The organism is Streptococcus sp. AM43-2AT, assembly GCF_003603405.1.
In the GTDB taxonomy this organism is placed as follows: Bacteria; Bacillota; Bacilli; order Lactobacillales; family Streptococcaceae; genus Streptococcus; species Streptococcus ilei.
The window spans coordinates 230,685-287,464 of sequence record NZ_QTND01000002.1 but is presented as its reverse complement, the minus strand read 5'-3'; the positions used below and the strand labels follow the sequence as shown (position 1 = coordinate 287,464).

The 56,780-nt window shown below is 41.1% G+C and carries 60 protein-coding genes and 2 pseudogenes (1 of these 62 only partly in view); 49 read left to right on the top strand and 13 right to left on the bottom strand.

Going from position 1 to position 56,780, the window contains the following annotated elements; all coding sequences use genetic code 11:
- Nucleotides 1-317 carry the 3' portion of a sigma-70 family RNA polymerase sigma factor gene (locus DW930_RS06045; RefSeq protein WP_000804885.1) on the top strand. 106 nt of this gene lie to the left of the window's left edge, so 317 of the gene's 423 nt are visible here — the last part of the coding sequence; its start codon lies beyond the left edge, outside the window; it ends in the stop codon at nt 315-317.
- On the top strand, nt 314-544 hold the full coding sequence (locus DW930_RS06040) for a helix-turn-helix domain-containing protein (protein WP_000857133.1): 231 nt from the start codon (nt 314-316) through the stop codon (nt 542-544). Before DW930_RS06045 ends, DW930_RS06040 begins: the two co-directional genes overlap by 4 nt.
- Before the next feature lie 225 nt (nt 545-769).
- Here the strand turns inward: DW930_RS06040 and DW930_RS10595 are convergent, their stop codons facing one another.
- The gene (locus DW930_RS10595; RefSeq protein WP_001845478.1) at nt 770-1,021 is read right to left on the bottom strand and encodes a hypothetical protein; all 252 of its coding nucleotides are present in this window, start codon (nt 1,019-1,021) and stop codon (nt 770-772) included.
- Between DW930_RS10595 and DW930_RS06030 the strand changes: the two genes are divergently transcribed.
- The 5 genes from DW930_RS06030 to trxA all read left to right on the top strand — a co-directional run bounded on the left by DW930_RS06030 (nt 1,005) and on the right by trxA (nt 4,337).
- On the top strand, nt 1,005-1,208 hold the full coding sequence (locus tag DW930_RS06030) for an excisionase (protein WP_000814511.1): 204 nt from the start codon (nt 1,005-1,007) through the stop codon (nt 1,206-1,208). The two genes, DW930_RS10595 and DW930_RS06030, sit on opposite strands and share 17 nt — an antisense overlap.
- 81 nt (nt 1,209-1,289) lie before the next feature.
- Complete coding sequence (locus DW930_RS06025; RefSeq protein ID WP_001291561.1) at nt 1,290-2,507, top strand: tyrosine-type recombinase/integrase; 1,218 nt, start codon at nt 1,290-1,292, stop codon at nt 2,505-2,507.
- 420 nt (nt 2,508-2,927) lie between these two features.
- Nucleotides 2,928-3,197 carry a 30S ribosomal protein S15 gene (gene rpsO, locus DW930_RS06020; protein ID WP_004193424.1) on the top strand — a complete coding sequence of 90 codons (270 nt, stop codon included), beginning with the start codon at nt 2,928-2,930 and terminating at the stop codon, nt 3,195-3,197.
- 588 nt (nt 3,198-3,785) lie between these two features.
- Nucleotides 3,786-4,010, top strand: coding sequence for a DUF4649 family protein (locus DW930_RS06015; RefSeq protein ID WP_023024402.1), 225 nt, complete (start codon nt 3,786-3,788; stop codon nt 4,008-4,010).
- Nucleotides 4,011-4,022: 12 nt separating this feature from the next.
- Nucleotides 4,023-4,337, top strand: coding sequence for a thioredoxin (gene trxA, locus DW930_RS06010; protein WP_023027262.1), 315 nt, complete (start codon nt 4,023-4,025; stop codon nt 4,335-4,337).
- Between the two features lie 127 nt (nt 4,338-4,464).
- On the opposite strand, the gene DW930_RS06005 is transcribed toward trxA, so the two are convergent.
- The 6 genes from DW930_RS06005 to pepF all read right to left on the bottom strand — a co-directional run bounded on the left by DW930_RS06005 (nt 4,465) and on the right by pepF (nt 11,459).
- A complete protein-coding gene (locus tag DW930_RS06005) occupies nt 4,465-5,238 on the bottom strand; it encodes a hypothetical protein (protein ID WP_123159566.1) in 774 nt (257 codons plus the stop codon).
- A gap of 1 nt (nt 5,239) precedes the next feature.
- Nucleotides 5,240-6,115, bottom strand: a complete 876-nt coding sequence (locus tag DW930_RS06000) for an ABC transporter ATP-binding protein (protein ID WP_123159565.1) — start codon at nt 6,113-6,115, stop codon at nt 5,240-5,242.
- A 52-nt stretch (nt 6,116-6,167) separates the two neighbouring features.
- A complete protein-coding gene (locus tag DW930_RS05995) occupies nt 6,168-6,917 on the bottom strand; it encodes an amino acid transporter (protein ID WP_123159564.1) in 750 nt (249 codons plus the stop codon).
- 200 nt (nt 6,918-7,117) lie between these two features.
- Nucleotides 7,118-8,455, bottom strand: a complete 1,338-nt coding sequence (locus tag DW930_RS05990; protein ID WP_123159563.1) for a GHKL domain-containing protein — start codon at nt 8,453-8,455, stop codon at nt 7,118-7,120.
- Nucleotides 8,452-9,189, bottom strand: a complete 738-nt coding sequence (locus DW930_RS05985) for a response regulator transcription factor (RefSeq protein ID WP_123159562.1) — start codon at nt 9,187-9,189, stop codon at nt 8,452-8,454. Before DW930_RS05985 ends, DW930_RS05990 begins: the two co-directional genes overlap by 4 nt.
- Nucleotides 9,190-9,662: 473 nt before the next feature.
- Nucleotides 9,663-11,459, bottom strand: coding sequence for an oligoendopeptidase F (gene pepF / locus DW930_RS05980; RefSeq protein WP_123159561.1), 1,797 nt, complete (start codon nt 11,457-11,459; stop codon nt 9,663-9,665).
- 207 nt (nt 11,460-11,666) lie between these two features.
- Between pepF and DW930_RS05975 the strand changes: the two genes are divergently transcribed.
- The 10 genes from DW930_RS05975 to DW930_RS05925 all read left to right on the top strand — a co-directional run bounded on the left by DW930_RS05975 (nt 11,667) and on the right by DW930_RS05925 (nt 23,477).
- Nucleotides 11,667-12,950 carry a DUF6287 domain-containing protein gene (locus DW930_RS05975; protein ID WP_123159641.1) on the top strand — a complete coding sequence of 428 codons (1,284 nt, stop codon included), beginning with the start codon at nt 11,667-11,669 and terminating at the stop codon, nt 12,948-12,950.
- A gap of 650 nt (nt 12,951-13,600) precedes the next feature.
- Nucleotides 13,601-15,817 carry a polyribonucleotide nucleotidyltransferase gene (gene pnp, locus DW930_RS05965; protein WP_347736530.1) on the top strand — a complete coding sequence of 739 codons (2,217 nt, stop codon included), beginning with the start codon at nt 13,601-13,603 and terminating at the stop codon, nt 15,815-15,817.
- 24 nt (nt 15,818-15,841) lie between these two features.
- Complete coding sequence (gene cysE / locus DW930_RS05960; RefSeq protein ID WP_023024389.1) at nt 15,842-16,459, top strand: serine O-acetyltransferase; 618 nt, start codon at nt 15,842-15,844, stop codon at nt 16,457-16,459.
- A 12-nt stretch (nt 16,460-16,471) separates the two neighbouring features.
- Complete coding sequence (locus DW930_RS05955) at nt 16,472-17,338, top strand: GNAT family N-acetyltransferase (RefSeq protein ID WP_123159559.1); 867 nt, start codon at nt 16,472-16,474, stop codon at nt 17,336-17,338.
- A 22-nt stretch (nt 17,339-17,360) separates the two neighbouring features.
- Nucleotides 17,361-17,882, top strand: coding sequence for a dihydrofolate reductase family protein (locus DW930_RS05950; RefSeq protein ID WP_117744705.1), 522 nt, complete (start codon nt 17,361-17,363; stop codon nt 17,880-17,882).
- A gap of 17 nt (nt 17,883-17,899) precedes the next feature.
- Nucleotides 17,900-19,243, top strand: coding sequence for a cysteine--tRNA ligase (gene cysS, locus DW930_RS05945; protein WP_123159558.1), 1,344 nt, complete (start codon nt 17,900-17,902; stop codon nt 19,241-19,243).
- Nucleotides 19,236-19,631 carry a Mini-ribonuclease 3 gene (locus tag DW930_RS05940; protein WP_123159557.1) on the top strand — a complete coding sequence of 132 codons (396 nt, stop codon included), beginning with the start codon at nt 19,236-19,238 and terminating at the stop codon, nt 19,629-19,631. Before cysS ends, DW930_RS05940 begins: the two co-directional genes overlap by 8 nt.
- Nucleotides 19,631-20,491 carry a helix-turn-helix domain-containing protein gene (locus DW930_RS05935; protein WP_123159556.1) on the top strand — a complete coding sequence of 287 codons (861 nt, stop codon included), beginning with the start codon at nt 19,631-19,633 and terminating at the stop codon, nt 20,489-20,491. Before DW930_RS05940 ends, DW930_RS05935 begins: the two co-directional genes overlap by 1 nt.
- 123 nt (nt 20,492-20,614) lie before the next feature.
- Nucleotides 20,615-21,745 (top strand): sn-glycerol-3-phosphate ABC transporter ATP-binding protein UgpC, encoded by a 1,131-nt coding sequence (ugpC, locus tag DW930_RS05930; protein ID WP_123159555.1) that lies wholly within the window; start codon nt 20,615-20,617, stop codon nt 21,743-21,745.
- Nucleotides 21,746-21,809: 64 nt separating this feature from the next.
- Nucleotides 21,810-23,477 (top strand): alpha-glucosidase, encoded by a 1,668-nt coding sequence (locus DW930_RS05925; RefSeq protein WP_123159554.1) that lies wholly within the window; start codon nt 21,810-21,812, stop codon nt 23,475-23,477.
- Nucleotides 23,478-23,536: 59 nt separating this feature from the next.
- Here DW930_RS05925 and DW930_RS05920 read toward each other — a convergent pair whose 3' ends face one another.
- Nucleotides 23,537-26,767, bottom strand: a complete 3,231-nt coding sequence (locus DW930_RS05920; protein WP_123159553.1) for an LPXTG-anchored zinc carboxypeptidase — start codon at nt 26,765-26,767, stop codon at nt 23,537-23,539.
- A gap of 170 nt (nt 26,768-26,937) precedes the next feature.
- A complete protein-coding gene (locus DW930_RS05915; RefSeq protein ID WP_023024374.1) occupies nt 26,938-27,903 on the bottom strand; it encodes an aromatic acid exporter family protein in 966 nt (321 codons plus the stop codon).
- Nucleotides 27,904-28,007: 104 nt separating this feature from the next.
- Between DW930_RS05915 and rlmB the strand changes: the two genes are divergently transcribed.
- From rlmB to rpsI, 5 genes are all read left to right on the top strand, one after another.
- Nucleotides 28,008-28,736, top strand: coding sequence for a 23S rRNA (guanosine(2251)-2'-O)-methyltransferase RlmB (gene rlmB, locus DW930_RS05910; RefSeq protein ID WP_117744897.1), 729 nt, complete (start codon nt 28,008-28,010; stop codon nt 28,734-28,736).
- A 29-nt stretch (nt 28,737-28,765) separates the two neighbouring features.
- Nucleotides 28,766-29,281, top strand: coding sequence for an NYN domain-containing protein (locus tag DW930_RS05905; RefSeq protein WP_023024371.1), 516 nt, complete (start codon nt 28,766-28,768; stop codon nt 29,279-29,281).
- Nucleotides 29,278-30,141: a DegV family protein gene (locus tag DW930_RS05900; protein WP_023024369.1), complete on the top strand. Its 864-nt coding sequence runs from the start codon at nt 29,278-29,280 to the stop codon at nt 30,139-30,141. The genes DW930_RS05905 and DW930_RS05900 overlap by 4 nt, the downstream gene beginning before the upstream one ends.
- 153 nt (nt 30,142-30,294) lie before the next feature.
- Nucleotides 30,295-30,741 carry a 50S ribosomal protein L13 gene (gene rplM / locus DW930_RS05895; protein ID WP_002876943.1) on the top strand — a complete coding sequence of 149 codons (447 nt, stop codon included), beginning with the start codon at nt 30,295-30,297 and terminating at the stop codon, nt 30,739-30,741.
- Between the two features lie 18 nt (nt 30,742-30,759).
- Nucleotides 30,760-31,152, top strand: a complete 393-nt coding sequence (rpsI, locus tag DW930_RS05890) for a 30S ribosomal protein S9 (protein ID WP_000075969.1) — start codon at nt 30,760-30,762, stop codon at nt 31,150-31,152.
- Nucleotides 31,153-31,261: 109 nt separating this feature from the next.
- Here rpsI and DW930_RS05880 read toward each other — a convergent pair whose 3' ends face one another.
- Both DW930_RS05880 and DW930_RS05875 read right to left on the bottom strand, forming a co-directional pair.
- On the bottom strand, nt 31,262-31,483 hold the full coding sequence (locus DW930_RS05880) for a tyrosine-type recombinase/integrase (RefSeq protein ID WP_002893762.1): 222 nt from the start codon (nt 31,481-31,483) through the stop codon (nt 31,262-31,264).
- A 244-nt stretch (nt 31,484-31,727) separates the two neighbouring features.
- Nucleotides 31,728-32,336 carry a DUF1269 domain-containing protein gene (locus DW930_RS05875; protein ID WP_002893760.1) on the bottom strand — a complete coding sequence of 203 codons (609 nt, stop codon included), beginning with the start codon at nt 32,334-32,336 and terminating at the stop codon, nt 31,728-31,730.
- Between the two features lie 353 nt (nt 32,337-32,689).
- Here DW930_RS05875 and DW930_RS10520 point away from each other — a divergent pair.
- From DW930_RS10520 to DW930_RS05805, 13 genes and pseudogenes are all read left to right on the top strand, one after another.
- Nucleotides 32,690-32,815 (top strand): annotated as a pseudogene (locus DW930_RS10520) (IS982 family transposase); the annotation flags it as partial.
- Between the two features lie 18 nt (nt 32,816-32,833).
- Nucleotides 32,834-33,167 (top strand): annotated as a pseudogene (locus DW930_RS10590) (diacylglycerol kinase family lipid kinase); the annotation flags it as partial.
- Nucleotides 33,168-33,303: 136 nt separating this feature from the next.
- Complete coding sequence (locus tag DW930_RS05860; RefSeq protein ID WP_255260894.1) at nt 33,304-33,906, top strand: transposase; 603 nt, start codon at nt 33,304-33,306, stop codon at nt 33,904-33,906.
- Nucleotides 33,907-34,086: 180 nt separating this feature from the next.
- The gene (locus DW930_RS05855) at nt 34,087-34,365 is read left to right on the top strand and encodes a DUF6110 family protein (RefSeq protein ID WP_002902306.1); all 279 of its coding nucleotides are present in this window, start codon (nt 34,087-34,089) and stop codon (nt 34,363-34,365) included.
- A 1-nt stretch (nt 34,366) separates the two neighbouring features.
- Nucleotides 34,367-36,430 (top strand): heavy metal translocating P-type ATPase, encoded by a 2,064-nt coding sequence (locus tag DW930_RS05850; protein ID WP_002893754.1) that lies wholly within the window; start codon nt 34,367-34,369, stop codon nt 36,428-36,430.
- 299 nt (nt 36,431-36,729) lie between these two features.
- Nucleotides 36,730-37,344 (top strand): CadD family cadmium resistance transporter, encoded by a 615-nt coding sequence (locus DW930_RS05845; RefSeq protein ID WP_347736528.1) that lies wholly within the window; start codon nt 36,730-36,732, stop codon nt 37,342-37,344.
- An 11-nt stretch (nt 37,345-37,355) separates the two neighbouring features.
- Nucleotides 37,356-37,694: a Cd(II)/Zn(II)-sensing metalloregulatory transcriptional regulator CadX gene (gene cadX, locus DW930_RS05840; RefSeq protein WP_000711078.1), complete on the top strand. Its 339-nt coding sequence runs from the start codon at nt 37,356-37,358 to the stop codon at nt 37,692-37,694.
- 43 nt (nt 37,695-37,737) lie between these two features.
- Complete coding sequence (locus DW930_RS10645; RefSeq protein ID WP_023024363.1) at nt 37,738-37,872, top strand: hypothetical protein; 135 nt, start codon at nt 37,738-37,740, stop codon at nt 37,870-37,872.
- Nucleotides 37,873-37,905: 33 nt separating this feature from the next.
- The gene (locus DW930_RS05830; RefSeq protein ID WP_002902313.1) at nt 37,906-38,226 is read left to right on the top strand and encodes a hypothetical protein; all 321 of its coding nucleotides are present in this window, start codon (nt 37,906-37,908) and stop codon (nt 38,224-38,226) included.
- A gap of 569 nt (nt 38,227-38,795) precedes the next feature.
- Nucleotides 38,796-39,098 carry a TMEM175 family protein gene (locus DW930_RS05820; protein WP_004240734.1) on the top strand — a complete coding sequence of 101 codons (303 nt, stop codon included), beginning with the start codon at nt 38,796-38,798 and terminating at the stop codon, nt 39,096-39,098.
- On the top strand, nt 39,023-39,364 hold the full coding sequence (locus tag DW930_RS05815; protein ID WP_000397556.1) for a hypothetical protein: 342 nt from the start codon (nt 39,023-39,025) through the stop codon (nt 39,362-39,364). The genes DW930_RS05820 and DW930_RS05815 overlap by 76 nt, the downstream gene beginning before the upstream one ends.
- Before the next feature lie 13 nt (nt 39,365-39,377).
- A complete protein-coding gene (locus DW930_RS05810) occupies nt 39,378-39,701 on the top strand; it encodes a potassium channel family protein (RefSeq protein ID WP_001253404.1) in 324 nt (107 codons plus the stop codon).
- Nucleotides 39,698-40,747, top strand: coding sequence for a DUF389 domain-containing protein (locus DW930_RS05805; protein WP_000126416.1), 1,050 nt, complete (start codon nt 39,698-39,700; stop codon nt 40,745-40,747). The genes DW930_RS05810 and DW930_RS05805 overlap by 4 nt, the downstream gene beginning before the upstream one ends.
- 528 nt (nt 40,748-41,275) lie before the next feature.
- Here DW930_RS05805 and DW930_RS05795 read toward each other — a convergent pair.
- Nucleotides 41,276-41,479, bottom strand: coding sequence for a CsbD family protein (locus tag DW930_RS05795; protein ID WP_123159551.1), 204 nt, complete (start codon nt 41,477-41,479; stop codon nt 41,276-41,278).
- A 480-nt stretch (nt 41,480-41,959) separates the two neighbouring features.
- Between DW930_RS05795 and DW930_RS05790 the strand changes: the two genes are divergently transcribed.
- The 12 genes from DW930_RS05790 (at nt 41,960) to dnaJ (ending at nt 53,199) form a co-directional block, all read left to right on the top strand.
- On the top strand, nt 41,960-42,145 hold the full coding sequence (locus DW930_RS05790; RefSeq protein WP_120701633.1) for a hypothetical protein: 186 nt from the start codon (nt 41,960-41,962) through the stop codon (nt 42,143-42,145).
- A gap of 39 nt (nt 42,146-42,184) precedes the next feature.
- Nucleotides 42,185-42,892 carry a type II CAAX endopeptidase family protein gene (locus DW930_RS05785; protein WP_123159550.1) on the top strand — a complete coding sequence of 236 codons (708 nt, stop codon included), beginning with the start codon at nt 42,185-42,187 and terminating at the stop codon, nt 42,890-42,892.
- 205 nt (nt 42,893-43,097) lie between these two features.
- Nucleotides 43,098-43,364, top strand: a complete 267-nt coding sequence (locus tag DW930_RS05780; protein WP_006595627.1) for an ACT domain-containing protein — start codon at nt 43,098-43,100, stop codon at nt 43,362-43,364.
- An 18-nt stretch (nt 43,365-43,382) separates the two neighbouring features.
- Nucleotides 43,383-44,720: a PFL family protein gene (locus tag DW930_RS05775; RefSeq protein ID WP_023027248.1), complete on the top strand. Its 1,338-nt coding sequence runs from the start codon at nt 43,383-43,385 to the stop codon at nt 44,718-44,720.
- A gap of 133 nt (nt 44,721-44,853) precedes the next feature.
- Entirely contained in the window at nt 44,854-45,570 is a 717-nt protein-coding gene (locus tag DW930_RS05770; protein ID WP_123159549.1) for a histidine phosphatase family protein, read from the top strand.
- A gap of 41 nt (nt 45,571-45,611) precedes the next feature.
- Nucleotides 45,612-46,310, top strand: a complete 699-nt coding sequence (locus DW930_RS05765) for a histidine phosphatase family protein (protein ID WP_023027246.1) — start codon at nt 45,612-45,614, stop codon at nt 46,308-46,310.
- Nucleotides 46,303-47,076 carry a M15 family metallopeptidase gene (locus tag DW930_RS05760; RefSeq protein ID WP_123159548.1) on the top strand — a complete coding sequence of 258 codons (774 nt, stop codon included), beginning with the start codon at nt 46,303-46,305 and terminating at the stop codon, nt 47,074-47,076. The genes DW930_RS05765 and DW930_RS05760 overlap by 8 nt, the downstream gene beginning before the upstream one ends.
- Before the next feature lie 167 nt (nt 47,077-47,243).
- Complete coding sequence (gene hrcA, locus DW930_RS05755) at nt 47,244-48,278, top strand: heat-inducible transcriptional repressor HrcA (protein WP_023024346.1); 1,035 nt, start codon at nt 47,244-47,246, stop codon at nt 48,276-48,278.
- Between the two features lie 24 nt (nt 48,279-48,302).
- Entirely contained in the window at nt 48,303-48,827 is a 525-nt protein-coding gene (gene grpE, locus DW930_RS05750) for a nucleotide exchange factor GrpE (RefSeq protein WP_306823304.1), read from the top strand.
- A 259-nt stretch (nt 48,828-49,086) separates the two neighbouring features.
- The gene (dnaK, locus tag DW930_RS05745) at nt 49,087-50,910 is read left to right on the top strand and encodes a molecular chaperone DnaK (RefSeq protein WP_023024342.1); all 1,824 of its coding nucleotides are present in this window, start codon (nt 49,087-49,089) and stop codon (nt 50,908-50,910) included.
- Nucleotides 50,911-51,156: 246 nt separating this feature from the next.
- Nucleotides 51,157-51,789: a DJ-1/PfpI family protein gene (locus DW930_RS05740; protein WP_023024340.1), complete on the top strand. Its 633-nt coding sequence runs from the start codon at nt 51,157-51,159 to the stop codon at nt 51,787-51,789.
- Between the two features lie 267 nt (nt 51,790-52,056).
- The gene (dnaJ, locus tag DW930_RS05735; protein WP_023027240.1) at nt 52,057-53,199 is read left to right on the top strand and encodes a molecular chaperone DnaJ; all 1,143 of its coding nucleotides are present in this window, start codon (nt 52,057-52,059) and stop codon (nt 53,197-53,199) included.
- Between the two features lie 244 nt (nt 53,200-53,443).
- Here dnaJ and gdhA read toward each other — a convergent pair whose 3' ends face one another.
- Nucleotides 53,444-54,790, bottom strand: a complete 1,347-nt coding sequence (gdhA, locus tag DW930_RS05725) for an NADP-specific glutamate dehydrogenase (protein WP_023027239.1) — start codon at nt 54,788-54,790, stop codon at nt 53,444-53,446.
- Nucleotides 54,791-55,165: 375 nt separating this feature from the next.
- Here gdhA and DW930_RS05720 point away from each other — a divergent pair, with 375 nt between their 5' ends.
- Entirely contained in the window at nt 55,166-56,101 is a 936-nt protein-coding gene (locus DW930_RS05720) for a dihydroorotate oxidase (RefSeq protein WP_023027237.1), read from the top strand.
- A gap of 154 nt (nt 56,102-56,255) precedes the next feature.
- On the top strand, nt 56,256-56,585 hold the full coding sequence (locus DW930_RS05715) for a hypothetical protein (RefSeq protein WP_023027236.1): 330 nt from the start codon (nt 56,256-56,258) through the stop codon (nt 56,583-56,585).
- The last annotated feature ends 195 nt before the right edge of the window (nt 56,586-56,780 follow it).

Here is a 56,780-nt window from a genome sequence, read left to right as displayed (position 1 = left end):
TTGCAAAGCGTGAGGTGTCCTTTTCGGATGTTGGCGATTATCTTGTTAGCCAGTTTGCGACAACAGATAACTATTCAACTGACTTTCAGATTTTTACACTCAATGGGTTATCAGTAGGCGTTGAAAATGATTTGTTGAGTGAAGCATTACGTGAGTTGCCAGACAAGAAACGTGAAATTCTACTGCTGTTTTACTTTATGGACATGAGCGATTCAGAAATTGCAGACCTGTTGAAATTGAACCGTTCTACTGTCTATCGGCATAGAACCAGTGGACTAGCCTTAATTAAAAAGTTTATGGAGGAATTTGAAGAATGAAAACACAATATCCTATGATTCCCTTTCCTCTCATTGTAAAGGCAACAGATGGCGATACCGAAGCGATTAACCAGATTCTACATCATTACAGAGGGTACATAACGAAGCGTTCCCTACGACTTATGAAAGATGAATATGGCAATCAAAGTATGGTCGTTGATGAAGTCTTACGTGGAAGAATGGAAACCAGACTGATTACAAAGATTTTGTCATTTGAAATTAAGTAATATCCTCTCTCCTTTCGTGGAAGCGTGCTAAACCATTCCACGCTTCCCGAACAGGGAGGTTTGTTATTCCACCAAAGCATATTGAGCTTTCAATGTGTTTTGATAGGCTAACGAGCCATTGTTCTTTGAAAACTGAATAAAAGTAATCGAATACGTTTCGATAAGAAAAGAGCCAACGGAACTAACCGCCATGACCTATCTTATAAAGATAGCGAGCGATTCATGTTAGTGATCCGAGAAGCAATCTTTAGCAGGATTGCCTGCAACGACATTCTTATCGTGATAATGATACTCCCATACAGTCAATAGTCCGAGCGTGATAAAACCGTCGCAGGCAATGAGTATGGCTACATGAGAACCATGCAGGGGTGGAACTCCCGTGAGCTTTGCTAAAGCTGTTCGATTGCTGGTAAAACAACTTTTATGAAATCCAAATAAGTGATTTGGAAAGGAGGATTTTATGAAGCAGACTGACATTCCTATTTGGGAACGTTATACCCTAACCATTGAAGAAGCGTCAAAATATTTTCGTATTGGCGAAAACAAGCTACGACGCTTGGCAGAGGAAAATAAAAATGCAAATTGGCTGATTATGAATGGCAATCGTATTCAGATTAAACGAAAACAATTTGAAAAAATTATAGATACATTGGACGCAATCTAGCGTCGCCAAAGGGTCTTGTATATGATAAAATAGTATTAAGTCGTATCAAGGCTCTTTCCATAAAGGAAAGGAGCAAATGCCATGTCAGAAAAAAGACGTGACAATAAAGGTCGAATCTTAAAGACTGGAGAGAGCCAACGAAAAGACGGAAGATACTTATACAAATATATAGATTCATTTGGAGAACCGCAATTTGTTTACTCGTGGAAACTTGTGGCTACAGACCGAGTACCAGCAGGAAAGCGTGATTGTATCTCACTTAGAGAGAAAATCGCAGAGTTACAGAAAGACATTCATGATGGTATTGATGTTGTAGGAAAGAAAATGACACTCTGCCAGCTTTACGCAAAACAGAACGCTCAAAGACCAAAGGTTAGAAAAAACACTGAAACTGGACGCAAATATCTTATGGATATTTTGAAGAAAGACAAGTTAGGTGTAAGAAGTATTGACAGTATTAAGCCATCAGACGCTAAAGAATGGGCTATTAGAATGAGTGAAAATGGTTATGCTTATCAAACCATCAATAACTACAAACGTTCTTTAAAGGCTTCATTCTATATTGCTATACAAGATGATTGTGTTCGGAAGAATCCATTTGACTTTCAACTGAAAGCAGTTCTTGATGATGATACTGTCCCTAAGACCGTACTAACAGAAGAACAGGAAGAAAAACTGTTAGCCTTTGCAAAAGCTGATAAAACCTACAGCAAAAATTATGATGAAATTCTGATACTCTTAAAAACAGGTCTTCGTATTTCAGAGTTTGGTGGTTTGACACTTCCAGATTTAGATTTTGAGAATCGTCTTGTCAATATAGACCATCAGCTATTGAGAGATACTGAAATTGGGTACTACATTGAAACACCAAAGACCAAAAGTGGCGAACGTCAAGTTCCTATGGTTGAAGAAGCCTATCAAGCATTTAAGCGAGTGTTAGCGAATCGAAAGAATGATAAGCGTGTTGAGATTGATGGATATAGTGATTTCCTCTTTCTTAATAGAAAGAACTATCCAAAAGTGGCAAGTGATTACAACGGCATGATGAAAGGTCTTGTTAAGAAATACAATAAGTATAACGAGGATAAATTGCCACACATCACTCCACATAGTTTGCGACATACATTCTGTACCAACTATGCAAATGCAGGAATGAATCCAAAGGCATTACAGTACATTATGGGACATGCTAATATAGCCATGACGCTGAACTATTACGCACATGCAACATTCGATTCTGCAATGGCAGAAATGAAACGCTTGAATAAAGAGAAGCAACAGGAGCGTCTTGTTGCTTAGTAGTACAAATGAATTTACTACTTATTTACCACTTCTGACAGCTAAGACATGAGGAAATATGCAAAGAAACGTGAAGTATCTTCCTACAGTAAAAATACTCGAAAGCACATAGAATAAGGCTTTACGAGCATTTAAGAAAATATAAAAAGATAATTAGAAATTTATACTTTGTTTCAAAGAAAAAATTTGTCTCTATTCTAAGACAATGATCTGAAAAGATTCTTGTCTTTTTCTGTTAAAGGGCTTCTAGAATAAATGATTCAAAAAAGCGTATTTCTGTTTTTGAAGGGAGCATAAGTGTTTGACAGAAAGATGAAATCTTGGTAGAATGAATAAGTCGAATAGACAACTAACTCTTTCTTGGTAGCAGGCTATGCCAGACCTGCCACTCGGATAGAGCATAAAGAAAAGGAGCTTATCATGGCAATCTCAAAAGAGAAAAAAAATGAAATCATTGCACAATACGCACGTCACGAAGGTGACACCGGTTCAGTAGAAGTTCAAGTTGCTGTCCTTACTTGGGAAATCAACCACTTGAACGACCACATTAAACAACACAAAAAAGACCACGCTACTTACCGTGGTTTGATGAAGAAAATCGGTCGCCGTCGTAACTTGTTGGCTTACCTTCGTAAGAACGACGTTAACCGTTACCGTGAGTTGATCAACTCTCTTGGACTTCGTCGTTAATTCAAGATACAAAGGCCGTGTTCGATTGAATACAAAAAAGTTAAGTTACTCTATTGTAGAGTAGCTTTTCTTTTTTTACTAGAATTTCAGTATTATCTTCGGCTTCGGTTCCTAGCATCGTAAGGTAAAATAAACCAGATTCATCTCCCTTCGGGGAGATTTTTTATTTTCACTAGGAGTTTATCCCGAGCTCAAATCAGCTCTCTGGATTCAGGGGGCTTTTCTTTTTTTACTAGAATTTCAATATTATCTTCGGCTCGGCGCCTTGTCTAGAACCGTTTTATCCAGCAAGAATGGAGAGAGTGGGACAGAAATCGGTCATTCGTTAGAATTCGATTTCGTCGTCCCACCTCCGCACAGTTGAGTAGGGCTGTAAAAGCTGATGAAATCAGTGTAGTAGAGCCCACTCAACCACTGCGTCTTGCTCGACAATCCAAAGACAATTGAGAGGATAGGACTTTTGTCCCAGCCTCTTTTTTTATTGTCTTTTTTTCGGATAAGATCCATCAACTGAGTAAATCGTTTCATTTGACAGATGTAATAAACAGAGTTACAATGAGTGTATCTTAAGAAATAGAGGTTACCGATATGATTGAAATTACATATCTAGATGGTGCAAAACAAGAAAGAGTCATGCATTTTGATTCCTATGAAGAGTTTGAACGCTCCCAACAGACCTGCTTGATTGGTGTGGCGGATTACTATCCAGTACAAAAATTGACCTATAATGGTCACGAACTTGATTACCACGGAACTTACGGAGATGTCTTCTTCTATTTGATGAAGCAAGACCTCGATCAATACAAAAACTAAAGGAGAAAGAAAATGGTAAAAGCAATTACAGACGCAACATTTGAAGCTGAAACAAAAGAAGGATTGGTCTTGGTAGACTTTTGGGCGACCTGGTGTGGTCCATGTCGCATGCAAGCCCCTATCCTAGAAAAATTATCCCAAGAACTTTCAGAAGATGAATTAAAAATCCTGAAAATGGATGTGGACGAAAATCCAGAAACAGCGCGTGCTTTCGGCATTATGTCCATCCCAACCTTGCTCTTTAAAAAAGATGGGCAAGTTGTCAAACAAGTAGCAGGTGTGCACACCGCAGACCAAATCAAGGCCATTGTGGCTGAGTTGAGTTAAGAAAAAAAGATTGGAGCTATGTTCCAATCTTTTTTTGATGATAAAGAGAAACCTGTATCTTTCAATCGTACATTGTAGACAAGGTATACGTCATTAGATTATAGGCAGCAGGTCAAGTCCTGTCACATCAAAACTCTAAATTTTGAAACTTTTTAGAACCAATGATTAGGAGAATAAAGCCATAAACGAGGGTAATGCCAAGGGCTCCCAAGAATGCTTGTGGCGTGGATAAGATGTCGTCATTAAGCAATCTGTTATATCCATTCGGGAAAAGCATTGCAATGCCTCCGCCAATCATTGAAGTCATCATGCTTGCAATTGTTAAAATAATAGCTACCACTATGGTTGAGCCTGTTTTTAAATAAAGACATAACACAGAAGCGACAGTTACTGAAAAAATATCTTTTAAAAAGATTCCAAAAATATCCTCTAGGGTTGATAAAGTAATAGATAAATCATTATCAAAAAAGGTATTCGAGGCAAAAGGAAACTGAACGACCCTGGTAAAATAGATTGTAGTAGAAACACAAGTAAATAGAATATAAAAAAGTACCAAGATTGAGAGTAAACTAAGATATTTTGAAAAAAATATGTTCTTACGGCTTAAATCTCTATAAAGAAACATGGTATGATCATCTATCTCTCGTCTAAAGACAGAAATTGTCAAGAAATAGATTGCAAGAGTAGGTAAGATAAATGAATCTGCTGAACTGATCATCATATCTAGAAAGGCTATCCCACTTACTCTATTGTCTCCTATTACGGAAATTTGCATGAAATTAGATTTTCCAAAAAAGGAAGCTAGAAGAAAGATAACTGGAAATAAAACGAATAGCAGGTAAATCTTGCTTTCTTTACGCTTCCAGACAGATGTGAAAATGGCAGGTAAGATTTGTTTCATATTACTGTCCTTTCGTAAAGATCTCTTTTAGGTGGTTCTCTTTCACCTCTATCTTCTCAATCAAGGCATGATTTCCTAAAGTTTTAAAAATCTCATTAACCTTTTCAGAGGATATGTTTGTCGAAATGTCTAAAACATTGCCTTCTAGAATGGCGTCATCACTTAATAAAGACTGAATCCCTTCAAGATTCTTAGTCTCCTTCAAGTACACAAGCAAACTAGGACAAGCTGCACCATCAAAAGCGTCTGCTAACTGCCCTGCCTCAATATAGACATAACGTTCACACAAGGCTTCTAGCTCTCCTAATTGGTGGCTAGAAATAAGCATTGAAATTTGTCTCTCATTAGACCACTGTTTCAAAATATCAATTAATTTCTGAACACCAATCGGATCTAGTCCAACGAATGGTTCATCTAGAATAAGGAAGTCTGGTTCGGCAACCAAAGCAATTGCCAAGGCTGTCCTTTGCTTCATACCAAAAGAAAATCCTTTTGGTTTTCTATTTCTAGCTTCCCATAGTTCTACCAATTTTAGAGTCGGTTCAATATTTGAAAAAAGTTCCTCTTTCCCATGTAAACGTAGATAAAATTTTAAGTTATCAATAACGGACATTTCTGGGTAGAATACTGGATCAATCATAATACCAAAGTCTGTTAATACATTGTCTTTACTATGAATATCGATCTCATTATAGGTAATAAGTCCAGAAGTTGGTTTTAGTGATTTTGCCATCAACTTCATGAGTGTCGATTTACCTGCCCCATTTCTACCAATCAAACCGACAATCTCCCCCTTATTGATTTCCATATTGACGTCTTTGAGTGAATAAAAGTCATTCCCAACAAATTTTTTTGAAATACTTTCGATTTTTAGCATATCTAGTTTCCTTTCAATTTTTATAAATAATAAATGAGTCAACTTGCTCTTTTTAAAACTCTATTCTTTCAAAATTCTTTCTAGCTGAGAAATAGCTAGGCAAGAAGTAAATGCAAGACAAGCCAATGATGATTAACAGCGTTAAACCAAACTCACCTGCTTGTAAAGCATTTGCATAAGTGGTTGGAATCACATACCTTACTCCAATCAGTAAGGGAGCTGTGAAGGCAAATAAAGTGAAGAAGATACCTACTAAAACAGCCACTAAGGTCTTAGATTTAATGGAAACCATCGCAACCATGACGGTTGTTATAAGATTAAGTAAAACCACAGAAAGAATCGACAAGATAGATTTCTCAACTAAAATAGAGCTTGAAGGTAAGAAGTTAGAATCAACTCCAAATCTAGGCAACATAATGCCATAATAAGTAATGAAAGTTGCAAAAAAAGTTCCAAATAAATAGAGGATATAAACTAAAAATAGTCCGAGTATTTTTGCGTTGAAAATTTTAGAACGCTTAATATCTTTGTATAAAAACATGATCTTGCTATCAATTTCATCTCTAAAAACGGAAGAAATCAATATGGAAAAAATGAGTATCGGGATTGTTAAACGATACTGTGTTAAAAGAGTGATATCAAAGAAAGATAAAAAACTATTCGTATAGTCGGCTTTCATATCTTCCATATTTCCTGCCAAAAATGGAACCAGGATAGGTAATAGACAAAAGGATAAGAAGATCTTCGTATCTCTCCTTTTCAAGATCGACTGAAAGACAGCGGTTGTTAATCTATTAAACATGGGCTAGTTCTCCTAACTATAATCATAAACAGAATGTGGGTGAGTTCACTAAACAATTGTAACTCGGTTTTCGTTTTCTAAGTTCTTACACACAACAGTATATTTCAAATTTAATAAAAGAAATGATCAATCTAATAAATGGTCTGTTTTTTATAATGAATGGAATTATAAAAAACAGACCATTTATTCTAGTTTTAAAGTTATCCTTCGTACATCTTTAATTCATGAGTGAACTCATGATCTATACTTTTTGTTTCTAAAGTGACTTTAGGATATTTGGAAAGGATTTGTTTGACATTGGAAAGACCGATACCTCGTCCCTCTCCTTTGGTTGAGACTCCATATTGGAAAATATTTTTAGTAGGGATCTTATAGTCAGCAGTGGTATTATAGATAACTAAAATTTTATTTTCATTCTCTTGAAAATAAGTAAAACTAATTCTTGGAGCTTCTGCGTTAACTGCAGCTTCTATGGCATTATCTAAAAAGACAGATAGTATCGTAATAAAATCGATTAGATCTATTTGAGGAGTTCCGATAGGTTCAGCTATTTCTACAGAGACATCAATTCCTCGATTTTGTGCTTCAATCAATTTTGCGGATACAACCGATTTCATTGCTAGGTTTTTTAAATGAACAAGTTTAGCAATATCGTATTGACTATTGTAAAAGGATTTATCAGACTCTTTCAGTACGGCATTATAGATCCTCTCTACCCCATCCATATCTCTTTTCTTTATCGATTCATTTAAGCTGACTAATATATTTGTATAATCATGACGAAAACTTCTCACTTCTTTGTAAAGAGATTCAATGTGATTGCTATATTTACTTATTGAATCTATCTGTGAATCTTTCATCTTTTGAATTTCTATATTGATATTTTCTTTAATAATGTGTTGGATATAAAATAGAAAACCTAAAAAGATAGGGATGTAACTGAAGATAACTATTCTTTTGTAGTATATATCGTCTATATGGGTAGGAAATAAACCAGCATATTCAAGTGTAGGTATACTTGAGAGTATATAACTTAAGAGGTAATAGATTATCATCGTTATACTAAAAATCTTTACTACCATTGAAAATTTATTATTTTTAACCTCTTGTGAAAGTAACTCGATATTAATTCGAAATATTTTAAAAAATATAATGTATACAGGAAAGGTTAAAAGTATTGGTATCCAATCCATCCATATATTTTTATCTAAAACCTCCTCTGATACTCTAAATAAAAACTGGAAATAGATAGATGATAGACTGCTCAACATATCAAAAATTGTTAAAGTAAAAAAACAGTAGAATATGTATTGTAACCAATTCCATCTTTCTCGAGATTTTAGAAAGAAAGTGATGGAAGGTAAAAATAATATTTCTCCCCAAAAGACAACATCATAATAATAGTATTCAATCAATGTCAGTAGGGCAGGTATTAAAAATAAATATGGTAATTTAAATTTTGAATAACTAATTTGTTGAAAAATAACTAACCTTATTAACCAACTAACAAAAAACACACCTTCAAACTCTAGAGTCATTTTTTATCTACCTTTTCAACTAGCCCTTTCAGTTTTAAACGTGATACAAAGCATGATTCATTGTTTTCAAAATAAACAATATGATTTGCTTTATCAATACGAACGACATTCTCTGGATTTACAACGTAAGCTCGATGACTTTGGTAAAGTCGCTTGTCGGTTTTAGCAATATCTGAGACTTTACCATAAAATTCCATGTGTCCTTTTTTAGTTGTTAAAACGACCTTATGAACGGTCGAAGATGTCTCAAAATATAGAATATCTGAGAAAGGGACTTGAATCTGGGAATGCTCTGATTTAAAGCTGAAGGAATCCTCCCCTATTGTCTTATTGACGTTCTCAGCAGCATGTATCAAAACAGATGAGATCGCTTCCTGATAATCCTGATCATTTAATCCTTTATCAATAAAATCCAAAGCGGAGACACGATAACGATAGGTAACGGGCATGAATTCTGAGTGAGTCGTTACGAATACGATTGAAGCGCTAGGATCTTTTTCACGAATCTCACGCGCAATTTCCATTCCTTTTTTTTCTTCCCCTTTAATTTCAATATCTAAAAAAAAGAATTGGTGATTTCCTGTCTCTTTGATGGCCTCTAACAATTGTGTTGGCTTCCCAAATACCTCTAAGTATTTATACTTTAGATGATGATCTGTCCTACATTTCTTGATTGCTGTTTCAATACGTGTTTGTTGTAGAAAATCATCTTCTAATACAAAGATATTTAGCATATTTCTCCCTTCTGAACTTATTGATCCTTTCATCCTAGAAAAAATTCAGTCATATTTTCTCTTAAACTTGTCTTTGAAGACACTGTTTGTTTATCGAATATGGTTTCTCATTTTTCTGTAATGATAATTTTTACAGCTAGATAGTTTGTTCATAATCCTTATTTTATCATAAACACACCTCAAGGAACATCTTTGGTTAAAGTAGATATGTTTATAAAAAATCGGGCACAGTAAACTAAGAATGAATCTCTAATTTTTAAATTGCCCTAATAGAGATATCCTACCATATAGCGAAAACTTTTGGAAATGCTGATTTAATGCTATTCTTGAGTTTTTAAAATTTTCTCTAGTAAAAGAAAAAGATTGAAGAAAGAGTCCATTTTGGACTCTTTCTTCAATCTGAAGTCAGCAAAAATTGGTGACTTTTTATGTAGATGATTAACAAAATTAAGAAAACCACACTGGAGGAATTCTTACTGACCCAACTCTTCACTATAAGCAATAATCTGATCAACCGTATCAGACAAGAACTGAATCGTATCGCGGAGTGGTTTGTCCGTTGAGATATCTGCTCCGATGATCATGGCAGACTCAAGTGGGGTCTTGCTGCCACCAGATTTGAGGAGGTCTAGCCAATCTTTGGCTCCGTTTTCGGAGTTCTTCAAATGCAGGTAACCGGCGGTTGAGATAACTAGGCCAGCTGAGTAGGTATAGCTGTAAAGCCCCATGTAGTAGTGGCTTTGGCGCATCCAGGTCAAGGCAGCATCGTCATCGATTTCAACGGCGTCGCCCCAGAATTCGGTCAAGACTTCCTTCATGATGCTATTAAGCTTGCTAGCGCCGAAGGTGCCACCTTCTTCGATCAGGGTGTAGACCTTGCGTTGGAAGGCCGCTTCCAGCAAGTGGGTGATGAAGTTGTGGAAGTAGGTGTCTGTCAAACGGTGAGCCAGGGCAAAGCGTTTTTGACGAGGGTCGTCAAACTGCTGTTCCAAATAGTCGCTTAGGAGGAGCTCGTTAAAGGTAGATGGAGCTTCCACATAGTAGGTTGACATGTGGGCGTTGAAGTAGCTTTGGTTGTTGTCTGAGAAGATGAATTGACCAGAGTGTCCGATCTCGTGGATCAGGGTATAAACATCGCTCATGCGCCCTGTCCAACTCATGAGGACATAAGGATGGACGCGGTAAGGGTCAGCCGCATAACCACCAGAATCCTTGCCTTCATTGGCTGCAAAGTCGACCCAACGTTCGGTTTGGTAGCGGGCGATTTCGCGAGAATATTCTTCACCAAGTGGTGCCACAGATTTCATGACCAAGTCATAAGCGTCATCAATGGTGACATCTGGGTTGAGCGCGCTGTCCAAGTCCAACTTCCAATCAGCAAAGGTCATTTTTTCAAGGCCGTTGACCTTGGCCACGTGTTTGAGGAATTTTTGAGCGACCGGAGCGAAGTCCTTCATGATCAGGTCAATCTGACGGTCAAACATAGAACGATCCACTTCCTGCTCAGCCAAGAGATAGTCAAAGACAGAGTCGTAGCCTCGCATATCTGCGATCAGTTTTTCAGACTTGACTTGGGCTAGATAGGTAGCTGCCGCAGTGTTTTGGTGCTTGCGGAGACCTTCTGAGAAGGAACGAAAGGCTTTTTCACGGACTTCTGCATTCTCATGGTTCTGGTAGAAGTTTTCATAGGTGACAAAGCTATTCTTGTAAACTTTTCCCTCCACTTCAAAATCAGCCATTTCAAAGTCACCAGCCCGCATCTTGGTGTAGATGTCTTGCGGTCCGTAGAAGACTTCACCGAGGTTGGTCAAAGTCTTTTCCACATCAGCTCCCAAGTAGTGGGCTTTTTTGATTTTGGCTTGGCGAATGGCAAAAGTGAGGTGAGGAAGTTGACCAAGACGTTCGAGGACATCTTCATCCGCTTCGACCAAGGCATCATCAAAGAAGGAAAGCTCGACGCTGGCCCAAGTTTCGAAATCCATCCCTGCTTGGGCAATTTCAGCAAAAGCTTCATCGCCAAAGTCCGTCGTTTGAGGCATAAAGCTGTAGTTGCCGATGTGGCTGAGTTGGATCTGAATCTGTTCCAAGACCGCAAAGGCAGCTTCAAAGTCTTCAAAAGTGTGGAGCATGCCCTTGTAATTGCGGACAAATTCATTAATTTCTTCGCGCGTCTTTTCAATGGCACGTAAGAAGTCTTCCTGGTCTTGGTAGAGGGCTGTGAGATCCCAGAGTTCGTTCTCAGGAAATTCAGAACGTTTTTTTAATTCCATAGTGTTCTCCTTTTTGATCAAATAACTATACTAAGTATAGCAGAAAAGAGGGCAGAATGATAGGCGGATGGGGGATCTTATTAAAGGCTGACTGCTCCAATAAGAAAACAAGGATTTTCTAGCTTTTGAACTTCGTTTGGTATAATAAAATGGAGAAAGTTCTAGGGAGTATCTGATGAAAAAATCTATAAAGTTAGCTTGGTAGCGATGACGTTGCTAGCCCTGGTGGCATGTGGACCTAAGCGACGACCTAAGACGCAACCTTCTACAGTTCAGAGTGCAGTAGCAGATGGGAAAAGTTCCAAGAAGACATCGTCTGGGCATGAGTATTATCAAACAGTTCTTGAACGTTATCAGGCTTACTCTAGGGCTATCGAGTCAGGTGATAGTGCAGGTCTAGCGGCTAAACTAAAAGAAATAGATCCTCAATCCGATGAGTATGTTTATGCTAGGTATCTTCAAACCCTGGGTAGAAAACCAAGTCTTTCCTATTTTTATACGGATTTGGATAAAGATGGGCGGGATGAGCTCTTGATTGGAAATGGCCAAACAGTATCAGCGATTTATTATCTAAAAGGCCAGCAACCAGAATTGCTACATACGGCTTTTGTAGCTTCCTCTGGCGGTTCTCGTTCAGGTTTCCAAATTTTTGAGGATGGTTCAGTCATTTATGCTAGCTTTTCGTCTCTTCAACCAGAGGTGGATCTAATTCATTACAAGTTCCAAAAAGGAAAGCTTGAGACTGTCAATCAGATCCAAATAAAAAATGGGGACGGCCAGAAGCCAGAAAAAGCCTTGGGAATTACAGCAAAAGAATTGGATCAAGCAAAATTTGGATGGAAAGAACTAGAGACCGGTAAGAAGGCGACGAGCCAAGCAAGTAACTCAGAGTCGCAAACAAGTAGTTCTCAAGTCCGCGTAGGAGTTTCAAATCTTCGGATTCGTAAAGAAGCATCGATCAAGGGAGAGGAAGTTGGAATGATCCCACAAGGTGTTTATACGATCACAGAGACGGTTTCAGCTGACGGTTATACCTGGGGAAAGCTCCAGTCTGGCCAGGGGTGGATTGCGCTTGAATTCACGACGAGAGTGGAAGGTTCTAATGCGGCTACCTCAAATAAGGGAAGTGGTGGGATGAATATTCAAGAGATTCAGAACGGAGATTTTTCAAGTATTTCGGGGACTTGGCGAAATGGCTTGGGATGGACTTTGGAATTTGATAAAGATGGCTTGACCGGAAATCAATTTTTTACAGATGGTAGTGGGGTCGTCAATAACGTTAATCCTGATCATAGCTATATTACTGGAGCTATCCACAGTTCAAAACCGAATACAGCTGGTGGAGCAGCAATTTCGTTTTTACCAGCAGGGACATCTATCAAACCAGATAGTAACCAGAATAGTGATCCGTCAGATACTAAAAAAGATCGAATTTGGATTGGGCAGCAGTACATTTGGAACCCAGAGGACTTCTTCTATCGTGTGGATTAATAGAATTGTCATTTACCTAGGAAGCACTTAGTTGTGTAGTTAGTAGAGATTTCATGTAAACTTTAAAATAGATAGCACCTATATCTAGCTCTAGAATTTTAAAATAAGTGGAAATCAAATATTCCTCGAAAAAGGCTTTTAAAGCCTTTTTCTTTTGGGCTTGAATATGGTAAAATAAAGGTTATACGTGCTTGGATACAAAGATGAGGATATAAGATACAGATGGATGCTTGAAATCCTATGCTATCAGGTGTAATTGAACTCGCCTACAACTCTGTGGAAAAAGATAAATCCTCCTAGGAGCGGTCGCTCCGTCGTTGGATTTCCTATTTTCCTTTGAGTTGTTTAACGGCTTAGTATCTTGGTAATTGAATTTTGGCCTCATTTCTTAGGAAAAAAGATAAGCTTCCTAGCACTCATCGAGTGCTACGTCACCTTCCTATTTTTCTACAGAAATGTTCGGCAAGCCGAACCGTCCAAAATATCTTGATAGTTGAACACGGGCTAAATCCCTAGTGAAAAAGAGAGATTTCCTTGTGTGCGTGGCACACTGCGTCAATCTCCTATTTTCATACGGGATTCTTCACGCCCTTTGTATCCTGATTTTTGTAGGCAAGTCGTATAATATTATCCATCCAAAGGGGATTAAAATGGTAAAACAAGTGTTTCAAACGACTTTTGCGGGTCGTGAGTTGATCGTAGAGACTGGCCAGGTTGCCAAGCAAGCAAATGGTTCTGTTGTCGTGCGTTACGGTGAGTCAACTGTCTTGACGGCAGCTGTCATGTCTAAGAAGATGGCAACTGGGGATTTCTTCCCACTCCAAGTTAACTACGAAGAAAAAATGTACGCAGCTGGGAAGTTTCCTGGTGGCTTTATGAAGCGGGAAGGACGTCCTTCAACGGATGCGACTTTGACAGCGCGTTTGATTGACCGTCCGATCCGTCCGATGTTTGCGGAAGGTTTCCGTAACGAAGTGCAAGTCATCAATACTGTCCTTTCTTACGATGAAAATGCCTCTGCACCAATGGCAGCTATGTTTGGTTCATCCTTGGCCTTGTCTATCTCAGATATTCCATTTGACGGCCCAATCGCTGGGGTACAAGTAGGTTATGTCGATGGTGAGATCATCATCAACCCAACCCAAGAACAAGCAGAGCGCTCGCTTCTTGAACTGACAGTAGCAGGTACCAAACACGCTATCAACATGGTAGAGTCTGGTGCCAAAGAATTGTCAGAAGAAATCATGTTGGAAGCTCTTCTGAAAGGGCACGATGCCGTTAAAGAATTGATTGCCTTCCAAGAAGAAATCGTTGCGGCAGTCGGCAAAGAAAAAGCAGAAGTTGAATTGCTTCATGTAGATGAGGAATTGCAAGCTGAAATCATCGCAGCCTACAACAGTGACCTTCAAAAAGCGGTCCAAGTAGAAGAAAAATTGGCTCGTGAAGCTGCAACTCAAGCAGTCAAAGACCAAGTCACAGCCGTTTACGAAGAAAAATATGCAGACCACGAAGAATTTGACCGTATCATGCGGGATGTGGCTGAAATCTTGGAACAAATGGAACACGCAGAAGTGCGCCGTTTGATTACAGAAGATAAGGTTCGTCCTGACGGTCGTAAGGTCGATGAAATCCGTCCTTTGGAAGCGGTTGTTGACTTCGTTCCCCGTGTGCACGGTTCAGGTCTCTTCACTCGTGGACAAACGCAGGCTCTTTCTACCTTGACGTTGGCCCCAATGGGTGAAACGCAAATCATCGATGGTTTGGATCCAGAGTACAAGAAACGCTTTATGCACCACTATAACTTCCCACAATACTCTGTAGGGGAAACGGGTCGTTACGGTGCGCCTGGTCGTCGTGAGATTGGACACGGTGCTCTCGGTGAGCGTGCTCTTGAGCAAGTCTTGCCAAGCTTGGAAGAATTCCCATACGCGATCCGTCTGGTAGCAGAAGTCTTGGAATCAAACGGTTCTTCTTCTCAAGCCTCTATCTGTGCGGGAACTCTTGCCCTTATGGCTGGTGGTGTGCCAATCAAGGCGCCAGTAGCTGGTATTGCAATGGGTCTGATTTCTGATGGAAATAACTATACAGTATTGACAGATATTCAAGGTTTGGAAGACCACTTTGGAGACATGGACTTCAAGGTTGCAGGTACTCGTGATGGGATTACAGCCCTTCAAATGGATATCAAGATCCAAGGGATTACTGCAGAAATCTTGACAGAGGCTCTTGCCCAAGCCAAGAAAGCTCGTTTTGAAATCCTTGATGTGATCGAAGCAACCATTCCAGAAGTTCGTCCAGAATTGGCTCCAACTGCTCCGAAAATTGATACCATCAAGATTGATGTGGACAAGATCAAGATTGTCATCGGTAAGGGTGGAGAAACCATCGACAAGATCATCGCTGAGACAGGCGTTAAGATTGATATCGACGAAGAAGGTAATGTATCTATCTACTCGAGTGATCAAGCAGCGATTAACCGTGCTAAAGAAATCATTGCTGGTTTGGTTCGTGAAGCGAAAGTGGACGAAGTTTACCATGCCAAAGTTGTTCGTATCGAGAAATTCGGTGCCTTTGTCAACCTCTTTGACAAGACGGATGCCCTCGTTCACATCTCTGAAATGGCTTGGACTCGCACCAACCGTGTCGAAGACTTGGTAGCGATTGGGGATGAAGTCGATGTCAAGATTATCAAGATCGATGAAAAAGGCCGTGTTGATGCTTCTATGAAGGCTCTCTTACCACGTCCTCCAAAACCAGAACATTCAGAAGAAAGAGGTGAAAAGGGTCATCGCCATGGTGATCGTCCTCGTCACCACAAACCTAGAAAAGACTTTGCCAAAGATGCAGGTGAAGAAACAAAAGAATAAGCAATCAAAAGAAAGGAGCACGGTATGGGATGGTGGCGTGAAACCATTGATATTGTAAAAGAAAATGACCCAGCAGCACGTACCTCGCTGGAAGTCCTCTTGACCTATCCTGGGGTTAAAGCGCTGGCTGCTCACCGTGTTTCTCACTTTTTGTGGAATCATGGCTTTAAGCTTCTAGCTCGGATGCACAGTCAGTTTTGGCGTTTTTGGACCCAGATTGAAATCCATCCAGGAGCGACCATTGCTTCGGGAGTTTTTATCGACCACGGGGCAGGTCTCGTTATTGGCGAGACAGCCGTTGTCGAAAAGGGCGTCATGCTCTACCATGGAGTGACCCTTGGAGGAACAGGGAAAGATACTGGGAAACGCCATCCAACCGTTAAAGAAGGAGCATTGGTATCCGCCCATGCTCAGGTCATTGGACCTATTGAGATTGGAGCCAAGGCCAAGGTTGGAGCAGGTGCCGTCGTCGTTTCCGATGTGCCGAGTGATGTCACTGTTGTTGGGATTCCGGCCAAAATTGTGCGGGTGCACGGCCGAAAAGACGAACCGGTCATTCACCAAGAAGAAGAAAAGCGCGAATACTACGTGAATAAGATGGAGCACGCCAAGGACGCTAGTCATCGGTCTTCTAGCTTGTAAGGAGATAGCTACATGATTCAAGCAAGAAACAAGTTAAGCCAAGAGGAGTTATCTGAGGCAAAAAAACTAATTAACTGTTGCCAAGCCTATGATGAAACTTATCGTGATCCCTATCTCTCTAGCATGCTTAATTTTGACACAAACATGCCCGCCTTTTTCCTTTATTATGAAAAAGGCGAACTTGTTGGCCTATTAACAGTCTATGCAGATGACCCAGATGTGGAAGTGGCGATACTGGTCCACCCCAACCATCGTTGTCAAGGCATTGCGCGTGCTTTATATAGAAGTTTTGAGAAAGAAACGGCCTCTTATCCAATTGAGTCTGTTACCTTTCAGACTGAGCGTATTTTTCTAGAGCGCCATCCTGATTTCGCCAGCAACTGGGGACTGGTTGAGGATGAAGAGACAGAAACTTGGTTAGGACGTGATCGAACCGCTTATGCATTAGATTCCCGTTCGGATGTCGATGTGCTCTTGGCAGAACCTTCTTATCTTGAAGCCATTGCCAGTCTCCATCATCAAACGTTTTCAGATGAAACGGAATCGCCGGAATTAAGCCACAGATACATTTCTGAGGCCTTGAAGGATCCCGACAGCCTAATTTATATTTTACTCAAGGATGGTCAAGTCATTGGAGTTTGTACTGTCGATGTATCTGGAACTAGCAACTACCTCTATGGACTTGCAGTTGTAGAAGATTATCGTGGAAAAGGCTACGGAAGTTATCTAGCAAAATCCCTTATCAACCAACTGATTGAACAAAATGACAAGGCATTTCAGATTGCCGTGGAAGACAGCAACCTAGGTGCCAAGCGTTTGTATGAAAAGATCGGTTTTGTCAAACAGACCCAGGTGGTTTATCTGAAAGCAAAAGTGTAGAACTAGGAAGGAAACTACAAGAATGGCAGTATATTTTTACGGCTGTATCACCATGGATGGCTACTTGGCGGACAGCCAGTACAGGATAGACTGGCTGCATCAGCTTGGTTCTGTAGAGGATACAGGCTATGATTCCTTTTACAGGCAAATGGATATCACCATCATGGGCAAGCGGACCTTTGAGGAAATCCAAGATTTGCAAGATGTAGATAGTTTTTATCAAGCTACGGAAAACTATGTCTTTACGCATGATAGGCATCTGCCTGTCAGCAATTACCAGCCAGTAGCTGGGGATGTGGTGGACTTTGTTCACCAGATTGACAAAGGCAAAAATGTCTTTGTGATTGGTGGTAATTCCTTGGTAGGACCGCTCTTGGATGCGGATCTTTTCGACCACCTCATTATTCAGATAGCGCCCCTTATCCTAGGAAAGGGGGTTCCCCTCTTTACCCAAGAGGAAGGGCAGCGCTTTTACCAACTGGATAGCCTTAGACAATTTGGCCCTTTTGCAGAGCTGGTTTTCAGCCGAAAAAGTCAGAAATAGAGAAGGGAGTGGACCGCATGATTAAAATTTACGACACCATGACCCGCAGCTTGCGGGATTTTGACCCTATCGAGGACGGCAAGGTCAAGATGTATGTTTGTGGGCCAACGGTTTACAACTATATCCACGTGGGGAATGCCCGTTCAACGGTAGCCTTTGACACCATTCGTCGCTACTTTGAGTATCGTGGCTACGAAGTTACCTACATTTCCAACTTTACAGATGTGGATGATAAGATCATCAACCGTGCCAATGAAGAAGGCATTACGCCTCAGGAAGTGGCAGACAAGTACATAGCGGCTTTTCGTGAGGATGTGACGGCTCTGGGGGTCAAGCCTGCTACCCGTCACCCTCGTGTGGTTGAGTTTATGGATGATATTATTCGTTTTGTCACCGACTTGATCGAAAAAGGCTATGCCTACGAGAGTCAAGGGGATGTTTATTTCCGTGTGGAAAAATCCCACAACTACGCCAAATTGGCTAATAAAACTCTAGAAGACTTGGAGCTAGGTGCTTCAGGTCGGACAGACGAAGAGACGGCTCGCAAGGAAAATCCTGTCGACTTTGCCCTTTGGAAAGCTGCCAAGCCAGGTGAAGTTTCTTGGGAAAGCCCTTGGGGGCCTGGTCGTCCGGGATGGCACATCGAATGTTCGGTCATGTCAACGGGAATTTTAGGCGATACCATTGATATCCACGGTGGTGGAGCCGATCTCGAGTTTCCGCACCATACCAATGAAATCGCTCAGTCAGAGGCTAAAACAGGCAAAACCTTTGCCAATTACTGGATGCACAATGGCTTTGTCAATATTGACAATGTCAAGATGTCCAAGTCCTTGGGCAACTTTATCACTGTGCATGATGCTCTCAAGACCATCGATGGCCAAGTGCTTCGCTTCTTCTTTGCGACCCAGCACTACCGCAAACCCATCAACTTCACAGAAAAAGCTGTGCGCGATGCGGAGACCAACCTCAAGTATTTGAAAAATACCTACGAGCAACCTTTCACAGGAGAAGTGGATCCAGCAGACTTGCAAAGCTTTGTGGACAAGTTTGTAGCGGCTATGGATGAAGATATCAATGCGGCAAACGGAATCACCGTCGTCTTTGAATTGGCCAAATGGATCAACTCAGGACATTACAACCAAGATGTCAAGGAGGCCTTGGCAAAGATGTTAGAAGTCTTTGGAGTGGTCTTTGTCGAAGAAGTCTTGGATGCGGATATTGAAGCCTTGATCGCTGAACGCCAAGAAGCGCGGGCTAAGAAAGATTTTGCGCGAGCAGATGAAATTCGCGATGAATTGGCTGCGCAAGGAATCAAGCTCTTGGATACAAAAGAAGGTGTAAGGTGGACACGTGATTGATGTCAATCTGATTAATGGGATTGCCCTAGCCTTTGAGGGAGATGCGGTTTATTCCATGTATATCCGTAAGTATTTGATTTTGCAAGGGATGACCAAGCCTAACAAACTCCACCAGACTGCGACTAGGTATGTCTCTGCCAAGGCGCAAGCTAATCTGATTGCGACCATGCTTGAGGAAGATGTTTTGACAGAGAAAGAAGTTGAAATCTATAAGCGCGGCCGTAACACCAATAGTCACACCAAGGCAAAAAATGCTGACGTCGTGACCTATCGTATGTCGACAGGTTTTGAAGCGGTCATGGGTTACTTGCACTTGACAGATGAAATCAACCGCTTAGAGGAATTGGTGGCTTGGTGTATTCAAAAAGTGGAAGAAGGGACAAAGTAGTGAAAGATATCAGAGAGTGGTTCCCTCAGGCAGAGGTAACGGATCAACCCAATCCACCAGCTGGTTTTGTAGCCATTCCCCTGCAGGCTCAGCAATGGTTGCAACTGAAGGAAGAAGAGCTGACCGAGAGAGAAAAACATTTGATTGCCTGGTTGGCTAGTGAGGAAGATCTTACTCCCAATCCTTGGTACCAATACCTGATAGATGGGAAAGGGGAGGCCCCTCAAGTCATCAAAAAGATGCAACTCGTCTATTGTCACCTCTCACATTCGACAGCGGAAGGTATTGCTTCTTGGCTAGAGATGATGCAGACGCTCTTGCCAAACTTTCGAGCAACCTTGCAACTGAGTGGACAAGATTATGTGCTCATTCTGGATCAAGAGCAGTCGCTAACTGTGGCTGATATCTTAAAAGATACCGTCTCTGCCATGGAGTATGACTTTAATATTCGCTTATCCATTATGGTCGGGCAGGTATGGACAGAGTCAAAAGATGGAAAAGTATCTTCTGTCATCCGAGCAGAATGGGCAGCCTTTAGAGCCTGGATCCGAGAAGGGCACCAAGGCGTCTACCGCTTTTCTCAACTCTATCTGTGGGGAATTGAGCAGGCAGATTTGGATCTCCATCCTATCAAAGAACGCTTGCATCAGTTGATTGGGAGTCAAGACCAGTTGCAGGATATCATTGTTGCACTGTGGGACAACGGGGCAGTTGTAACCAAGGCGGCTCAGCAACTCTATCTCCATCGGAATTCCCTTCAATATAAGATGGACAAATGGGAAGAGCTAACGGGTCTTCAACTGAAAAACCTGACAGATCTAGCTCTTTGTTACCATTTGGTTCTACAGGATGTGATCTAACGGAATAAATAGTGGGTTTTGTGCAACTTGCACAAAACTCTTTTTCTTTTTTGTGAGACTTGCCATAGCTTTGTAAAACGTTTTCATTTACAATAGAATTATAAAAATCAAAGGAGTACCATCATGGTAGAATTAAATCTTAAAAATATTTACAAAAAATATCCAAACAGCGAACACTATTCAGTTGAAGATTTTAACTTGGACATCAAAGACAAAGAGTTTATCGTTTTCGTAGGTCCTTCAGGATGTGGTAAATCAACAACTCTTCGTATGATCGCTGGTCTTGAAGACATCACAGAAGGTGAATGTTCGATCGATGGTACTGTTGTAAACAACGTGGCACCTAAAGACCGTGATATCGCCATGGTATTCCAAAACTACGCTCTTTACCCACACATGACTGTTTATGACAACATGGCCTTTGGTTTGAAATTGCGTAAATACAGCAAGGAAGATATCGACAAACGTGTACAAGAAGCAGCAGAAATCCTTGGCTTGAAAGAATTCTTGGATCGTAAACCAGCTGACCTTTCTGGTGGTCAACGTCAACGTGTGGCTATGGGTCGTGCCATTGTCCGTGATGCAAAAGTGTTCTTGATGGACGAACCTTTGTCAAACTTAGATGCCAAATTGCGTGTATCCATGCGTGCTGAAATCGCTAAAATCCACCGTCGTATCGGAGCTACAACTATCTACGTAACTCACGACCAAACAGAAGCGATGACATTGGCAGACCGTATCGTTATCATGTCAGCAACTAAGAACCCTGCTGGTACTGGTACAATTGGACGTGTTGAACAAATTGGTTCTCCGCAAGAAGTGTACAAAAACCCAGTGAACAAATTCGTAGCTGGATTCATCGGAAGCCCAGCGATGAACTTCATTAACGTGAAATTGGGAAATGGCTACATCGTTGCTAACGGTTTGAATTTGAAAGTTCCAGAAGGTGCTTTGAAAGTTCTTCGTGAAAAAGGCTATGAAGGCAAAGAATTGATCTTTGGTATCCGTCCAGAAGATGTGAATACAGAGGCTGCTTTCCTTGAAACATTCCCAGAATCAGTAGTAAAAGCAACCATCTCTGTATCTGAGTTGCTTGGTTCTGAATCTCACTTGTACTGCCAAGTTGGTGACAACGAATTCATCGCTAAAGTGGATGCGCGTGACTACCATGAAACAGGTGCAACTATCGAACTTGGATTTGACTTGAACAAAGCTCACTTCTTCGATAAAGAAACTGAAAAAACAGTATACTAAAATTTGAATAATATAGAGGCTGAGACGCATGTCTTGGCCTTCTATTTATTAAAGGAGACAAGAAATGGAAAAAGATTGGTGGAAGGGAAAAGTCGCTTACCAGATCTACCCGAAAAGCTTTAAGGACAGCAATGGCGACGGGATTGGGGACCTGAAAGGAATTACTCAAAAGCTAGATTATCTTGAAAAACTTGGAATCGATATTCTCTGGCTATCCCCTATTTACAAGAGTCCTTTTATTGATCAGGGCTATGATATTTCAGACTACTATGCCATTGATCCCCTCTTTGGGACTATGGAAGACATGGAAGAGTTGATTGCGGAAGGCAAGAAGCGTGGCATTTCCATTATTATGGACTTGGTGGTCAACCACTGCTCCAGCCATCACGAGTGGTTCCAAAAAGCTTTAGCGGATCCTGATGGCCCTTATGCGGATTACTTTTATTTTATCGAAAGTGACAAGGAGCCCAATAACTGGGAAAGTTATTTTGGAGGCAGTGTCTGGGAACCGGTTCCTGGCACCAACAAATACTATCTCCATTCTTTCCATAAGGATCAGCCGGATCTCAATTGGCAAAATCCTGTCCTGCGCGAAGAAATTTACACTATGATCAACTGGTGGTTGGACAAGGGGATTGCGGGCTTTCGGATCGATGCCATTATCAATATCAAAAAGGATCTGGAATGGCGTTCGCTTCCATCAGATCGTGCCAATGGCTTGGTCCCAGTACCGGAATCATTGGTGAATGCCCAACCGATTGAACCCTTCTTGCAAGAGTTAAAGGAGCGAACCTTTGCTAAGTACAATGCCTTCACTGTAGGGGAAGTTTTCAATGAAACCGACGAAGAATTGCATTTCTTTATCGGAAAAGATGGTGTCTTTTCTTCGATTTTTGACTTCAAGCAAACCATGCTAGGTCAGGAAGGAAAGGGCTGGTTTGACCATACTCTTCCAACAGCAGATGAACTTAAGGAAAGTATTTTTCAAGCGCATGAGCGCGCGGATAGCATTGGGGTCCTCTCAACCATCATTGAAAATCATGATGAGCCTCGTGGTGTGTCCCACTATATCGCAGAAGGTCCTGTAAACGATACCAGTAAAAAAGCCCTAGGAACCATTCAAGTGTTGCGCAAGGGAATTCCTTTTATCTATCAAGGCCAAGAAATTGGGATGGAAAACCAAGTCTTTGAATCAGTGGAGGATTTTGATGATATCGCAACGATTAATGGCTACCATGTGGCTAAAGAGGCCGGTCTGAGCGAGGAAGAAGCCTTGGCGGCGATTGCCAACTACAGCCGAGACAATGCGCGGACGCCGATGCAGTGGACAGCAGAGCCAGGTCTGGGCTTTAGCGATGGACCAGCTTGGTTGATCAGTCCCAAACCGGATTATTCCATCAATGTGGAAGACCAGGAAAAGGACCCAGACTCCATCTTGAATTATTATCGTCAGCTGACGGCCTTGTATCGCCATCCTCTCTATGGAAATACCATCCGGTTTGGAGATATGATCCCAGCTTATCGGGATCGTGAAAACATCATCGCCTTCGAACGTCGTGGGGAGAAGCGTCTCTTAATTGTCAGCAATTTCCAAAATCGCCAAGCTAGCTTGGACTTGCCAGCTCCGATTGAAACCGTCATTTTAAATAATGTCACGGGACTATTCCAAGAAGGAGCTCAAGTGTTAGAATTGGCCCCTTACCAAACCGTTGTATTGGAATTAGCAGAATAGAAAAGAACCTTCGCGTCTGCGAAGGTTCTTTTCATGTCGTCCAAGTCTAAACCTGGAACTTATTCAACTTCTTTCTTTTTCAAGAGGAGGAATCCACCGCTAACGGCTAGCAAGAAGCTTGAAAGGATAAAGTGTCCACTTGAGTGATCTCCAGTTTGTGGCAATTGTGGCTTGGCTGGATTTTCTTGGAAGCTTTGTCCAACTTGGTAGGCCAAGGCTTGTACACTTTCTCCAGTTTCAGCTGTAGTTTCTTTTTGTGGAAGGAGAACTGTAGGAGTGTCCTTCTTGGCCAAGATTGGCTGTTGAGTGGTTGTTTGATTATGAATTGGAACTACCACTTGATCTGGGTCTTTAGCTGGAACGTAGTCTGTCAAGGTAGCCAACTTACTACCAAAGATCGCATTGGTTACCCAGCGGAAGAAGTGGACAGGGTGTTGGCGATTGGTTGGATTTCCAGCATAGACAAAGAGTGGTTGGCCGAGAAGTTCTCCAGAAATGGCCATGACCTTATTGGCTAGGACTTCATTTTTTGGCCACCAGCCAGCAATGTAGTAGTCGCTTGAAGCGATGCTCATCAAGGTTTTGAAGTTGCTTGGAACTTTTTCAATCCAGTTTCCTGAGTTGGAGTAGAAGAGGGCGTTCTTCTTGTAACCGCTGGTCAGTGGATCTTGGTCATCGATGATGGCCTTCATCAAGCCTTCGTAGTCACTGCCACCTTTTAGTTTTTCAGCATCAAAGCCTGCAAGAACTCCCAATTTTTCTAGTTTCTGCATGGCTTCCCCGCCGATGACGAGAGTTGGTTTCTTGCCGAAGATGGAGGCATCGAAGCGATTGTTTTCAAGAACAATAACATCTGCTTCATCAGGAGTGTCGACGATTTGGAAACCTAATTTTTCAAGAACCAGACTAGTATGAGCAGGCGCATCTACTCCAGTCCAATCGTAGTGATAATTAGGTGAGTAGATTTTCAGTGGTTTTAAGGTTGGACCGTTTGGAACCTTGTAGAGGGCTTCACCGTAAATAGCATAATTTGGAAGGAGCGATGCGAAGGTATCGCGGTCAACGATGTAACCATCATCTGTTAGGTAAACAGATTTGCCTTGGGAAATCACCTTGTTTACCGCTTGAACAGCGCTAGCTGATGTATTGGCGATGACGTAGTAAGGCGCTTTTGGATCAATCTCAGAGGTTCTAGTCGCGCGAGTGGTTGTGACTTCTCCAAGTTTTCCAGCAAAGAGACCGTCCTTGAATACAGGTTCTGCCTTGAAGCCTTTCATATCAGGGAAGTTAACGAGAAGTTCTGCATACATGGCTGCCCAGGCGGATTCATTCGAACCTTTATAGAGGATATGGTTGGCATAGCCCCGTTTGGCTTGGGCCATATCAATGACTAAGTCCCCTTTTTTGTAGCTACCTGTATCTTCTTTGAGTTCTTTAACGAGGACACCGTTTCGTTTGAAGTAGTCGATCATATTGAAGGCTTCTTGGGCGTCATTGTCCTTGTCGAGGCTCATTGGGATGACATAGTAGTCTGGGAAGAATTTCGGACGACCATTTTTCACACGTCCAACGATTTCCCCATTTGGACCGACCAGTTCGTTTTCTGCTTTTGGATCTTCAATCTTGTTGAGACCACGTAAGTAGAAGTTGAGACGCATCTCAAGGAGTTTGTCTGGATCTTGGTTGAGGAAGTCAATGCCTCCGAGGACAGCATTACGACCAGCATAATAAGATTCCTGGTTGGATTCTGGAATTTCAATCGTATGGCCTAAGATACCGTGATAGACAGCATAGACACCTGTATATCCAGAGAAGGAATCATCCCAGCCATCTCCCCAGTCTAGTTTTGGAATGATGTAGCTATCGTATTTGGAATTGGCAACTCCAGCCCGTCCCATATGGCGGGCATTTTCCAACATGAGCTTGGACATGAGGTCGTATTCAAAGTTCGGATCATGTGGAGGTGTTGCAGGCTCGATCAAGAATTCTTTGACAAATCCATGGATATCATAGAGAGCGATTGGATTCCACTTGTTGATCATTTGGATGACGGTACGCACTTCTGGGTTGGTTTGGTAGCTAGCATCCCGGTTTGGATCCAGTCCATTGGCCAAAGCACGCAGGTTGAGAGCATCCCCATCTGGGTTTTCGGTAAAGTCAAACAAGAAGATAAATTTGTTTAAGAGAGTTGGGATGTCCAGAGTTACATTCTTGACATTACCAGCTTCATCTGTCGTTTTAAAAGTGACTTGATCTTCTGTGGCGAAGGTACGGAAGAGACCGGTGATGATATCAATACCAGGTTGTTCATCCGCATGCGTATTATGAACTAGGACAGGCAGTTTGTAATCTAAGGTTTTGTCCTTCAGAGCTGCCAGCATTTCACTTGGTTTGGTCAAAGTTTTTGGATTGGTAGATGAGAGATAGTGGTCAATACTTGCTTGGTCCTTACTCACAATTCCCATCTTCATATCCCGTCCTTGGGCGCTCTTGCCAAGAGTTTCGAGCTGAACCAGACGGTCTGTTTTGGCTTCTGCCTTTGTCTGTTCAATGGAAGCTAGCATCTCCTCGTGGGTATGGAAATCTTTATATGGACGGAAGGTTAGATTCTTGCGAATAGTTAGTCCAAGATCTGCGCTGGTTCCAACCAAAGTGTGTTCACCGATATAGTTTCGATAGGTCCGACGGATATTATTGGGGCTCCGAAGACTTAAATCTTCACCAAAGAGTTCCTTGACAGTAAAGGTTAGATCCAAATCATTTCCGTTTTTGTTCTCTTCAACTGTGATGAAGGGATCTTTGGACAGAGTTCCTGTCTCCATATCCCAAGTTTTCCATTCTTCCAGTGGTTTGTCGTCCAAGGTCCAGTTGATCTTTCCAGCAGCCTGAGCTTGATCCTTGACAGTATCCGTCAGCGTTCCTTTTTCAGACATGTAAACAGGGCTATCAGTAAGACTGATAGTAGGCTCTGTGTTTGCAACCCGCTCTGTTACAGGGGCTTCTACTTTGGCTGTAGGACTCGCTGTGTCTGAAGCGGTAGGAGAGCTTTCTCCTGTGCTAGCTGGACTAGCAGTCGCTTCTGTTGCAGGGGCAGGATTTGTTGCCTCTGTGCTGCTTGCCGGACTAGTACTGGTTTCCTCTGGTTTGAGAACACTTTCGACAGGTGTAGCAGGACTTGCTGGTTCAACAGTGTCCGCAGCAACTTGGCCTTGTGCGAGGAAGGCTAAGAGGACAGCGGTAGAGAGACTGAGTGCGTTTGTGTACAAACGCTTCTTATAAGAAGAATGCATAAAGAGACCTCCTTTGTTCTTTACATGTATGCACCCCTATCATAACACTTTATGACAGCGCTTTCAATATATATGAAGGTTTTTCTCTTAAAATTCGTTACAGATTGATGGCAAAGAAAAAAGAGCTGGAAAAATCTTCCCAGTCTCTTTTTACAGGTCTGAAGATAGAGCTAAGCTTGAAGTTCCTTCTGATAATTTTGATAAAATTCGACCTTGATGGAGATGAAGGTTTCAAGATCTCGCAGGAGTTGCAAAAGGGTCGCTCGGGTTTCAAATTCTTGACGAGATCGAGGAAGAGGTCGTTCACGAAAGACTGCTAGATAGCGATTGATTTCATCAAGCAGGAATTGAGCTGGATTTTCCTGACTGAGTTGGCTGGCTGTTTTAGCAAAGAGTTGAGCCAAAATAAGACTCTCGCTCGCGGCTAATTGGCAGTTGTTTACGTTGTTGGCCATGTCTCGCAGGATATTATTTTGGCGCTTGCGCATTTCAAAATAGTGGATATGGTAGTTGGTCTGATGGAAGAGGTGGTTGGAATGGTCTAGATATACCAAATCGAGAGCCTCTTTTAAGATAGAATCTAGCTCACGAATCAAGCTGGCATCGTTGCTTCCATCTCCTTTTCCTAAAAATTCTGCAAACCGATAGAGAATCTTCTTGAGTTGTTCCTCAACAATCTCGTGATAGCGATCAATTTCTTCTTGTCGAGAAGGCATATAGAGATTGGCAAGGAGAGCAAAGCTGGTTCCAATTAGGAAAATAGCCACTTCATTTCCTAATAGGGCTAGAGAAGTGGATTTTTCTAGCAGGAGATGGGTAACCAGGACAGAACTTGGTGTGATGCCAATTTCCCAGCCTTGTAGAAAAGCAAGTGGGACATAGGTAGCCAGATAAAAACCAAGAGCCCAGAGATTGTAGCCGAGAATCTGAAAGGCTAAGCTTCCAAGGAACAGGGCTAGAAGCATGGACATAAAGCGGTTGTAGGCCAATCTAGCTGTACTGCGACGGGTATCGGTAATGCTGAGGATGGCAATAATCCCCGCAGAGGTGGCGTAGGCCAGACCTAAAAACTCTGCAAGCAAGATAGCCAAACAGGTGGCGAGGACCATCTTGATGGTTCGGTGAATAAGTGGCATAATGCTGATTCTTTCCTTTTTCTAAACTAGTTTTATTATACCACAAGCAAAGTGGGCTACTTCAAATGTTTCACCTGATATGGCAATTGTGTTATACTAGTTTCATGGAAAAAAACGATATTGTTTACGGCGTTCATGCCGTCACAGAAGCACTGATCGCAAATACAGGAAATAAATTGTATATCCAGGACGATTTGCGAGGAAAGAATGTAGAAAAAATCAAGGATCTGGCTGCAGATAAGAAGGTGTCCATTTCTTGGACTCCTAAGAAGACCTTACAAGAAATGACAGAAGGGGCTGTCCACCAAGGTTTTGTCTTGCGAGTTTCAGAATTTGCCTATACGGACTTGAATGATATCTTGGCCCAGGTAGCTGATCAAGACAATCCCTTGCTCTTGATTTTGGATGGCTTGACCGATCCCCATAACTTAGGATCCATTCTCCGAACAGCCGACGCTACCCAGGTGGCTGGAGTCATCATTCCCAAGCACCGTGCTGTTGGGGTGACACCTGTTGTTGCCAAGACCTCAACTGGAGCAGTAGAGCATGTCCCTATTGCTCGGGTGACCAACCTTAGCCAAACCTTGGATAAATTAAAAGAAGCAGGTTTTTGGATTTTTGGAACCGATATGAATGGAACGCCTTCTCACAAATGGAATACCAGTGGGAAGCTAGCCCTTATCATTGGAAACGAAGGCAAGGGCATTTCGTCCAATATTAAAAAGCAAGTGGATGAAATGATTACGATTCCGATGCAGGGGCATGTCCAAAGTCTGAATGCTAGTGTCGCAGCAGCAATCCTCATGTATGAGGTCTTTCGCAATAAACTATAATAGAAGAAAATCGTAGGAAGGGGGAGTCGATGAAGGAAAAGATTTTGTTAGTGGACGGCTACAATATGATTGCCTTCTGGCAGGAAACCCGTCAGCTCTTTAAGAAGAGTGAGCTAGATGCCGCACGAACGATCCTCCTAGAAAAGCTTAGTCACTATGCCAGCTTTGAAGGCATTCGCGTGATTTGTGTGTTTGATGCCCAATATATGCCAGGGATTCGTCAGACCTATGAGGAATTTCAAGTCCAAGTGGTCTTCACAGCGGAGGATGAAACCGCCGATGACTACATTGAACGCTTGGCAGCAGAGCTCAATACCCCCCTTCACCAAGTATCAGTCGCGACGAGTGACTTGAATGAGCAATGGACGGTCTTTGCTCAAGGAGCGCTCCGTGTTTCGGCGCGTGAGCTGGAGAAGAGAGTCGCCGTTGTCAAAGCTGATTTGAACCAGGCGCGAGGAGCCGTCAACGATCAAAAACCACCGATACGGCCTTTTGACCAAGAGGGCCTACGTCAACTACAAAAAGAGATGGGAGCAAGTAAATGACCTTTAAAATTTTAACAGATTCAACTGCAGATTTAGATGAAAGATGGGCACAGGAGCATGATGTAGAAATCGTCGGTTTGTCGATCCAAGTCGATGGGACTCATTATGAGACAGTAGGTCCAGACAAACTTACTAGCCCCCAATTATTAGCAGAAATGCAAAAGGGTGCTAAACCAACGACCAGCCAGGTCAATGTTGGGCAATTCCAAGAGATTTTCAAGGGTTATGCTCAGCGCAAGGAAGACCTCCTTTATATCGCCTTCTCTTCAGTCTTGTCAGGGACCTACCAGAGTGCGGTCATGGCAAGAGACTTAATCCTTGAAGACTACCCAGAAGCTGTGATTGAAATCATCGATCCAAAAGCTGCAGGGATTGGAGAGGGCTACTTGTCTATGCTAGCAGTTGAGGCGCGTGATGCAGGAAAGAGTTTGGATCAAGTTAAGGAAGAGCTGATGGAAGTTGCCCCTAAGTTACGGACCTATTTCTTGGTGGATGATCTCTACCATCTGATGCGCGGAGGACGTCTCTCTAAGAGTTCAGCCATCGTGGGAAGTTTGGTCAACATCAAACCCCTTCTTTGGATTGATGCAGAAGGCAAGTTAGCCCCTATAGCCAAAGTTCGGGGGCGTAAAAAAGCCATGCGAGAAATGCTTTCACTCATCCAGGATGATATCGGCCACAGCACAGCTTTGGTTTCTTACACGGACGATCTTGCTGGAGCGGAAGAGCTCAAGGCTCAATTGTTGGAGAATCCGGCCATCTCTCAAGTTTTGATTATGCCTTTAGGTCCAGTCATTGCAGCCCACGTCGGTCCTAATTCTCTCATCGGCTTTGTCATAGGAAAAGAAAATCGCAAATAATTTTTCAAATCGGTTGACTTTTATTTGAAAAATTTGATACAATAGTAGGCGGTATTGTTTACCCCATTTGTAAGGCCCCGGAACCTTTCAAATAACTCGCGGACCGGAACATCCGCCCTGTAAACAAAAACGATATTCATAATAGGAGAAATCATGAACAAAACTACATTCATGGCTAAACCAGGCCAAGTAGAACGCAAATGGTACGTTGTTGACGCAACTGATGTACCTCTTGGACGCCTTTCAGCAGTTGTTGCTAGCGTGCTTCGCGGAAAAAACAAACCAACATTCACACCACACACTGATACAGGTGACTTCGTAATCGTTATCAATGCTGAAAAAGTTAAATTGACTGGTAAAAAAGCAACTGATAAGATCTACTACACTCACTCAAACCACCCAGGTGGATTGAAATCAATCTCTGCTGGTGAACTTCGTTCTAAAAATGCAGTTCGTTTGATTGAGAAATCAGTTAAAGGTATGCTTCCACACAATACTCTTGGTCGCGCTCAAGGTATGAAATTGAAAGTATTCGTTGGAGCTGAGCACACTCACGCTGCACAACAACCAGAAGTTCTTGATATTTCAGGACTTATCTAAGGAAAGGAACAATAAAGTATGTCACAAGCACAATATGCAGGTACTGGACGTCGTAAAAACGCTGTTGCACGCGTTCGCCTTGTTCCAGGAACTGGTAAAATCACTGTTAACAAAAAAGATGTTGAAGAGTACATCCCACACGCTGACCTTCGTTTGGTCATTAACCAACCATTCGCAGTTACTTCAACTGTAGGTTCATACGACGTTTTCGTTAACGTTGTAGGTGGTGGATACGCTGGTCAAGCAGGAGCTATCCGTCACGGTATCGCTCGTGCCCTTCTTCAAGTAGACCCAGACTTCCGCGATTCATTGAAACGCGCAGGACTTCTTACACGTGACTCACGTAAAGTTGAGCGTAAGAAACCAGGTCTTAAGAAAGCTCGTAAAGCATCACAATTCTCAAAACGTTAATCAATACGATTATATCAACGTTTACAGACATTCAAGAATTATTTCTTGGATGTCTTTTTTGTTTCAAAAAATCAAAGTTCACCCCAAAATTCACCCCATATTCACCCCATCAATTTTTTAAACTACGAAAAGCAATATCACCTACAGTCTGATTGACTTTATCTTTGATATTAACGTAAGTTTTTGTAATCTCTTTATCACTATGAGTAAGAGCTTCTGAGAAGGCTTCAAGAGAAACACCTGCTTGTTTAGCAAGAGTAGCACCAGTATGTCTTAGTTTGTGTGGTGATGCTGGTGCTAATTCGGGATGTCTTCGTCTGACTGATTTCATCTTGATAAAACTTAAAATTTTTCTAATTATAACGAAGCATAGTCAAAAAGCTATGACCTCTATATTCACAAAAAAATCCAGACCAATACTAGTCCAGATTTCTTGTCTATTAAACATTCTTTTCAAAGAATGGAAGAACGGCTGTAACGGCTTTGTCAACGCAATTATTTAACTGTGAGAATCCGACGCACATAAATTTTAAATGGCGTCTCAGTCACATTTAAATTTATGAGACGCTTAGACGTTAGGCTTTCAATTTGTCAAATTTTGCTTTGACATTTGCCTTGAATTCTTCAAGTTTAGCCTTGCGTTCGGCTTTACGTTCAGCCTTCATTTGTGCACGTGCCTGGTTGTAGAGGTCTTCTTGGACTTGCAGAGCTGCTTCGATTTCGGCTACGACGGTTGCTACATCCCAACGCACGATTTGGGTGTCGTACTTGGTGAAGTAAGCATCGATGACTGCTTCGTTGTTTTCTTGCACCAAGGCGACAACGGCTGTTTCGCCGTCGATCAATTTTTGAGACACAACGTCAATCAAGCCAGCTTCTGCCGTATCAACGGTATCACCAGCAGCCAAACCATAGAGGCTGCCAATACCATAACCAAACAAGACGCCGATAGGACCACCCAAAAGCCCGATAACTGCACCGAGCAAGCCACCTTCTAGGGTTGCATCCGTCGTTGAATCTTCAAAGTCATAGCGTTCTTTTTCAACGATGTGACCGTTTTCATTTTTGACCAAGGCGATTTGAGCAACCTTGGTCGTCTGAGTTTGGCGGAAAGCCTTCAAATCCGCAAAGGACTGATAAGCTTCGCTTTCAGTGTTAAAGACTGAAACTACTAGGTTTTCCATAGTTAGTACCTCTTTTCTAAATATATACGTTCATTATAATACAGTTTCAATCACTTTTCAATCATTTTAGTGCGACATTTTAATTGATATGTCGCGTTTATCAGCGTCAAAGAACAGTTTCAGGCAGCGGTATATCTTTGCCATATCCCAGCCCAGACACTCTGGCGACTCTGAGTGATTATCAAGAAAGGCGTCCAGCAACATCTTAAAGCCTCCCGTGCAAAAAGTAAATAAATAGTGTTTTTCCTGTATGCCTGTCACACGGCTAAAAGACCGCTTGACCAAATCTTCCAGAAAATTATAGCAGATATTATGTACCAGCTCTGTGTAGCGAGTCTGATGAGCGTGCCGAATCACATCGACACTTTTATAGAATCTGCCAACTGTTTCCTTATGGTCGAATCCTTGAAAGAAGTCGCTTTATTCGTCGGTCAAGACAATTAATTTGGCTGGTGCAACTGATTCGCCAAGCTATGAACAAGCAATTATTACCTTTTGAAAGCAAAAATGGCAATTATGAAGGTGAAGCTACTCAGGTCTTAGTTCTTCTATCCAATTACTATGCAGACAAAAAACTATTTGATGAAAATACAGATGAATATGGAAATATCTTGATTTTAAAGGATTCATCCATCATTTCTAAATTATCGGCTATCCCAGATTTATTAAAAAGGGGATCTAGTAGGTAACAATAATATCGAATATATCAAAGTACGCAATATTAGGATTTCTTCAGAGGTTGAGTTAGAGTCAGATGTTGATGGGGATAAGTCGGATAATCTGCCAATAGATATAAAAATACTAGAAAACAGGCTTGAAAAAGGCTCGTAAAGCTAGCCAGTTCTCTAAACGTTAATTCGTTGCTGGACAGCAGAATACAAACGAAAACACTTTGCATCTTGCAAGGTGTTTTTTTCTATGAGAACTGGCGGTGCGCAATTAGGATAGCTCTAGCGACTTTAGTCGCATAGAGATATGCTATGCACAGTTGCCTCAAGAAAACAATGCTTCTTGGTCCACCCTGTTAGACAAGCTTCAAAACCAAGGAATCCAACAGATTTCTCTTGTAGTTACAGATGGCTTTAAGGGGCTTGAGCAGATTATCAGTCAGGCTCACCCATTAGCTAAACAACAATGTTGCTTAATTCATATTAGTCGAAATCTAGCTAGTAAAGTGAAACGAGCAGATAGAGCGGTTATTCTGGGGCAATTTATAATGATTTATCGTGCTGAAAATTTAGAAATGGCAGGACAAGCTTTAGAGGACTTTCTCGCCGAATGGAAACCAAAGTATAGGAAAGTCATGGAAAGTCTGGAGAAGACGGATAATCTTTTAACTTTTTATCAGTTTCCCTACCAGATTTGGCACAGCATGTATTCGACAAACCTCATTGAGTCTCTTAACAAAGAAATCAAACATCAAACGAAAAAGAAGGTTCTTTTTCCTAATGAGGAGGCTCTGGAACGTTACTTAGTTACGTTGTTTGAAGATTATAATTTCAAGCAAAGTCAACGAATCCATAAAGGGTTTGGTCAATGTTCTGATACACTTGAAAGCTTATTTAATTAACACTCCGTAACTCTACTTAAGTGTTTACACATAATTATTGACAGTATCAAAAAATAAAGTATATTGTTTTCATCATAATATAATTAAATATCAGTATAGAGAATTTTATCTATATATCAGATATCAGCAATTGCTTTTGCTGTCATTTTTCGCTACAATAGTTACAAGGAGGAAATAAACATGTTAAAAGAAGTATTAAACGTCGTAAAAGTTGCGAAAAAATCATCTCTCTTCTTAGGAGGGGTAGCATTTGGGACGCTTGGCTTGAAAGTCTTAGCAAGTAAAGAAGCTAAGAAAGGCTATTCTAAGGCCTTGGCTAAAGCTTACAAATTGAAAGATGGACTGGATGCATCTGTTTCTGTTGTAAAACAACACGGTGATGATGTTTTACAAGACGCTAAATATTTATACGAACAGGAAAAGAAAGAAGAACAATTAGATAGCCTGACAGGTGAATAATATGTCTTTTAAAGTGCTACACAGAGGATATCAACATATCCGATTATCGTCCTCGTTTTCACTGACCTTGGATATTCAAGATTATCTTCGTTCCTTGGCTAAAGATGAAAAAGGGATCGACTCTATTCAGTTTTATATGGATCAGCAGCACTTTACTCTACGTATGAAAGAAGGCTTCTCTGTATTAGAAAATGCAGAGGCCTTTTTAAAAAAAATTGACAAGGGGAAAGTTTCGGACTTGATGACTCTTCCCATTCGTAGAGAAGAGAGTGCTTATTCAATTGTATCGGGTGCAGCGATTAAGCGTTTGCTGTTTCGAAGTTTTGTACCCTACCCTATTCGTTATATTTGGACTTGTTATCAGGCTTTGGGTTATGTCAAAGAAGCCTATCAAACTTTAGCGCGCAAGGAACTAACCATGGAGGTCTTGGACTGTTCGGCCATTTTGTTGTCCTTGTTTATGAACCAATCCAAGACAGCTAGCAACATCATGTTTATGCTTGATTTGGGTAATCATCTGGATCAGTGGTCTTTAAAAAAAACAGCAACAGATTTGGAACAAAGCCTTCTTGCTAAAGAAAGTGATGTTTTCTTAGTGCGGGGAGACATGGTCATCAGCATCAAGAGTTCTGATGTTCAAGTAGGTGATGTATTAGTTGTCTCCCAAGGTAATGAAATCTTGTTTGACGGCCAAGTGGTTTCAGGATTAGGCATGGTCAATGAGAGTTCCTTGACTGGAGAGAGCTTCCCTGTTGAAAAGAAAGAGGGAGATTCTGTATGTGCGAATACTGTTTTGGAAACAGGAGAGTTAAGAATTCGTGTGACTGATAATCAGATAAACAGTCGTATTTTGCAACTCATCAATCTGATGAAAAAATCTGAAGAGAGTAAGAAGACAAAACAACGTCATTTTATTAGGATGGCAGACAAGGTTGTAAAATATAACTTCTTAGGTGCTGGTTTGACTTATCTGTTAACAGGTTCGTTTTCAAAAGCCATTTCCTTTTTATTGGTGGATTTTTCATGTGCTCTAAAAATATCCACACCTGTAGCCTACCTTACGGCCATAAAGGAAGGTCTAAATCGAGAAATGGTTATTAAAGATGGTGATGTATTAGAAAAATATCTGGAAGTGGATACTTTCTTGTTTGATAAAACGGGTACCATCACGACGAGTTATCCTTTGGTTGAAAAGGTTCTTCCTTTCGGAGATTATACTGAGAAAGATATTTTAAGAATAAGTGCATGTTTGGAGGAACATATCTATCATCCTATTGCCAATGCAATTGTTAAACAAGCTGAAATTGAAGGCATTGAACACGAAGAAATGCATGGCAAGCTTCAGTATGTTGCAAGCAAAGGGATTAAATCGCAAATTGATGGTCAATCGGTTGTCATTGGAAATTATGTACTAATGCAAGACGAACAGGTAAGAATTAGTTCTGAGCAGCTGGCCTTGATTGAGCAATATAAGACTCATTACAATTTATTGTTTTTGGCTTATAAGAAAGAATTAATTGGGATGTTTTGTATCCACACTCCCTTGAGAAGCGAGGCGAAAGTTGCATTGAAAAAGCTAAAGCGCCAAGGGAAAAAACTGATTCTGGCAACTGGTGATACGTTGGCTAGAACAGAAGAGTTGGTTAAAGATCTGCCATTTGACAACGTTTATACTGATTTAAAACCAGATGGTAAGTTTCAGTTGGTTCAGGAATTACAGAAAGCTGGCCGAACTATTTTGATGGTTGGAGACGGGTTAAACGACTCTGCTGCCTTGACGCTTGCAGATATTGGGGTTGTGATGAATGAAAGTGCTGATATTTCTAAGCAGATGAGTGATATTTTATTATTAGATAATCGTTTAGATTTCTTCGAGGAATTGAATTCTTTATCTGAATCGTTGCAGAAATTAATTCAAAGAAATATTCAAGAAACAGTTGTAATAAATGGAAGTTTAATTGGATTTGGGTTGTTAAATTGGTTAAGCCCATCTAATCTTTCGATATTGCACAATCTGACTACTTTAAGAATCGTCCTTCGTAGTCTTTCTATTAAAAGTAGGTAAGAGACCGAGAAGCTGAGGTTATAAAAACTAAAAGGAGTTGTCTCATTTGAGAATAACGGTTCTTTGTCAACTGTAGTGGGTTGGTGGAAAATTATACCCTGGAGAGGACCAAATTGGTTCTCTCCTTTTAAATATTGAAAAAACCATTGGCAGTGGACATACTTTAAGACTATATATTTCTGAAACTAGTTTCACAATACAAATATTGACATGCAATTATTAATTGGTGGATTTTAAGTTGACATCTACAAAGGTTAATGTTAGAATACATTCAAAAATATATTTGAATGAGGTGTTTTATGATTCAAAATATTGTTACTTCAATAATCCTGTATTCTGGGACAGCCGTAGACTTACTTATTATCCTAATGTTATTTTTTGCCAAAAGAAAAAGCAGAAAGGACATCATTAACATCTATTTAGGACAATTTCTAGGCTCTGTTAGTCTAATATTCCTAAGTTTGCTTTTTGCATTTGTCTTAAATTATATTCCTAGTAAAGAGATTTTAGGTTTACTCGGTTTGATTCCAATTTTCCTAGGCCTCAAAGTTTTGCTTTTAGGAGATTCTGATGGAGAAGCTATTGCAAAAGATGGTTTGCGAAAAGACAATAAAAACCTGATTTTTCTAGTCGCTATGATTACTTTTGCAAGTTGTGGCGCTGACAATATTGGTGTCTTTGTCCCATATTTTACCACCTTAAATTTAGCGAATTTGATAGTGACTTTACTTAGTTTTCTAGTCATGATTTATCTCTTGGTTTTTTCTGCCCAAAAATTAGCACAAGTCCCTTCTGTTGGAGAAACTTTGGAAAAATATAGCAGATGGTTTATTGCCGTTGTCTATTTAGGATTGGGGATGTATATCCTGATTGAAAACAACAGCTTTGACATGCTATGGGCTGTGTTAGGCTAGGAGAAAAAATTATGAAAAAAGATAGTATCTGTCAAGTGGATGTTATAAATCAACAAAATGTTACAACCGCAACGAACTACCTTGAAAAGGAAAAAGTCCAAAAATCACTTCGCATTTTATCAAAATTTACCGATAATAAACAGATAAATATCATCTTTTATCTCCTTGCCGTCGAAGAACTCTGTGTCTGCGATATAGCCTGTTTATTAAATCTCAGTATGGCATCTGCCTCCCACCATCTTCGTAAACTAGCCAATCAAAACATCTTGGACACTAGAAGAGAGGGGAAAATTATATATTATTTTATAAAAGATGAGGAAATCAGAGATTTTTTTAATCAACTAGGATAACAACTATTTTTACTACTTTTCCATGATTATAGGGAGATTATATATGAAATTTTTTGATGAAAATTACTCACAAGAAATACCTACTCGTATTAAATGTTTAAGAAAAAAGTATAATTTAAAGCAAAGCGACCTAGGTAATGCAGGTCAAGTTAGGCAAATTGAAAAGGGAGAAATTTGAAAGAATTTGTATCTTTTATTTTTTGTTTCATTTATGCCCTATGCTACTGGAATAGTTAGTAGTCATTTCATGAATCATACGGCACAGCTCTTTTATGGACTGATCGTTATTGTTTCAACGGTAGCAAACTGTTTTTTACATAAAGTAATTGATAAACCCAATATAGATCAGAAAGAATTACTTGAAGCTACCGCACAATATAGGAAGTTATTGATACCTGACCTAATAATTAAAGGAGTGGGATTGATTCTATCCTTAATTGTCTATCCTCTGATTATGATGTATAGTGTTTTAATTGCGGCATTTTACATCATAACTTTAAAAACACTATCCGAAAAAAGAGTGAATAACTAAAAAACGGTGACCAAAGTTAGGTGTATTATTTTAATGCTTAGAGACCTAAACTATTTCCCCGTTTAAAAAATATTGATTCAAATTTTATGAAATCAATTAGTAGATATCGTTCTGAAAAGCCCTGATATTACGCTATTTTTAGTCCATCTGAAACCCATACTTTCCAAACCAGGCTTGAAAAAAGCTCGTAAAGCATCACAATTTAGTAAACGTTAAAACTTATTTAAACTTATTGAAAGCATTTCGTATCAAAAATACGGGATGCTTTTTCTGTTCACCCCAAATTTTTGTAACTAGGTGATACTTGAAATTAATACAAATTTGGTTGTTTTTGATAAATCTAAGCAACACTAAATGATGAAGTGAAAGGGGATGAATCTTTGATAGTATTCATTTATTGTGAAATATGATATATTTATTAATTAGATGGATGAATACTTCTAGAGTTAAATATAGCATAATAGGGACAGACTTTTTGGTTTATTTTTGTTTGTAGTCGGATTATGAAAGAATATCCAATATTATGCGATAAGATAGAATGTTACAAAAAAGAAAGGGGATGCAATCCGATGAAGAAAGACAGATTAATTGTATTGACAGATGCTGTTCTAGCAATTATTATGACCATCTTGATTTTAGAGTTAGAAAAACCAACAACACCAAGTCTTGAAGCTTTTTGGGATTTACGGCAAAATTTCTTTGCTTGTTTTCTTTCCTTTTTCTGGTTGGGATCGTTATGGATGGCACTAAACACATTATGGGAAAAGGTTGAGAAAATTTCCTCAGAAATTATTTGGTGGAATTTGTTTCTACTCTTGGAGCGGCAGGAGTTCTCTTTGGAGAATTTCATGCCATCCAAGATACCAGTCTGAATGATGTGGTGGACCGGATCTATATAAATGTCAAGGATTTACCGTTTCAGTCCTTGGGAGCTTTAGCTAATATCCTGTCTGATGTTAAGAAGGGACTGATTCAAGACAGTCATATCTGGTCTTTCTTCCAGTCATTTTTCAAACAATATCAGTTGATAATCAGCTTAAATCAGATCTATCAGTTTGTCTATCTTTCTCTGATGGAGATCATGTCCTATCTTCACTTTGATTATTGGAAAAAACGGCTCGGTCAGGAGCTAGTATGAATAAGGAGAACAAATGAGACGTTTAAAAATGTTATGGCATATTATACAGGTTACGGGTTTTACTCGGTTTGCTCTGAGTTTTGTGACCTTTGTTTTTGGGTCAGGAGGCGTGCTTTTCCTAGTTGAACCTGCTATCACAAATTACGGAGACGGTCTTTGGTATGCTTTTGTGACTTCGACGACTGTCGGCTACGGGGATCTCCTAGCTGTGACCTTGATTGGAAGGATTACCAGTGTCTTCTTGACGATTTATGGGCTCATATTTTTTGGCTGTTTATCAGCTGTTATTATTAATTATTATACCGATTTAAATAAGGAAAGAGGAGAGGACAAATGACTGCCAATTATTCAACACGGGAATACCGTGAGAAATTATACGATGACCTTCATGTTCGATTGAGAGATACAGCGATTTTGATGTGTGCAATTTTTATTGCCTCTATCGGTCTAAATATGAATTCAACAGCTGTTATTATTGGAGCCATGTTAATTTCACCTCTCATGACACCGATTGTTGGACTGGGATTCGGTTTAGCTATTTTTGATACGCGTTTAATCAAGCAATCTCTAGAGGTTTTATTGACTCAAGTGTTGGTCAGTTTGCTTGTCTCGACTCTGTATTTCTGGATTTCTCCCTTGTCTTATGCAAGTAGCGAGTTGATCGCACGAACCTCTCCAACCATTTGGGATGTTCTCATTGCTATTGCTGGTGGGATTGCTGGTGTGATCGGTTCAAGGAAAAAAGAAGCAAACAATATCGTGCCAGGAGTAGCCATTGCTACAGCTTTGATGCCGCCTATCTGTACTGCTGGCTATGGTTTAGCTAATGGGAATGTACGATTTTTATTGGGGGCTCTCTATCTTTTCTTGATCAACTGTGTCTTTATCATGCTAGCCAACATTGTTGGAACAAGAATTTTGATGAGAAAATCTCCTTTAACTTCATTTAAAGAGCTGAGCATTAAAATGAGAATTGGCTTGATTTCTTTGATTGTATTGTTGATTCTTCCAGCTAGCTATTCGGCAGTTACTCTGACAATAGAACAAGCGCGCAAAGAAGGGATCAAACAGTTTGTAGGAAAAGAGTTCGCCAATTATACGGTTATTAATCAAGTCTACAAGTCAAGTAACAATGAATTGGTCTTGACGGTTGTTGGAGATCCGATTTCAGAAGAAGAATTAGAAACACTCCACCAAAAACAAGCCTCTTACGGTATTCAATCTGTTCAATTGAAAGTGAATCAAGTTCAGAACTCGCCAACATTAGATAGTGAAGCGACCAAGGAATTTTATGAAAACATTGACAAGTATATTGATCAAAAACTCTCTGAAAAAGATTCACAAAACGATCTCGTAAAAGAAAATGAAGCAGACAAGGATTGAGGACAATGAACTGAATCGGTTTTTACGCCGTGTTTTTCTTGTATCTTCCTCTTTCTTACTTATAGCAGGTTGTTTTTGCTTGAATAAGAAATAAATTAGAAGTTCTATCATCTAAGAAAAATGATGAAAAAAATCATTTAACTAATGGTGTGAACGTTTAGTGTTTATCAGCTCCATTCTCTGTAATTTTGGGGGTAAAATCCACACCATTTAGATAAAATTAGTTGAATTTGATTGGAAAAACGCTTTTATAAAAGCGGAGAAAAGTCTTGATATTACGCTGTTTTTAGTCCAACTGAAATTCATACTTTCCAAACCAGGTCTTAAGAAAGCTCGTAAAGCTAGCCAGTTCTCTAAACGTTAATTCGTTGCTGGACAGCAGAATACAAACGAAAACACTTTGCATCTTGCAAGGTGTTTTTTCTATTTCTAATATATCGTTTACAAATGAATGGCAAACAAAAACCACCCCATCTCCCCCAGTCAAATAGGACTGTAGAAAATAGGGTGGTTCCAGAATGTTAACGATTAGTTATCGTCTTTGTGAAGGATGTTTTTCACACCGTTGATAGCTCCTTCAACAGCTTCTTTTGCATCTTCAACAACTTCTTTTGCTTTTGATGCAACTTTTTCAGCAACGCCTTCAGCTTCTGTTTTTGTGTCGCCGGTTACTTTACCGAGACCTTCTTTAACAGAACCTTTAACTTGGTTTAATTTATCTTCTAATGACATAGCGCCACCTCCGTTAAGTAAATAGTTTTTTAATCTGAATTCAAGACAGTTTAATTAATAAATTAAAACTATTTATCTCAGATTAATATAAGTATATGCCTTCTGGAATGGAAAGTCAAATTTTCGCTACGCTAACCTGAAAGTTGGAATGAGTCCTTACGATATCGTGAAAAAGAGGAATGAATAAGTCGCGACCTTGTTTTCTAATTGAAGAAACATCAATCTTCAGCTATTTCAAAACAAAACCGTCCAGATGATGAAGGGGTAATAGATTGTAGAATCATCAGGCTAGAAAATCTAAAATGCTGTTTTCTCCTATCAAAGTGGAGTAAAAAACAAAAGAAGATGCCACATTCTGTTCAAAAAGGTACAATTTAGGAGTTTGTTGATTTAAAGATTTTTTCGTGTGCTATACTAAAATTGTCAAAGTTGCAACTAGACAATATTTTTTAATCTAATAAATATAAGGAGATATTCATAATGAATACAAAGATTTTGGAACAATTTGATGGTTTAGATAGCGATATTCTTTCAACAGTAGCTGGTGGTGCGATTTTTAATACTATATATATGGGGCCACCCCCAGTTTCAGGTGGTCCGAATGGCTGGGAATATTACCGTAAGTTGATTGGACCACTTGAAATGCGAAGTTTCTTCGCAATTTAATGAGTATCGGCTAAAAATTTTTTGTTGGTGGAGGATGATATGAAATATGCTAGACATGGAGTCGCTTTACTACTCCTGTTATATCTATTTGTTTTTGGAATCGATGGCCTTGGTATCTACTTAACCGGAGTTTTCAATGGTGATGTAAGTTTTCTTTATTTCATGTATTTGATTCTCTACTCTTTGCTACTCATCACCATTCTATTTTGGTTTAAAAGACAGAAGATAGCCACCTGTTCAAACAAACAGAAATGGAAGTGGTCCTATCTGGCGTATTTTGCTTTGGTGTTTTTGTGGTTCTTTTTTGAAAGATGGGTGTTGCAAGCTTTTCAAGATTTGCTTGTTCCTGTTGTTCGTCAAACCAAATTGCCAACCTCTATTTATCTAAATGGCCTCGGCATTTCGGCTACTCTGTTTTTTGTCCTGGCAACCGTTACATCTCCTATGATCGAAGAATTTATTTTTAGAGGCTATCTGATGAATGTCTTCTTTAAAGAAAGTAAGTTTCATTTAGATGTTTTGCTTTCGGGCTTTCTCTTTGCGGTCTTTCATTTGATCCATCAATATCGGGACCCTATAACCTTTTCTCTTTATTTCTGTTCAGGACTCTTCTTGGCAGCTGTCTATAAGAAACACAAAGATATCCGGTTGCCCATCTTCTTGCATGGCTTTAGCAACTTTCTTACATTTTGGAAACCAATCTGGATTTTCATCTTTAATTATATCTACTGGCATTTTCTTGTTTAACATCTGTGTTTCCTCAGCCGCTACCTTAAGAAACATCGCTTGAGCCATCCGTTGATTGATCATGATATTAAGATTTACAGACATTCAAGAGATTCTCTTGGATGTCTTATTTTTATTTGTAAAACCGAACCTTTTCTAAAACATTTAAGCGATTTTAAGGGGAATATGCTACAATGGAAGCAAATAAATAGAATGGAGCAGTGAAATGAAAGCAATTATTACAGTTGTCGGAAAAGACCAAAAAGGAATCGTAGCAGGTGTTGCGACTAAAGTGGCAGAGTTGGGACTCAATATCGATGATATTTCACAGACCGTATTGGATGAGTACTTCACTATGATGGCGGTCGTGACATCGGATGAGAAAAAAGATTTCACACAGCTTCGTTCAGAATTAGAAGAATTCGGTCAGTCTCTTCATGTAAAAATCAATATCCAGAGCGCTGCGATTTTTGATGCCATGCACAATTTGTAAGAGTGAGGTGGTAGAAATATGGACATTAAACAGGTAACAGAAACCATTGCCATGATTGAGGAGCAGAACTTTGATGTTCGGACCATCACCATGGGCATCTCCCTTCTAGATTGTATTGATCCAGATATCGATAAGGCGGCGGAAAAAGTCTACCAGAAGATTGTGACAAAGGCCAAAGACTTAGTAGCTGTTGGGGATGAGATTGCGGCAGAACTCGGCATTCCGATTGTGAACAAGCGGGTCTCGGTCACTCCGATTTCCATTATCGGAGCAGCAACCAATGCGACAGACTATGTGCCCTTTGCCAAGGCGCTGGATCGTGCGGCTAAAGAAGTTGGGGTCAACTTTATCGGTGGCTTCTCAGCCCTGGTTCAAAAAGGCTACCAAAAGGGGGATGAAATCCTCATCAACTCCATACCTCGCGCTCTAGCAGAGACGGACTTTGTCTGCTCTTCGGTTAACATTGGCTCCACTAAGACAGGGATCAATATGACTGCTGTCCGAGACATGGGCCGTATCATTAAAGAAGCTTCCCAAGCAGATCCGATGGGGCCAGGGAAACTGGTGGTCTTTGCTAATGCAGTAGAAGATAATCCTTTTATGGCAGGGGCTTTCCACGGTGTCGGTGAAGCGGATGTTGTCATCAACGTTGGGGTTTCTGGTCCTGGTGTTGTCCAACGGGCGATTGAAAAAGTTCCCGGTGCAAGCTTTGATGTATTGGCTGAAACCGTTAAGAAGACTGCTTTCAAGATTACTCGTGTTGGGCAATTGGTTGGTCAAATGGCTAGTGAACGTCTCGGTGTGGAGTTTGGGATTGTAGACTTGTCTCTCGCGCCAACGCCAGCTGTTGGGGATTCGGTTGCCCGTGTCCTCGAAGCTATGGGGCTTGAAGTAGTAGGAACCCACGGGACAACCGCAGCGCTGGCTCTGCTCAATGACCAAGTAAAAAAAGGCGGCATCATGGCTTGTAACCAAGTTGGTGGTTTGTCAGGTGCCTTCATTCCAGTCTCAGAAGATGAGGGGATGATTGCAGCGGTCCAATCGGGTCATATCAACCTGGAAAAATTGGAAGCCATGACTGCCATCTGTTCAGTCGGTCTGGATATGATTGCCATCCCAGCTGATACTCCGGATACGACCATTGCAGCTATGATTGCCGATGAAGCGGCTATCGGAGTGATCAACCAAAAAACCACAGCGGTTCGGATTATTCCTTATGGAGAAGAAGGCGATATGTTAGAGCTTGGAGGACTTCTTGGCTCTGCTCCAGTGATGAAAGTCAACAAAGCTTCGTCAGCTGACTTTATTGCCCGTGGCGGTCAAATTCCAGCCCCAGTTCATAGTTTTAAAAATTAAAAAATGGCCCTGGAGCATAATTTTTGCTCAGGGCTTTTACTGTTGACAAAGGTAGTGAAAGTGAATCTAGAGGTCATCGCTGCCAGTTTCCTTATAAAAAATGATATAATAGAAGAACGTAAAAGGAGATCACATGGCGAAAACAAGATTATTTATTATTCGGCATGGAAAAACCATGTTTAATACGATAGGTCGTGCCCAAGGTTGGTCGGATACGCCTTTAACTACTCAAGGAGAAGAAGGTATCCGTGAATTGGGGGTTGGGTTGAGAGAATCTGGTTTGGACTTTGTCCGTGCTGTTTCCAGTGATTCAGGTCGTGCCATTCAAACCATGGGAATTGTTTTAGACGAGCTTGGGCTCACAGATCAGATTCCTTATACTTTCAACAAAAAGATCCGGGAATGGTGTTTTGGAAGTTTTGATGGTGCCTATGGAGGAGAGCTGTTCCGTGGAGTCGTTCCCCGTGTTCTGGATATAGAAGACTACAAGAAGTTAACACTAGAAGAGTTAGCGAATGGGATCTACCAAGTGGATACAGCCGGTTGGGCTGAACCATGGGATGTGTTGAAAAAACGGATTGTAGATGGTTTTGAAGAGATTGCTAAAGAAGTTGAAGCTAAGGGTGGTGGAAATGTTCTTGTTGTCAGTCATAGCATGACGATCGGTTCCTTTGTGTGTATTTTAAATCCAGAGATTGTGCTAGATCCAAGGGTTGAAAATGGCAGTGTTACCCTGGTAGAATATGAAAATGGACACTTCTCGATCAAGACCATCGGAGATGAATCTTATCGCAAGCTAGGTGCTAACTGGTTAGAGGCCCACTCAGAAGAAATTGATGTGAAAAAATAAGTTATCTTATATAAGAAGAAAACAATTGCAGGAGGATAGAAATGGCAAAGACAAAATTGTATATTGCCCGTCACGGAAAAACCATGTTTAATACGATCGGTCGCGCCCAAGGGTGGTCCGATAGTCCCTTGACGGAAGCTGGCGAACGAGGGATTCATGAATTAGGGATTGGTCTGCGTCAAGCAGGAATCCAGTTCCAACAAGCTGTGTCCAGTGACTCTGGTCGAACCATTCAAACCATGGGGATTGTGCTAGAAGAATTAGGGTTAACAGGTAAAATTCCTTATCGCTATGATAAGCGTATTCGCGAATGGTGTTTTGGAAGCTTTGATGGCGCCTACGATGGAGAACTCTTTATGGGGGTTCTGCCACGTGTCTTTCGGGTCGATGATTTCCATCATTTGAGCTTGATGGAGTTGGCTGAAGGAATTGTCGAAGTGGATACAGCAGGCTGGGCAGAGTCTTGGGAAACTCTTCGCGATCGAATTTTGGAAGGCTTTACGGCAATTGCCAAGGATGTTGAGTCTCAAGGTGGTGGCAATGCCATCGTGGTCAGTCATGGGATGACCATCAGCACCTTGATTTACCTGATTGATCCAAAGGCTTTTAAAGAATTTGTCTTGGACAATGGTAGTGTGACTGTTATTGAGTATGAGGATGGCCAACTTAAACTAGAAGCAGTTGGAGATATGTCATACCGACAGGTTGGAGCAAAATTGTTAGAGGAAGATCATGACTAAATACAAACTTGCCAAGAAAAGAGAAAAGAAAGTTAGCTGGATCGTGCTCTGCTGTTTAGGTCTCTGTCTGATCGGAGCAGGAGTGGGTATTTTCTATTTGAAACCTCAATGGCTTCATATGAGCTCTGTTGAAGATAAAAAAGTAGAAACAACCACTCCAAAAAAGGTTGAGAAAAAGGAAGAAAAACCTAAAACAGACCTTCCTCAAGTTTCTACTAAGGATTGGAACCTAGTCCTGGTCAATCGGGACAACAAGTTAGCTGAGCTGAACCCTCAGTTAGTTGATGTTGAAGAAATCAAGGTGGATAGTCGGATTGCAGAACAAACGAAACAGTTTCTAGCAGCGGCGAGAGCTGTCGCGCCTGAAGAATCCTTGATTTCGGGTTATCGAAGTGTGGAGGAGCAAACAGAACTCTATAATGAGCGGGTGGCGCAATTAGAAGCTACGGGACTTTCTCATGAGGAAGCAGAAGCTCAAGCTCAAGCTCAAGTACAGGTTCCAGGTGCTAGTGAACACCAAACGGGTCTTGCGATTGATATGAGTGCTCCAAATGGACAGTCTGAAGAGGTAGCCCAGCAGATTATTGCTTTGGCTCCCCAGTATGGTTTTGTTCTCCGCTATCCAGAAGGGAAAAATGCGATTACAGGTGTGGACTATGAAAACTGGCATTTCCGCTACGTTGGTGTAGAAAATGCCCAGTATATGGCCAAGCATCAGCTAGTCTTAGAAGAATACATCCAAAAACTGAAAGAAGCAGGATTATAGTTTTTTTTAGACGATTATCGGTCTTAAGAATGATTTTTAGCACTCTTGAAAAAAGAGTGCTAATTTTTTGGATTTTTTTCTTGACTTTCTCTTGAGAGGGTGTATAATAGAATCATGGTTTAGCACTTGAGTGTTTAGAGTGCTAAATATGAAAGAGAGGTGAGGTCATGGTTACAGAACGTCAAAATGAGATTTTAAATCTTGTTGTCGACATCTTTACCAAGACCCACGAACCGGTCGGTTCAAAAGCACTGCAAGATGTGATTCAATCCAGTAGTGCCACTATCCGAAACGATATGGCTGCCCTCGAAAAGCAAGGTTTACTAGAAAAAGCCCACACTTCGAGTGGTCGAATGCCGAGCCGAGCTGGTTTTCAATATTTTGTTCAGAACTCGCTTGATTTGGAGTTGATTGATGAGCAAGATGTCTACCAGGTGGTGAAAGCCTTTGATTTTGAAGCCTTTAAGTTAGATGATATCTTGGATGCTACGGCCAAGTTACTAGCCCAGATGACGGGCTACACCGCAGTCATTCAGGATGTTGAACCGACACGACAGCGCTTGACGGGTTTTGAGATTGTTCCATTATCCAACCACGATGCCTTAGCGGTTCTGACCTTGGATGAATCAAAGCCTGTTACCGTCCAGTTTGCGATTCCAAAGAATTTTTTAACCAGTGACTTAGAAATTTTCCATCAGTTGGTTCAAGAACGTTTCATTGGAAATACTGTCTTGGATATCCACTACCGCTTGCGGACGGAGATTCCACAGATTGTACAGCGCTATTTCAAGACGACAGACAATGTATTGGATCTGTTTGATTACGTCTTCTCGCAATTATTTCAAGAACTGGTCTTTGTAGAAGGAAAGGTTTCATCATTAACCTACGCCGATCTTCAGACTTATCAGTTCTTAGATAACCCCCAACACGTAGCTCTTGAGTTGCGAAGGGGGATGCCAGAGGACCAAATGACCCAGATCCTGGTTGCTGAATCCCAAGAGAAGGCCTTGAAAAATGTGACCGTGATTAGTCACAAATTCTTAGTTCCTTATCGTGGGATGGCCCTCATGCATGTGATTGGTCCCGTAGAGATGGATTACAGGCGTGTGATTAGTCTCGTCAATGTTATCGGCCGAGTGCTGGTCATGAAGTTAACGGACTACTACCGTTACCTCAACAGCAACCATTATGAAGTAAATTAAGACCAAATGAAAGGGGTGTATGCCTTGACAGAAGAAATCAAAAAAGAAGACGTGAAAGAAGAGGAAGTTGTCGAGACAACTGAAGAAGTTGTAGAGGAAACCAACCAACCTTCTGAATTAGAAGAAGCACAAGCGCGTGCCGAAGAATTTGAAAACAAATACCTTCGTGCCCACGCAGAAATGCAAAATATTCAACGTCGTGCCAACGAAGAACGCCAACTCTTGCAACGCTATCGTAGCCAAGATTTGGCAAAAGCAATCTTGCCATCACTTGATAACCTTGAACGTGCCCTTGCTGTAGAAGGGTTGACAGATGATGTGAAGAAAGGCTTGGAAATGGTGCAAGAAAGCTTGATTCATGCTCTGAAAGAAGAAGGAATCGAAGAAATCGCAGCGGACGGAGAATTTGACCATAACTACCACATGGCCATCCAAACAGTCCCTGCAGATGACGAGCATCCAGCTGACACCATCGCACAAGTTTTCCAAAAAGGCTACAAACTCCATGACCGCATCCTGCGCCCAGCCATGGTGGTTGTCTACAACTAGGCTAGAGAACTTAAAAAACCTTGTCCGAAACGACACTAAACTATGAAAGAAAGACTAAAATTGGTTCGGCTTTGCCAATAGTGAGCGAAGCGAACCAAAGGCGATACTCTTCGCCGTGGCGCTATTTTCGCAAACTTTGAGACCTTAGGCTCAAAGTTTAGTCAAAGAGATTGACAAAGGTCAAGCTCTGACGGCGTCGCCACTTAAGAAGAGTATCAAAGAGAAAAAAAGAAGAAAAAATCAACAAGGAGAAAAACACATGTCTAAAATTATTGGTATTGACTTAGGTACAACAAACTCAGCAGTAGCAGTTCTTGAAGGAACTGAATCAAAAATCATCGCGAACCCAGAAGGAAACCGCACAACCCCTTCTGTAGTTTCTTTCAAAAACGGTGAAATCATCGTTGGTGACGCTGCAAAACGTCAAGCAGTCACAAACCCAGATACAGTTATCTCTATCAAATCTAAGATGGGTACTTCTGAAAAAGTTTCTGCTAACGGGAAAGAATACACTCCACAAGAAATCTCAGCGATGATTCTTCAATACTTGAAAGGTTACGCTGAAGAATACCTTGGTGAAAAAGTAACCAAGGCTGTTATCACAGTTCCCGCTTACTTTAACGATGCTCAACGTCAAGCAACTAAAGACGCTGGTAAAATCGCTGGTCTTGAAGTAGAACGTATCGTCAACGAACCAACTGCAGCAGCTCTTGCTTACGGTTTGGATAAGACTGACAAAGAAGAAAAAATCTTGGTATTCGACCTTGGTGGTGGTACATTCGACGTATCTATCCTTGAATTGGGTGATGGTGTCTTTGACGTATTGGCAACTGCAGGGGATAACAAACTCGGTGGTGACGACTTTGACCAAAAAATCATCGACCACTTAGTGGCTGAATTCAAGAAAGAAAATGGTATCGACTTGTCAGCTGACAAGATGGCTCTTCAACGTTTGAAAGACGCAGCTGAAAAAGCGAAGAAAGACCTTTCTGGTGTCACTTCAACGCAAATCAGCTTGCCATTTATCACTGCTGGTGAAGCTGGACCTCTTCACTTGGAAATGACTTTGACTCGTGCTAAATTCGACGATTTGACTCGTGACCTTGTAGAACGTACAAAAACTCCAGTTCGTCAAGCCCTTTCAGATGCAGGTTTGAGCTTGTCAGAAATCGACGAAGTCATCCTTGTTGGTGGTTCAACTCGTATCCCTGCCGTTGTTGAAGCTGTTAAAGCTGAAACTGGTAAAGAACCAAACAAATCAGTGAACCCTGATGAAGTAGTTGCTATGGGTGCTGCGATCCAAGGTGGTGTGATCACTGGTGATGTGAAAGACGTTGTCCTTCTTGACGTAACACCATTGTCACTTGGTATTGAAACAATGGGTGGTGTCTTCACAAAACTCATCGACCGCAACACTACAATTCCAACATCTAAATCACAAGTCTTCTCAACTGCAGCAGACAACCAACCAGCCGTTGATATCCACGTGCTTCAAGGTGAACGCCCAATGGCAGCGGATAACAAGACTCTTGGACGCTTCCAATTGACTGACATCCCAGCTGCACCTCGTGGTATCCCACAAATTGAAGTTACATTTGACATCGATAAGAACGGTATCGTATCTGTTAAGGCGAAAGATCTTGGAACTCAAAAGGAACAAACAATTGTTATCCAATCTAACTCAGGTTTGACAGACGAAGAAATCGACCGCATGATGAAAGATGCAGAAGCAAACGCTGAAGCAGATAAGAAACGTAAGGAAGAAGTAGACCTTCGCAATGAAGTAGACCAAGCTATCTTTGCGACTGAAAAGACAATCAAGGAAACTGAAGGCAAAGGCTTCGATGCAGAACGTGATGCTGCTCAAGCTGCTCTTGATGACCTTAAGAAAGCCCAAGAAGACAACAACTTGGACGAAATGAAAGCAAAACTTGAAGCATTGAACGAAAAAGCTCAAGGACTTGCGGTTAAACTCTACGAACAAGCTGCAGCAGCCCAACAAGCTCAAGCAGGAGCAGAAGGCGCACAAGCAACAGGAAACGCAGGCGATGACGTCGTAGACGGAGAGTTTACGGAAAAATAAGATGCAAAGCCCGTTAAAACCTCACAGTGAAAATAGGAAATCTGACGCAGAAACTTTAGTTTCTAGAAAGATTTGTCTTTTTCACCAAGAGGTTAGGGCGTGCTCGATTTAGCCGAAACTCAATTCAGCCTTACTAGTTCAAAAACAAAGTATAATCGACTTTGTTTTAGAATGTCGTAATGATAGTAAGAAATCCAGAGGTTGCAACCCAGCCTCTGTTTTTCGGTAAAATAGAGGATGTTGCGTATGAAAAAAGTACTTTGTATTATTTATCCTAATTTTTCTCTTTATGAGATAACTGCTTTAACGAGTACTTTAGCTCTGTCTTTTGACATCACGATTGATTATGTATCTTCGGATGATTCGATAGTGATCTCTGAAGATGGCCTGCCCTGTCAACCGACGAAAACATTGGATCAAGTCCGTATAGAAGAGTATTCTTGTGTGATTTTGCCCGGAATGGTTAACATTGGACATGCTCTAAAGGATGAGAAATTGATTTCGTTTTTGAGGGACCTTGGTGAGCAAGATATCCTAATTGCAGCCATTTCTTCAGCGCCTCTTTTATTAGCGAAAGCAGGTCTGTTGAAGGACACGAAATTCACAGGTGGAATTTGGCAAAACTTCTTTGACTATTTTGAATTTCTTCCTCGCGAAAATTTCCAACCGAAAGTTCTTGTGCAAGATAAACAAATCATTACGGCTATCGGTTTTGCACATCAAGAGTTTGCAAGAAAAGTGATTCTAAGTTTAGGGCTGGCAGAGAATACGGACAACTATTTTAAAGAACAAAACGAGTATGCAGAAGAGGATTTGATATTTACTCTATCAGATGTAGAGTTTGATCAAGTGAAGCAAAGTATAGAAAACACCCTCTAAAGTTTTACATGGAAATTATAGAAAGGAACAAGGAGTGTTTGGTAAATTGTAGCTGAGCTCTGAAGTTTCTTACTCAATGTAAAAGAAAAGAATTGAACCCGACCTAAATCGTGGTTTGATTCACAATATCAATAGAAAGGATAAAGAGTGTTCGAGAAATTGAACTCGAGCGGAAAGCTTGGAAATTAGATAAACCTCCTAAGAAATCAGGATTTCTTGTCGGTTTCCTAAATTTCAGTCGCTTTCTGTTCGCTCTTAGTATCTTGCATGAACAATACTGAATTTTACGACCGTTTGGGCGTTTCGAAAAATGCATCTCAAGATGAGATCAAGAAAGCCTATCGGAAATTATCTAAGAAATATCACCCAGATATCAACAAGGAGCCTGGCGCTGAGGAAAAGTACAAGGAAGTTCAAGAAGCTTATGAGACTTTAAGTGACGAACAAAAGCGGGCGGCTTATGACCAATACGGTGCTGCAGGAGCCAACGGTGGTTTTGGCGGTTTCGGTGGCGGAGCTGGTGGTTTCGGTGGTTTTGATGGCGCTGGCTTTGGTGGCTTTGAGGACATTTTCTCAAGCTTCTTTGGTGGAGGTGGAAGTCGCAATCCCAATGCTCCACGTCAGGGAGATGATCTTCAGTACCGCGTAAATCTCAAGTTTGAAGAAGCCATCTTTGGAACTGAGAAGGAAGTGAAGTACCATCGGGAAGCTAGCTGTCGGACATGTGATGGAACTGGTGCTAAGCCAGGAACAAGTCCAGTAACTTGTGGACGCTGTCATGGTTCGGGTGTCATCAATGTGGATACGCAAACCCCACTTGGGATGATGCGTCGCCAAGTCACCTGTGATGTCTGCCATGGTCGAGGAAAGGAAGTTAAGGATCCTTGTACTACCTGTCATGGGACTGGGCATGAGAAACAAGCCCACAGTGTTAGCGTGAAAATCCCTGCTGGGGTCGAAACAGGTCAACAAATCCGCCTCTCTGGACAAGGAGAAGCTGGCTTTAATGGGGGGCCGTACGGAGACCTTTATGTAGTCGTCAATGTTGAGCCAAGCGACAAATTCGAACGGGATGGATCAACCATCTACTATAAATTGAACTTGAACGTTGTTCAAGCTGCTCTTGGAGATACGGTTCATGTACCAACGGTTCACGGCGATGTCGACTTAGTCATCCCTGAAGGAACCCAGACTGGTAAGAAATTCCGCCTCCGTGGCAAAGGAGCACCAAGCTTGCGTGGTGGATCTGTGGGAGATCAATATGTAACTGTTAATGTGGTGACACCAACAGGTCTAAATGACAAGCAAAAAGAAGCCCTTCGTGCATTTGCGGAAGCTGGTGATATCAAGGTAAGTCCAAAGAAAAAAGGCTTCTTTGATAAGGTGAAAGATGCCTTGGATGATTTATAAAAATAAGAGAGTGGGACAGAAATCGGTAATTCGTTAGAATTCGATTTCGTCGTCCCACCTCCGCACAGTTGAGTAGGGCTATAAAAGCTGATGAAATCAGCGTAGTAGAGCTCACTCAACCACTGCGTCTTGCTCGACAATCCAAAGACAATTGAGAGGCTAGGACTTTTGTCCCAGCCTCTTTTTTTATCAAGAAAAACACCTCCGAAACTAGGAGTTTCAGAGGTGTGGCAAAAGAATCAAATTAAACAATACCTTGGGCAATCATCGCATTTGCAACATTTTCAAAGGCTGCGATATTGGCACCAGCAAGATAATCTTTACCAAGACCGTAGGTTTCAGCAGTTGTTTTAGCAGTGTTGAAGATGTTGGTCATGATATCTTTCAAACGACCATCCACTTCTTCTCGTGTCCATGAAAGACGGAGGCTGTTTTGGCTCATTTCAAGAGCAGATACAGCAACCCCACCAGCATTGGCGGCTTTGGCAGGTCCGTAAAGGATGCCATTTTCTTTGTAGACTTTGATGGCTTCAAGGTCGCTTGGCATATTAGCTCCTTCAGAAACAACTTTAACACCTTGAGCAACTAGGCGTTTAGCTGCTTCACCGTTAATCTCATTTTGAGTCGCACATGGAAGAGCGATGTCATAGTTGCCAGCATAAGTCCATACAGAACCTTCGTAGTAGGTAGCAGTTGACTTTTCTGCAGCGTATTCTGTCAAGCGAGCACGGCGTTTTTCTTTGACGTCTGTAAGAAGGTCAAAATCAATACCGTTTTCGTCGATGACATAGCCGTTTGAGTCAGAGACTGAGATGACAGTTGCACCAAGTTCAGTTGCTTTTTGAAGAGCGTATTGGGCTACGTTACCAGAACCTGAGATCACGACTTTCTTACCAGCAAAGCTGTCCCCGTTAGCCTTCAGCATTTCTTCAGTGTAGTAGACCAAACCGTAACCAGTTGCTTCTGGACGGATCAAGCTACCACCGAAACCAAGAGGTTTACCTGTCAAGACACCGGCATCGAATTGGTTAAGGCGTTTGTATTGGCCGTAAAGGTAACCGATCTCACGTCCACCAACCCCGATATCACCAGCTGGGACATCAAGAGATGGTCCGATGTATTTTTGCAATTCTGTCATGAAGCTTTGGCAGAAACGCATCACTTCAGCATCAGTTTTGCCTTTCGGATCGAAGTCAGATCCACCTTTACCTCCACCGATTGGAAGTCCAGTCAAGACGTTTTTAAAGATTTGTTCGAAGCCGAGGAATTTCAAGATCCCTTGATTTACAGTTGGGTGGAAACGAAGTCCGCCTTTGTATGGGCCTACAGCTGAGTTAAATTGGACACGGTAACCACGGTTCACTTGAACCTTTCCATCACGGTCAACCCAAGGAACACGGAAAGAAATCACTCGTTCTGGCTCAGTGATACGGGCCAAGATGTTTTCTTCAATGTATTCTGGATGTTTTTCAAATACAGGTTCCAAAGTGCTAAGGAACTCTTCAACAGCTTGAAGGAATTCTGCTTCATGGCCGTTGCGAGCTTTTACGGTTTCGAAAGTGCTTTGGATATATTCTTTTGCAGTTGTCATCTTGTTTCTCCTTTTTGATTGAAACGACTTCCAGCAAATTGGCTAAATTACTGGCATATGGAGGCACTGCTAGAAGCAATGTCATGTTTTATTACGTGGACAATTATAGCAGACTTTTTTTGACTTGTAAAGGAAAAAGTTGAATTTTCAGAAAATTTTCACAGCTAATAAAGACTGGTAAAAAGCTACCTACCTTGGACTTACTCCGGTTGAAATAATGATACGATTTTTAGCCTTTTTTTGAGCGAAAATCTACTCCTTTTCGAGTAATGTCTTGTTATTTCCGGACGATCCTTCCTCTTTTTTATTTTTTTAGCCATCCATCCTCTTTTTCATGCTATAATGACTGTAAGAATTTATTTCAAGGAGTAGAAGATGGTATCGACAAAAACAACTATTGCAGGTTTTGAGTTTGACAACTGCCTGATGAATGCCGCGGGTGTAGCCTGTATGACAATTGCAGAACTTGAAGAAGTAAAGAATTCTACTGCGGGAACATTTGTGACGAAAACTGCGACCTTGGAGTATCGTCAAGGGAACCCAGAGCCACGCTACCAAGATGTGCCGCTAGGATCTATTAACTCGATGGGCCTTCCCAACCAAGGCTTGGACTATTATTTGAATTACTTGTTAGAATTGCAAGAAAGCGATCCAGATCGGACCTTCTTTCTATCTCTTGTCGGCATGTCTCCCGAAGAGACCCATACCATCCTGAAAAAAGTGCAAGACAGTGACTTTAAAGGCTTGACGGAATTGAACCTTTCTTGTCCCAATGTTCCTGGTAAACCTCAGATTGCCTATGACTTTGAGACGACCGATCGAATCTTGTCAGAGGTATTTGGCTATTTCACCAAACCTCTTGGCATCAAGTTACCACCTTACTTTGATATTGTCCACTTCGATCAAGCAGCAGCGATTTTTAACAAATACCCGCTCAAGTTTGTCAACTGCGTCAACTCGATCGGAAATGGCCTCTATATCGAGGATGAATCCGTTGTGATCCGTCCGAAGAACGGTTTTGGTGGAATTGGTGGCGAATACATCAAACCGACTGCTCTGGCTAATGTTCATGCCTTTTACCAACGTTTGAATCCAGAGATTCAGATTGTGGGAACCGGTGGGGTCTTGACTGGTCGTGATGCCTTTGAGCATATCCTTTGTGGCGCTAGTATGGTGCAAGTTGGAACCACGCTTCATAAAGAAGGAGTTGGGGCTTTTGACCGCATTACAGCTGAGCTTAAAGCCATCATGGAAGAAAAAGGCTACCAAAGCCTAGAAGATTTCCGTGGGAAATTACACTACATTGACTAATCTTTCGAAAAGAACTTCCTCAAGTGGATGCTTGGGGGAGTTCTTTTCTGTTTCCTGGTCGAGTAAGAAAAAATTCTGTTCCTAGTTTTAGAGAATTTTCATTTTTATAGAGAGAAAAAGGTGTACAATGGAGGTGAAAAGGAAGGTGGTTTATATGGGAGAAAGGGATGTGATTCAAGAAGCAAGAACGATGATCAAAACTCTTCGAACAGCCTTTTCTAGGGACTTCATCCCCAGTCCAGATGCCCTTCGATTTGAGGAAAATCTAAATCATATTTTGGAAGTTTTATTGAGGGCAAGACAGGTAGACAATCGCCTATTGATCGAGTTGGAGAAGTTTTATCAGAATGCGAGTTTATTGATTGGTTTAAGTGGACTGCGTTTGAATAAAGAGTCCTTTCAAGCCTGGCGGTCTTATGATCACTGGCATTACGAAGCTGTGAAATCTCAGTTACAGGTATATGGACCAAGCATGATCTTGTAAGCAAATGAGTGTTTGCTTAAGAAATATTGAGGAGGTGTGTGATATGTCGCTCGTGCATGATTTTTTTCATCAGTTTTTAGTATCTATACGGAATCTTGGTTACTCGCTCTTTTTCTTATTTGAAAAATAAGCATCTCCGAATCCCTTTTACTAGTACAGTAGAAGGGATTTTTGATGCAGAATCCTTGAAAATCT

Coding starts and splice junctions, on each gene's coding strand:
- DW930_RS06040 (WP_000857133.1), top strand. CDS start 314: ATGAAAACACAATATCCTATGATTCCCTTTCCTCTCATTGTAAAGGCA.
- DW930_RS06030 (WP_000814511.1), top strand. CDS start 1,005: ATGAAGCAGACTGACATTCCTATTTGGGAACGTTATACCCTAACCATT.
- DW930_RS10595 (WP_001845478.1), bottom strand. CDS start 1,021: ATGTCAGTCTGCTTCATAAAATCCTCCTTTCCAAATCACTTATTTGGA.
- DW930_RS06025 (WP_001291561.1), top strand. CDS start 1,290: ATGTCAGAAAAAAGACGTGACAATAAAGGTCGAATCTTAAAGACTGGA.
- rpsO (WP_004193424.1), top strand. CDS start 2,928: ATGGCAATCTCAAAAGAGAAAAAAAATGAAATCATTGCACAATACGCA.
- DW930_RS06015 (WP_023024402.1), top strand. CDS start 3,786: ATGATTGAAATTACATATCTAGATGGTGCAAAACAAGAAAGAGTCATG.
- trxA (WP_023027262.1), top strand. CDS start 4,023: ATGGTAAAAGCAATTACAGACGCAACATTTGAAGCTGAAACAAAAGAA.
- DW930_RS06005 (WP_123159566.1), bottom strand. CDS start 5,238: ATGAAACAAATCTTACCTGCCATTTTCACATCTGTCTGGAAGCGTAAA.
- DW930_RS06000 (WP_123159565.1), bottom strand. CDS start 6,115: ATGCTAAAAATCGAAAGTATTTCAAAAAAATTTGTTGGGAATGACTTT.
- DW930_RS05995 (WP_123159564.1), bottom strand. CDS start 6,917: ATGTTTAATAGATTAACAACCGCTGTCTTTCAGTCGATCTTGAAAAGG.
- DW930_RS05990 (WP_123159563.1), bottom strand. CDS start 8,455: ATGACTCTAGAGTTTGAAGGTGTGTTTTTTGTTAGTTGGTTAATAAGG.
- DW930_RS05985 (WP_123159562.1), bottom strand. CDS start 9,189: ATGCTAAATATCTTTGTATTAGAAGATGATTTTCTACAACAAACACGT.
- pepF (WP_123159561.1), bottom strand. CDS start 11,459: ATGGAATTAAAAAAACGTTCTGAATTTCCTGAGAACGAACTCTGGGAT.
- DW930_RS05975 (WP_123159641.1), top strand. CDS start 11,667: ATGACGTTGCTAGCCCTGGTGGCATGTGGACCTAAGCGACGACCTAAG.
- pnp (WP_347736530.1), top strand. CDS start 13,601: ATGGTAAAACAAGTGTTTCAAACGACTTTTGCGGGTCGTGAGTTGATC.
- cysE (WP_023024389.1), top strand. CDS start 15,842: ATGGGATGGTGGCGTGAAACCATTGATATTGTAAAAGAAAATGACCCA.
- DW930_RS05955 (WP_123159559.1), top strand. CDS start 16,472: ATGATTCAAGCAAGAAACAAGTTAAGCCAAGAGGAGTTATCTGAGGCA.
- DW930_RS05950 (WP_117744705.1), top strand. CDS start 17,361: ATGGCAGTATATTTTTACGGCTGTATCACCATGGATGGCTACTTGGCG.
- cysS (WP_123159558.1), top strand. CDS start 17,900: ATGATTAAAATTTACGACACCATGACCCGCAGCTTGCGGGATTTTGAC.
- ugpC (WP_123159555.1), top strand. CDS start 20,615: ATGGTAGAATTAAATCTTAAAAATATTTACAAAAAATATCCAAACAGC.
- DW930_RS05925 (WP_123159554.1), top strand. CDS start 21,810: ATGGAAAAAGATTGGTGGAAGGGAAAAGTCGCTTACCAGATCTACCCG.
- DW930_RS05920 (WP_123159553.1), bottom strand. CDS start 26,767: ATGCATTCTTCTTATAAGAAGCGTTTGTACACAAACGCACTCAGTCTC.
- DW930_RS05915 (WP_023024374.1), bottom strand. CDS start 27,903: ATGCCACTTATTCACCGAACCATCAAGATGGTCCTCGCCACCTGTTTG.
- rlmB (WP_117744897.1), top strand. CDS start 28,008: ATGGAAAAAAACGATATTGTTTACGGCGTTCATGCCGTCACAGAAGCA.
- DW930_RS05905 (WP_023024371.1), top strand. CDS start 28,766: ATGAAGGAAAAGATTTTGTTAGTGGACGGCTACAATATGATTGCCTTC.
- DW930_RS05900 (WP_023024369.1), top strand. CDS start 29,278: ATGACCTTTAAAATTTTAACAGATTCAACTGCAGATTTAGATGAAAGA.
- rplM (WP_002876943.1), top strand. CDS start 30,295: ATGAACAAAACTACATTCATGGCTAAACCAGGCCAAGTAGAACGCAAA.
- rpsI (WP_000075969.1), top strand. CDS start 30,760: ATGTCACAAGCACAATATGCAGGTACTGGACGTCGTAAAAACGCTGTT.
- DW930_RS05880 (WP_002893762.1), bottom strand. CDS start 31,483: ATGAAATCAGTCAGACGAAGACATCCCGAATTAGCACCAGCATCACCA.
- DW930_RS05875 (WP_002893760.1), bottom strand. CDS start 32,336: ATGGAAAACCTAGTAGTTTCAGTCTTTAACACTGAAAGCGAAGCTTAT.
- DW930_RS05855 (WP_002902306.1), top strand. CDS start 34,087: ATGTTAAAAGAAGTATTAAACGTCGTAAAAGTTGCGAAAAAATCATCT.
- DW930_RS05850 (WP_002893754.1), top strand. CDS start 34,367: ATGTCTTTTAAAGTGCTACACAGAGGATATCAACATATCCGATTATCG.
- DW930_RS05845 (WP_347736528.1), top strand. CDS start 36,730: ATGATTCAAAATATTGTTACTTCAATAATCCTGTATTCTGGGACAGCC.
- cadX (WP_000711078.1), top strand. CDS start 37,356: ATGAAAAAAGATAGTATCTGTCAAGTGGATGTTATAAATCAACAAAAT.
- DW930_RS10645 (WP_023024363.1), top strand. CDS start 37,738: ATGAAATTTTTTGATGAAAATTACTCACAAGAAATACCTACTCGTATT.
- DW930_RS05830 (WP_002902313.1), top strand. CDS start 37,906: ATGCCCTATGCTACTGGAATAGTTAGTAGTCATTTCATGAATCATACG.
- DW930_RS05820 (WP_004240734.1), top strand. CDS start 38,796: ATGAAGAAAGACAGATTAATTGTATTGACAGATGCTGTTCTAGCAATT.
- DW930_RS05810 (WP_001253404.1), top strand. CDS start 39,378: ATGAGACGTTTAAAAATGTTATGGCATATTATACAGGTTACGGGTTTT.
- DW930_RS05805 (WP_000126416.1), top strand. CDS start 39,698: ATGACTGCCAATTATTCAACACGGGAATACCGTGAGAAATTATACGAT.
- DW930_RS05795 (WP_123159551.1), bottom strand. CDS start 41,479: ATGTCATTAGAAGATAAATTAAACCAAGTTAAAGGTTCTGTTAAAGAA.
- DW930_RS05790 (WP_120701633.1), top strand. CDS start 41,960: ATGAATACAAAGATTTTGGAACAATTTGATGGTTTAGATAGCGATATT.
- DW930_RS05785 (WP_123159550.1), top strand. CDS start 42,185: ATGAAATATGCTAGACATGGAGTCGCTTTACTACTCCTGTTATATCTA.
- DW930_RS05780 (WP_006595627.1), top strand. CDS start 43,098: ATGAAAGCAATTATTACAGTTGTCGGAAAAGACCAAAAAGGAATCGTA.
- DW930_RS05775 (WP_023027248.1), top strand. CDS start 43,383: ATGGACATTAAACAGGTAACAGAAACCATTGCCATGATTGAGGAGCAG.
- DW930_RS05770 (WP_123159549.1), top strand. CDS start 44,854: ATGGCGAAAACAAGATTATTTATTATTCGGCATGGAAAAACCATGTTT.
- DW930_RS05765 (WP_023027246.1), top strand. CDS start 45,612: ATGGCAAAGACAAAATTGTATATTGCCCGTCACGGAAAAACCATGTTT.
- DW930_RS05760 (WP_123159548.1), top strand. CDS start 46,303: ATGACTAAATACAAACTTGCCAAGAAAAGAGAAAAGAAAGTTAGCTGG.
- hrcA (WP_023024346.1), top strand. CDS start 47,244: ATGGTTACAGAACGTCAAAATGAGATTTTAAATCTTGTTGTCGACATC.
- dnaK (WP_023024342.1), top strand. CDS start 49,087: ATGTCTAAAATTATTGGTATTGACTTAGGTACAACAAACTCAGCAGTA.
- DW930_RS05740 (WP_023024340.1), top strand. CDS start 51,157: ATGAAAAAAGTACTTTGTATTATTTATCCTAATTTTTCTCTTTATGAG.
- dnaJ (WP_023027240.1), top strand. CDS start 52,057: ATGAACAATACTGAATTTTACGACCGTTTGGGCGTTTCGAAAAATGCA.
- gdhA (WP_023027239.1), bottom strand. CDS start 54,790: ATGACAACTGCAAAAGAATATATCCAAAGCACTTTCGAAACCGTAAAA.
- DW930_RS05720 (WP_023027237.1), top strand. CDS start 55,166: ATGGTATCGACAAAAACAACTATTGCAGGTTTTGAGTTTGACAACTGC.
- DW930_RS05715 (WP_023027236.1), top strand. CDS start 56,256: ATGGGAGAAAGGGATGTGATTCAAGAAGCAAGAACGATGATCAAAACT.